The following is a 55529-nucleotide window of genomic DNA, read 5'->3' as shown; positions in this document are numbered from 1 at the left end:
GGGCGCGAGCAGCACGGCCGGCCGATCGAACGACGAGCTCGCGGCATCCGCGCTGCCGCTCGTCCGCCCCGAGCGCTCGGTCGACCGCATGATCACGATCGGCCTGCTCGTGATCGGCGCGTTCGGCGCCTGGAGCACCGCTTCGGGCCTGCAGCAGCTCCCCCAACAGATTCAGCTCGTGTACACGCAGCAGGGCATCGGCGACTTCACGCCTGGCGCGTCGATGCCGACGATCATCCTGGTGGGAACGCTCGTGCAGCTCGCCATCTACGCGGCGACGCTCGGTCTCTCGATCCGGCGGCTCCGCCGTCGTCGCATGGCGTTCTGGATCCCCATCGTCGGCGGCGCGGTGTCGTTCATCGCGATGATGGTGCTCATGAGCATCGTCTTCTTCGCCGACCCCACGTTCATGGAGTACGTCGGAACAACCGTCGGCGGCTGATCCGCGCGCGACGTCGGCACTCGCAGCGCCGGCGGCCCGGGCGTGGTCAGCTCTGCGCGCTGACCCGGCCGCCGATCGCCCGTGCGTCGGTCTTGCCGGCGAGGTCTTTGCGCAGCTCTTTCGGCAGCGAGAACATCAGGTCTTCCTCGGCCGTCTTGACCTCGGCGACCTCGCCGTAGCCGGCGTCGGCGAGCGCGTCGAGCAGCTCTTTCACGAGTTCTTCGGGCACGGATGCCCCGCTCGTCACGCCGACCGTCTCGACCCCGTCGAGCCACTCCTGCTTGACCTCGCTCGCGTAGTCGACCCGGTAGGCCGCCTTCGCGCCGTACTCGAGGGCGACCTCGACGAGCCGAACGCTGTTCGAGCTGTTGGCCGAACCCACGACGATGACGAGATCGGCGTCGCGGGCGACCTTCTTGATGGCCACCTGGCGGTTCTGGGTGGCGTAGCAGATGTCGTCGGAGGGCGGGTCTTGAAGATTCGGGAACCGCTCGCGCAGGCGCCGCACCGTCTCCATGGTCTCGTCGACCGAGAGGGTCGTCTGCGAGAGCCACACGACCTTGTCGGGGTCTTGCACCACGATGTTGTCGACGTCGTCGGGGCTGTTGACGATCGTGACGTGATCAGGCGCCTCGCCCGCCGTGCCCTCGACCTCTTCGTGCCCTTCGTGGCCGATCAACAGGATCTCGAAGTCGTCACGAGCGAACCGCACGGCCTCTCGGTGAACCTTGGTGACGAGCGGACAGGTCGCGTCGATGGCGTGCAGGCCGCGATCGGCGGCGGCATTGACCACGGCCGGGGAGACTCCGTGCGCGCTGAAGACGATGTGGGCGCCCGCGGGCACCTCGTCGACTTCTTCGACGAAGATGGCGCCCATCGCCTCGAGTTCGGTGACGACGTGGATGTTGTGCACGATCTGCTTGCGCACGTAGACCGGTGCCCCGTAGTGCTCGAGCGCCTTCTCGACGGCGATCACCGCACGATCGACGCCGGCGCAGTAGCCGCGCGGCGCTGCGAGCAGCACGCGCTTGTGTCCGGGGACCGGGTTATCCTTGAGCCGGCCGCGCACGCCCGGAACTCTGGGCATGCCGAGGCCGATTCGCGGGGTGTCCGTAGTGCTCGTCACGGTTCCCATCCTACGCGGCGGAAGCTGGGCGAGCGGCTTGAGAGGCCTCATGACGGATGCACCGGCGACACGCGATGCACCGTGGCCGGTCGCGCTCCTCTCCGGCAAGCTCAAGCAGTACATCGATCGCCTCGGCACGGTGTGGGTCGAGGGCGAGATCACCCAGTGGGGCGTCTCGGGCGGAAACGTCTACGGCAAGCTGAAAGATTGCGACGCCGACGCGACGCTGTCGTTCCAGGTCTGGTCGTCGGTGCGCGCGCGATTCGACGAGCAGTTCAAGCAGGGCGACCGGGTGATCGCCCTCGTGAAGCCCAACTGGTGGGTCAAGGGCGGCTCGTTGTCGATGCAGGTCTTCGAGCTGAAGCACGTCGGCCTCGGCGACCTGCTCGAACGGCTCGAGCGACTGCGCAGCCAGCTCGCCGCCGAGGGCCTCTTCGAGGCCGCTCGCAAGCGCAGGCTGCCGTTCCTTCCGGGCGTCGTGGGGCTCATCACCGGCAAAGACAGCGACGCTGAGAAAGACGTGCTGCGCAACGCCCGGCTCCGCTGGCCGGCGGTCGAGTTCCGGGTCGTGCACGCCGCCGTCCAGGGCGACCGCACGGTGCCAGAGGTCGTCGCGGCGATCGAGCGCCTCGACGCCGATCCGCAGGTCGAGGTCATCATCGTCGCCCGTGGCGGCGGTGACTTCCAGAACCTGCTCGGCTTCAGCGACGAGCGGGTCGTGCGGGCGGCGGCTGTGGCATTCACCCCCATCGTCTCGGCGATCGGGCACGAAGCCGATCGCCCGCTGCTCGACGAGGTCGCCGACCTGCGGGCCTCGACGCCGACGGATGCCGCGAAGCGCGTCGTTCCCGACGTGAACGAAGAGCTCGTGCGCGTCGGGCAAGCCCGCGCCCGGCTCGGCATGCGGCTGCAGGCTGTCCTCTCCCGCGAGATCGACCGCATCGGCCACTTGCGCTCGCGACCGGCGCTCGCCGAGACCTCGTGGATCGTCGACCGCCGCGCCGAAGACCTGACCCGATGGGTCGCGCGCGGCGCCGAGCTCGTCGAACGCTCGATCGATCGGCAGACGCACCGGGTCGCCGAACTGCGCGGGCATCTGCGGGCGCTCTCGCCGCAAGCGACGCTCGACCGCGGCTACGCCATCGTGCAGGGCGCCGACGGCCACGTCGTTCGCGGCCCCGCCGGTGCGCCCGAAGGCGCAGAGCTCACCGTCACGCTCGCCGAGGGGGCGCTCGCCGCGGTCTCACGCGGGGCGGTGCCGTCGCCGCACGATTCGGCCTCGGGGGCTACGACGGCGCAACGCGAGCCCGTCGGCGGTGGCGAATAGAATGGGTGCCATGCCCACCCCCACCGACATCACCGAGCTGAGCTATGAGCAGGCGCGCGACGAGCTCGTGCAGGTCGTCGGCGAACTCGAGCAGGGGTCGGCGACACTCGAACAGTCGCTCGCGCTGTGGGAACGCGGCGAGGCACTCGCCGCGCGCTGCGAAGAGTGGCTGATCGGTGCGAAGGCGCGCCTCGACGCCGCCCGCGCCGGCTCCGCACGCTCGGCGTCCGACGACGACGCCGCCCGCTGATGGCGAGCAAGTCGCCGCGCGTGGTGGCCGAGCTCGGGCGGCCGGAGACGCCCGAAGAGACCGCAGCCCGCAAGGCCGAGAACTCGCTGAAGCACCGGCAGCGGCAGACCCTCAAGAACCTGCTGCTCGCCCTCGGCACGAGCCTCGTGCTGGTGCTCGTCATCGTGCTGCTCGTGCCGCGCAGCAATACGCCCATCGAGCCCGACGTCGACGTGGCATCCGTCGCCCAGCAGGCGCAGGTCGCGAGCGACGACCCGCTCGCGGTGCCCGAGCTGCCAGAGGGCTGGCGCCCCAACGCCGCAGAGTTGCGCACGAGCAAGGCCGACGACATCACCGCCTGGTACGTCGGCTACCTGACCCCTGGCGACGAGTTCATCGGCATGTACCAGGGGCTCGACGCGAACCCGACCTGGGCGGCCGGCCTGCTCGCCCGCACGCTCCCGGTCGGCACGGTCACGATCGACGGCGTCGAGTGGACCGTCTTCGACAATCGCGATTCGACCGACGACGTCGGCAACGCCAGATACGGACTCACCACCGAGGCGGGCGGCAGCACCTTCGTGCTGCTCGGCACCGCGACTCCCGAAGAATTCGCGACGCTCGCGTCGGCGCTCACGCCGACGATCGAGGCGCAGAACTGAGAGGTACGACCGTGACCACGCAGCCGATCGAACGTCCGCAGACTCCGGCCGAGACGTGGCGCGAGCTGCGGCGCGGCAATGAGCGCTTCATCGCGGGCAAGCCGCAGCACCCGCGGCAAGACGTCGACCGCCGTACCTCGCTCGCCCACTCGCAACGGCCGCTCGTCGCGATCTTCGGCTGCAGCGACTCGCGCCTGTCGGCCGAGATCATCTTCGACGTCGGCCTCGGCGACGCCTTCGTGGTGCGCAACGCCGGGCAGGTCATCTCGGGTTCGGTGCTCGGCTCCCTCGAGTACGCGGTCGGCGTGCTCGGCGTGCCGCTCATCCTCGTGCTCGGGCACGACGAGTGCGGCGCGGTGCGGGCCGCGATCGACTCGCAGGCATCCGATGCGCCGCAACTGCCCGCGCACATCGCCTCGCTCGTCGAGCGCATCGTGCCGGCCGTGCGCCGAGTCGCGGGCGGCGACCCAGAAGCCGCAATCGAGTCGGGCGACGTCGACGCGAGCTTCGTCGGTCGCGAGCATCTGCGAGACACCGTGGCCGAGCTCCTCGAGAGTTCCGAGATGATCAGCGACGCGATCGCAGCGGGTACGCTGGCTATCGTCGGCGCGAACTACCGGCTGTTCGAAGGTCGTGCCGAGACCGACATCGTCGTCGGTCGCATCTGACCGCCGCGCTGGCGGCATCTGCCGGGCGCGACCCGGCGACAACCGAAGGAGAACACACCGTGGTGAACGACGCCGCCGACTATCGCATCGAGCACGACACGATGGGCGAGGTGCGGGTGCCTGCGACGGCCCTCTACCGTGCGCAGACGCAGCGCGCCGTCGAGAATTTCCCGATCTCCGGTGCCGGGCTCGAGCCGCAGCAGATCCAGGCACTCGCGCGCATCAAGAAGGCCGCCGCGCAGGCCAACGCCCAGCTCGGCGTGCTCGACCCCGCCATCGCCAAGGCCATCGAAGACGCCGCCGACGAGGTCATCGCGGGCGTCCACAGCTACACCGAGCACTTCCCGGTCGACGTGTACCAGACCGGCTCCGGCACCTCGTCGAACATGAACATGAACGAGGTGCTCGCCACCATCGCCACGAGCAAGCTCGGCAGCCCGGTGCACCCCAACGACCACGTGAACGCGTCTCAGTCCTCCAACGACGTCTTCCCGACCTCGGTGCACATCGCCGTGACGGCGGCGCTCATCGACGAGCTCGTCCCCTCGCTCGATCACCTCGCCGTCGCCCTCGAGGCGAAGGCCGAGCTGTGGGCCGAGGTCGTCAAGGCCGGCCGCACCCACCTCATGGACGCGACGCCGGTCACCCTCGGCCAGGAGTTCGGCGGCTACGCCCGTCAGGTCCGTCTCGGCATCGAGCGCGTGCGCACCGCCCTCCCCCGCGTCGCCGAGGTGCCGCTCGGCGGCACCGCCGTGGGCACGGGCATCAACACCCCCGCCGGGTTCCCGCAGCTCGTGATCTCGCTGCTGCAGGCCGAGACCGAGCTGCCGATCACCGAGGCGGCCGACCACTTCGAGGCGCAGGCCAACCGCGACGGGCTCGTCGACGCGTCGGGCGCGCTGCGCACCATCGCCGTCAGCCTCACGAAGATCTCGAACGACCTGCGCTGGATGGGCTCCGGCCCGAACACCGGCCTCGGCGAGCTGCGCATCCCCGACCTGCAGCCGGGCTCCTCGATCATGCCGGGCAAGGTCAACCCGGTCGTGCCCGAGGCCGTGCTCATGGTCTGCGCCAGGGTCATCGGCAACGATGCGACGATCGCCTGGGCCGGCGCATCCGGTGCCTTCGAGCTCAACGTGCAGATCCCGGTCATGGGCACCGCGCTGCTCGAGTCGATTCGCCTGCTCTCCAACTCGGTGCGCGTGCTCGCCGACAAGACGATCGACGGCCTCGAGGCCGATGTCGAACGCGCGACCGCCCTCGCCGGTATGTCGCCGTCGATCGTGACCCCGCTCAACAAGCTCATCGGCTACGAGGCGGCAGCGAAGATCGCGAAGCACTCGGTGGCCGAGGGCATCACCGTGCGCGAAGCCGTCATCGACCTCGGCTACGTCGAGCGCGGCGACCTCACGCTCGAGCAGCTCGACACCGCGCTCGACCTGCTCTCGATGACGCGACCGCCGCAGGCGAAGTAAGTCACCGGCGCTCGGTCGGCGAGCCGCCCTGAAGCGCCCCTTCGCGTTGCGGAGGGGCGCTTCGCTGCAGTGAGCCGCGATGCGTCACCGCCCGTGCGCCCCGCTCGGCGCTCGAACCGCGTCGGTCGCGACGAAGTTGCAGATGTCGTCGACCGCGTCGACGAGCGCGGAGTAGTGCCGGTGCGCACCGGGAACCACGTCCTCGCCGTTGACGCTCCACACCGTCATGCCGGCCGCGATCCCGGCGGCAACCCCAGACGGCGAGTCCTCCACGACGAGACAGTCACGGGGCTCGACCCCGAGGCGACTGGCGGCGAGCAGGAACGGATCGGGTGCGGGCTTGCCCAACCGCGTTGCGGCATTGTCGATGACGACGACCGGCATCGGCAGCCCCAGCCTCCGGAATCTGGCGGCCACGCGATGCTCGGCATTCGAGGTGACGAGCGCCCATGCTCCCGGCTCGAGCGCGTCGAGCAGGGTCGCTGCCCCGGCGATCCGCGCGACGTCGCCGTGCACGGAATCGACGTCCTCCAGCCGATCGAAGGCGGCGACGAGGGGCCCAGGCGCGCGACCCGGCAGCAGTTCGACGACGGTGTCGACCGGTCGGGTGCGCAGCGCCGTCTCGTACACGACCGACGGATCCAGACCGAACTGCACGGCCCAGTCGTGCCAGATACGCCGCTGCCCGGCCAGGGCATCGATGAGGGTGCCATCCACGTCGAAGAGCACCGCACGCCTGATCGCCATGCGTTCAGCCTCGCAGCCTTCGAGGCACTCCGCGAATCGAAGCGCCGTTCAGGCGATGCGGCGGAACCGGTGCGCCTTCACCCGCTCGCCGACGACCTGCCACGGGTGCGGCTGGGCCTCGAGCAGTTCGGCGTGGAGTTCGGGAGCGACGTCGAAGTACTCGTAGATCGACCCGGACTCGAACTGCACGGTGAGCACCCGGCGCTCCCGGTCGTACGACACCGCACGAAGCGCCTCCGACGAGATCGGATGCAGTCGTCCCATGCACCCACGAAACCACTCCGCGAAGCTCTGCGGAACCCCTTACGCAGTGCCGCTCCGTTCGCCGCGCACCCCTCCTCGGGCGTAGCGTTGCCCCATGGACCACGGCGGCACCCCGATCACCACGCCCGACGAACTCGAGCAACTCGTCGGCACGCCGCTCCCAGCGGTACGCGACAAGTCCCGCACCCGGCTGCACGACCTCGATCGGCAGTGGCTCGCGGCATCCCCCCTCTGCTTCGTCTCGACGGCGGATGCCGCCGGCAACGCCGACGTCTCCCCGAAGGGCGACCCCGCGGGCTTCGCGATGGTGCTCGACGACACCACGATCGCGATCCCCGAGCGCCCGGGCAACCGCCGCGCCGACGGCTTCCACAACCTGCTCGTGAATCCTCACGTCGGGCTGCTCTTCGTGATCCCGGGCCGCGGCGACACACTGCGCATCAACGGCCGTGGCCGGCTGCTGCGCGACGCGCCCTACGCCGAGCAGATGACGGTACGCGGGCACCGACCGACGCTCGTGCTCGAGGTCGCGATCGACGAGATCTTCTCGCACTGCGCCAAGGCCTTCCTGCGCTCGAACACGTGGAAACCCGAGACCTGGGCCCCCGACGCGGCACCGCGGCGCGCCATCATCGCGAAGGCGCTCGAGCGACCGAACGACGCGCTCGAGGAACTCGACGACTACTACGGCCCCGCCTACGCGGCCAGAATCTACGGCTGAGCGGCGCCAGACCACGGGGCGCGACGCGGGCCCCGGTCGCCCAGGGCCCGCGTTCGCCACCGGCTGGCCGGCGGCAGCTCAGCTACGCCAGCTCATGCCCGTCGAGCATCTCGGAGACGAGAGCCGCGATCGCCGATCGCTCCGAGCGGGTGAGCGTGATGTGGGCGAAGAGCGGATGCCCCTTCAGCGTCTCGATCACGCTCGCGACGCCGTCGTGCCGACCGACCCGCAGGTTGTCGCGCTGCGCCACGTCGTGAGTGAGCACGACCCGCGAGTTCTGGCCGATGCGCGAGAGCACCGTGAGCAGCACGTTGCGCTCGAGCGACTGCGCCTCGTCGACGATCACGAAAGCGTCGTGCAGCGACCGGCCACGGATGTGGGTGAGCGGCAGCACCTCGAGGATGCCGCGATCGATGACCTCTTCGAGCACGTTGTCGGAGACGACCGAGCCGAGCGTGTCGAACACCGCCTGGCCCCACGGGTTCATCTTCTCGCCCTGGTCGCCGGGCAGGTAGCCGAGCTCCTGTCCCCCGACGGCATAGAGCGGTCGGAACACCATGATCTTCTTGTGCTGCTGGCGTTCGAGCACCGCCTCGAGGCCGGCGCACAGCGCGAGCGCGGACTTACCGGTGCCAGCCCGGCCGCCGAGCGAGAGGATGCCGATCTCGGGGTCGAGCAGCAGGTCGATCGCGAGGCGCTGCTCGGCCGACCGCCCGTGCAGGCCGAAGACCTCGCGGTCGCCGCGCACGAGCCGCACGTCGCGGTCGCCCACGACCCGGCCGAGCGCCGAGCCGCGATCGGAGTGGATGACGAGCCCGGTGTTGATCGGCTGTCCGAGATCCTTCGGCATCGTGAGGTGCTCGTGCTCGTAGAGCTTCGCCATGTCGTTCGAGCCGAGGTCGAGCTCGTCCATGCCGGTCCAGCCCGAGTCGATCGCGAGTTCGTGCCGGTACTCCTGCGCGTCGAGTCCGATCGACGCGGCCTTCACGCGCAGCGGCAGGTCTTTGGAGACCACCGTCACGGCGAGGCCGTCGTTCGAGAGGTTCAACGCGCACGCGAGGATGCGGGAGTCGTTGTCGGACAGGCGCAGGCCCGACGGCAGCACGCTCTGGTCGGTGTGGTTCAGTTCGACGCGAAGCGAGCCGCCGTCGCCGACGGTGATCGGAAAGTCGAGCCGTTCATGCTCGACGCGCAGCTCATCGAGGATGCGCAGCGCCTGACGGGCGAAGTAGCCGATCTCGGGATCATTCCGCTTGGCCTCGAGCTCCGTGATCACGATGACGGGCAGCACGACCGCATGCTCGTCGAACCGGAACAGGGCCTTCGGATCCGACAGCAGCACCGAGGTGTCGAGCACGTAGGTGCGCTCCTGCTGTGCGGTTGCGGCATTCGCCGCGAGATCGGTCGACTTGGAGGTAGAGAGTGACACGCCAGCTCCCGCCCCGAGCTTCAGCTCGGTAGTTCCGCGCCGGCGGTGATCCTCCCACGAGCGGTTCACGAGCCGACTCGATCGGACTCCTTGCCCGATGCCTCAGACGCTACGACGCCGCCGACCAAACCGCTCGCGCGACACGCCATGCGACACGCGCCGTTCACCCGAGAGGGCTCCTCGTCGCCCCACCGAACGCGTCAGTACGACGCCGCGGTGCCGTACGACACGAACGCGGCCCGCAGCATGTCGAGCGTCTCGTCGGAGGTCGCCGCATGCACCGAGAGCCGAATGCGGCCCTGCCTGGTCGTCGCCGTGACGCCGTGGTTGTGCAGCGAAGCGGTCAGCAGGGTCACCTGCTCGGCGGGCGGCTCGAGCACGGCGATGCCGGCGCGCTCGCGCTCGTCTCGCGAGGAGACGACGGCGATCGCGAACTCGTCGGCGAGCTCGATGGCCCGACTGACCCGTTCGGCGATTGCTGCGTTGATCGCGGCGACACCCGTCTGCGCGATCTCTTCGAGGCTCGCGGCGAACCGGGCCTCGGCGATCGGGTCGGGGTTCGACACCCGGAACGCACGGGCGTCGGGTGCGGGCGGCGGCACTTCGCCCCAGGGCTCTGCCTCTTCGGTGCCGCTGAAGCCCGAGAACACCGGGGTCAGTTGCTCGAGCGCGCGCGCCGACAGGGCCATGAACCCGGTGCCCCAGCCCGCCCGGCACCACTTCTGCCCGCCCGTCAGCACGACATCGGCGGCCTCCCATGGCGCATCGACCACTCCGAAGCCCTGAATCGCGTCGACGATGAGCAACCGATCTCCGATGACCTGTCTGATGCCCTCGATGTCGCACAGGTAGCCCGTTCGGGAGTCGACGAGGCTCACCGCCACTGCGGCGACGTTGGATTCGAGCTGGTCGCGAATCTGCCCCGGGGTCACCTTGCCGTGGTCGGTCTCGAGCCAGACCGGCTGCACGGTGTGCAGCGCCTCTTGAGCGCGCACCGCTGCGATCGGCAGGCTCGGGAACTCTTCGGCCGCGAGCAGCACGCCGCCCGTGAGGCCGAACATGGCGTGCATGATGCCCGTGGTCGTGTTCGGCTGGAAGACGATCTGATCGGCGGCGAAGCCGGTGACCGCCGAGGCCGCGGCACGCAGGCGCCCGTCTTGCGCACCGAACTCGTCGAGGCTGCCGTGCCGGGCGCGCTGCAGCACTTGCGTGAACACCAGCGCCTCTTCGGCCGCCGCGGTCGACAGTGGGCCCACCCGGCCGTAGTCGAGGTAGCCGGGCTCTTCGGTGAACCCGGCGGTGAAATCGTCGATGGTCACGTGTTCGTGCCCCCTTCTCCGAGGCATAGTCTGTCAGACCGCGGGTCACCCGCCGAAGCGCCGGTGACGCTTCGCATAGTCGCGCAGAGCCCGCAGGAAGTCGACCTTGCGCAGATCGGGGCCGAGCGCCTCGACGAAGTAGAACTCGCTGTGCGCGGCCTGCCAGAGCATGAAGTCGCTGAGCCGTTGCTCGCCAGAGGTGCGGATCACGAGGTCGGGGTCGGGCTGCCCGCCCGTGTAGAGGTGCTGCCCGATGAGGTCGGGGGTCAGCCGTTCGGCGAGGTCTTCGAGGCTGCGGCCCTCGGCGTGATGCGCGGCCACGATCGAGCGCATCGCGTCGGTGATCTCCTTGCGCCCGCCGTAGCCGACGGCCAGGTTCACGTGCAGCCCGTGCTTGTCGGCGGTTCGATGCTCTGCGGCGTCGAGGGCGGCGACGAGCGGCTCGGGCAGACCGGCATCCGACCCGACGTGCTGCACCCGCCAGTTGCGGTAGTGCGAGAGCTCTTCGGCGAGCTCGGCGATGATCTCGATGAGGTCGGCGAGCTCGGCGCTCGGGCGATTGCCGAGGTTGTCGCTCGAGAGCAGGTAGAGCGTGACCGTCGAGATGCCGGCATCGTCGCACCACTCGAGGAACTCGCGCATCTTCGCGGCACCGGCGCGGTGGCCGTGCGCCGCCGTGTCGTAGCCGAGCTGCTTCGCCCAGCGCCGGTTGCCGTCGATGATCATCGCGACATGGCGCGGCAGGGCCGCCGGGTCGAGGCTTCGTCTGAGCCGGTTCTGGTAGAGGCGGTAGAGGATGCCGCGACCGAGGGGCTCGTCGCTCGTCTGCACGGCACTACGCTACCCCTCCGCGGCATCCGCCACTCACCGCCGGCCCGGCCGGCGGCGCGGATACGCTGGAGGCATGACCTCGAAGCGCCGGCGCGACTCGCGCGATGCCGCCGAAGAACTCTCCCGTCCGATCGCAGCGAACGATCCGGGCGACACCGCGGTCTCACGTGCGGAGCACGGCTCCGACCTGCCGAACATCCCGTTCCTCGACGACTCACTCGCCCAGGCGGACGTCAAGCCGACGTGGCGCGGCTGGATCCACGCGGTCACCTTCCCACTGACGATCGTCGCGGGCGTCCTGCTCATCATGCTCGCCCAGGGAGCCCCGGCGAAATGGGCGTCGGCGGTGTTCGTGCTCTCGTCGATGCTGCTGTTCGGCAACTCGGCGCTCTATCACCGCTTCGACTGGAAGCCGAAGACGAAGCTCGTGCTCAAGCGCATCGACCACGCGAACATCTTCCTCCTGATCGCCGGCACGTACACACCGCTCGCGATCCTCGCGCTGCCGCCCGACAAGGGCTGGCTGCTGCTCGGCGTGGTCTGGGCTGGAGCCCTCCTCGGCATCGGCTTCCGCGTGTTCTGGATCGGCGCTCCGCGCTGGTTGTACGTGCCGCTCTACCTGCTTCTCGGCTGGGCTGCGGTGATGTACCTCGGCGACCTGCTCGAGGCGAACGCGGCGATGATGGTGCTCGTGATCGTCGGCGGCCTGCTCTACACCGTCGGCGCCGTCGCCTACGCGCTCAAGAAGCCCAACCCATGGCCGGGCGTGTTCGGCTTCCACGAGATCTTCCACGCCTGCACCGTGCTCGCGTTCATGTGCCACTGGACGGCCACGCTGCTGATCGCCGTCGCCCCGGCCTACCACCTCGGCTGAGCGGCCGGTCAGCCGCGCCGCGGCCTGCGGTCAGCGGGCGGGCGGCTCGTCGCCCTCGGTCGGCACGTCGCCCGCGGCATCCGTCGCCTGGCCGTCGGCCTCGCCGATCTCGGCATCTCGCACGTCGGCCTCGAGCTGCTCGGCCTCGAGCTGCTCGGCCTCGAGCTGCTCGGCCTCGAGCTGCTCGGCCTCGAGCTGCTCGCGCACCTCGGCGCGGTAGTTGACCCTGCGGATGCGCCGGACCATGTCGATCACGAGCAGCACGACGATGAGCATCACCACGAAGGTGAGCACGAAGCCCCAGATGCCAGGAGTCACGGTGTTCGGGTCGAACTCCTCGTCTTCTGCCAAGAGGGTCAGAGCGGGCACGACGAGCATCGGATTCCATTCACGGGGCGGGTTAGGCTGGATTCAAGCCTAGACGATCGAGATCGAAGGAGCCGTGCCCGTGGCAGAGCCCGAGACCGACGCGCTCGCCGCGCGCTACGGGCGAACCCGCACGAATCGCGGCCGCGATCGACTGCTGCTCATCGTCGGTGCGGTGGCATTCGCGATCGTGCTCGTCGCGTGGGTCGTCTGGGCGGGCCTCGACGGCCAGAAGCCGCAGGTCGAGGTCACCGACACCGGCCATCAGCTGATCAACGAGGAGCGCGCGGTCGAGGTCAGGTGGAACCTCTCGGTCCCGCCCGGCAACGACACCGCCTGCATCGTGCAGGCGCTCAATGAAGACTTCACCGTCGTGGGCTGGAAGGTCGTCGACGTGCCGGCCTCCACACGGCACATCCGCAGCCTCACCGAGACGGTGCGGGTCGCTCAAGAGGCCAACACGGGTTTGATTTACCGCTGCTGGCTCACCTAACATGGAACATTCGCTCCGACATTCGTCGGGGCGACACGTCTATACGGCGTGCAGCTGACACTGTGCGTACCCGGTCGACGGGTACCCAGACACGGGAGTGTGCATCATGGCGCAGGACGCCACCGTCACCTGGCTCACCCAGGAGGCCTACGACCGCCTCGCGGCGGAGCTCGAGCACCTCTCCACCCACGGCCGCGAAGAGATCGCCAAGCGGATCGAGTCGGCCCGTGAGGAGGGCGACCTCAAGGAGAACGGCGGGTACCACGCCGCCAAAGACGAGCAGGGCAAGCAGGAGGCCCGCATCCGCCAGCTCAAGGAGTTGCTGCGCAACTCCGAGGTCGGCGAAGCGCCCCAGTCGTCGGGCGTCGTCGAGACCGGCACCGTCATCACCGCCGTCATCGCGGGCGACGAAGAGACCTTCCTCATCGGCAGCCGTGAGATCGCCGGCGACTCCGAGCTCGACGTCTGGAGCGAGCAGAGCCCGCTCGGCGCAGCCATCCTCGGCTTGAAGATCGGCGAGAAGACGAGCTACATCGCGCCCAACGGCCGCGAGATCCCGGTCGAGATCACGGGCGTCGCCACCTGGGGCGGCGAGTAGCGAGCGCTACTCGTTGTAGACGACCGGCTCGTAGCCGGCGCGGCGCAGCACCTCGACGACCTCTTCGCGGTGCTCTGGGCCCCGAGTCTCGACCGAGAGCTTCAGCTCGACCTCCGAGATCTGCAGGCCCGAGCCGTGCCGGGTGTGCAGCACCTCGATGACGTTGGCGTTGGCCTCGGCCAGCAGCTCCGAGATGCGGGCCAGCTGGCCTGGGCGGTCGGGCAGTCCGATGCCGAGCGTGAGATAGCGATCGGATGCCGCGAGCCCGTGCGCGATCACCCGCTGCATGAGCAGCGGGTCGATGTTGCCGCCCGAGAGCAGCGCGACCACGGGGCCCTCCGACTTGACCTGACCCGTCATGATCGCCGCCACCGAGACCGCGCCGGCTGGTTCGACCACGAGCTTGGCGCGCTCGAGCAGCACGAGCAGCGCCCGGGCGATGTCGTCTTCGGTCACGGTCACGATCTCGTCGATCGTGTCGCGGATGATCTCGAAGTTCAGCTCGCCGGGGCGGTAGACGGCGATGCCGTCGGCGATCGTCGGCACCACGGGCACGTGCTGGGGCGAGCCCGCAGCGAGCGACGCCACGTAGGGCGCCGCGTTCTCGGCCTGCACGCCGACGATGCGGATCGTGCGGCCGAGCTCGGCGGCACGCTGCTTGGCCGCGCTGGCGATGCCGGCGGCCAGGCCGCCCCCGCCGATCGGCACGACGATGGTCGCCACCTCGGGCGTCTGCTCGAGGATCTCGAGTCCGAGCGTGCCCTGACCGGCGATCACGTCGGGGTGGTCGAACGGGGGGATGATCACGGCGCCGGTCTCAGCGGCGAAGGCGGCGGCGGCCTCGAGCGTCTCGCCGACGGAGTCGCCGCGCAGCACGACGTCGGCTCCGTAGGCCTTCGTCGCCTCGAGCTTCGGCAGCGCAACGCCGACGGGCATGAAGATCGTCGCCCGGATGCCGAGTTCGCGTGCCGCGAAGGCCACCCCCTGGGCGTGGTTGCCGGCCGAGGCAGCGACGACGCCCCGCGCCCGCTCGGCCTCGGTCAGCGCCGCGATGCGGTGGTACGCCCCGCGAAGCTTGTAGGAGCCGGTGCGCTGCAGGTTCTCGCACTTCAGATGCACCGGCACCCCGAGCCGTTCAGCGAGGAACCGCGACGACTCCATCGGGGTCTGGCGGGCCACCGCGGCGACAACGACTCGCGCGCGTTCGAAATCGGCCAGCCCCGGGCCGGGAATCACGGTCGTCAACTCGTTCATTCTCCTCGTTTGTAGCCAGGGCGCTGCGGCACGGTGCGCCAGAGCGGCGACCGTGCTGCGGTGGCGGGCGGGCCGGAATCGTTCTTCCAGGCCCCGCTTGCGACCGAGAGGATCATGACGTTGAGCACCGCTGCGACGGGCACGGCGAAGAGCGCGCCCGGGATCCCGGCGAGGAGCGAGCCGGTCGCCACCGCGACCACCACGCCGAGCGGGTGCACCTTGACCGCAGTACCCATGATGAGCGGCTGCAGCACATGCCCCTCGACCTGCTGCACGAGCAGCACGATGCCGAGCATGATCAGGGCGATCACGGGGCCGTTGTAGATGAGCGCGACGAAGACGGCGAGCGCCCCGGTCGCCACGGCACCGACGATGGGGATGAAGGAGCCGAGGAAGACGAGGATCGCGATGGGCACGGCGAGCGGCACGCCGAGGAAGAACGCGCCGAGGCCGATGCCGATGGCGTCGATCGTCGCGACGAGGATCTGCACCTTCACGAAGTTCTGCAGCGTGGCCCAGCCGGCCTTGCCTGCGCCGTCGATGGCGGCGCGACCGCGGCGGGGGAAGATGCCGACGATCCAGTTCCAGATGCCGCGACCGTCGATGAGGATGAAGAGCGTCGCGAACAAGGCCAGCAGCAGGCCGGCGAGGAAGTGCCCGAACGAGCTGGTCAGTGAGAGGGCGCCGCTCAGGAGCACGCTCGAATCCTGCTGAATCGACGTGATGATCTGATCGACCCAGTCGTTCAGCTGCGCTTCGGTGATGTGGAACGGCCCCTCGAGCAGCCACTCGCGGAATCTGTCCCACGACACGAGCGATTGCGCCACGAGCTCGTCTCGGCCGCGCACGATCTGCGAGATGCCGAGGGCGAGCAACCCACCGACGACGACGAGCGCCGACAGCATGGCCACGGTCACCGCGGCCCACTTCGGCCAGCGGTGGTGCTGCAGGAACCCGGAGAACGGCACCAGCAGGGCGCCGATCAGCACGGCCACGAAGATCGGGATGACGATCAGCCGCAACTGGATGATGAGGAAGACCACGACCGCGAGCACACCGCCGATGAGCAGCAATCGCCACGACCAGCCGGCCGCGAGCCGCACCCCGAACGGGATGCTCTGCCCGACCTCGCCCGCATCGTCTTGACGCGGCTGCTCAGGCGCCGGAGCATCCGCCGCACGCCTCGACAGTCGGCCCCGTATGCGCCCCCTGGAGTCCGTCATCGCTCCAGTCTAGGCGGGGCGTATGAACCGATCGGCATGGCTTGCGGATGCCGCGCCCCCATGGCACTCTGCGGTGTCGGCGGTCGCCGCTATGGTCGATCTCATCATGGTCGACGTCGTCAGCCCAGCCCTCGCCCGCCGCATCGCGCTCGCGGCCCAGGGCTTCGCCCGCCCGCTTCCCGACGCCCCCGGCACTCGTGCGGTCAACGGGGTGATCGATCGGCTCGGGCTGTTGCAGATCGACTCGGTCAACGTGTTCGAGCGCAGCCACTACCTGCCCGCATTCAGCCGGGTCGGGGCCTACGACCGTGGCGCACTCGATCGCATCACGACCGGTCGGCGGGGCCGCATGGTCGAGTACTGGGCGCATCAGGCGGCGTACATTCCACGCGAGCTGTGGCCGCTCTTCGAGTTCCGGCGCGCGGAGTACCGCGCAAAGGGCAGCGATTGGGGCGGCTGGGTCACCGAGAACCGCACGCTCGCCGACTGGCTCCGTGCCGAGCTCGCCGCGAACGGCCCGATGCGCGCGAGCGAGATCGAGCACGACTCCAACGAACGCCGCGGCCCATGGTGGGGCTGGTCCGACGTGAAGCGCACGCTCGAGATGATGTTCCGCACCGGCGAGGTCGTGTGCGTCGAACGCCGCCGCTTCGAGCGGGTCTACGCCCTGCCCGAGCAGGCGCTGACCGCTGAGTTGCTGGGCACCCCGCCCGCCGAAACCGACGCTGTGCGCGAGCTCGTCGCGCTCGCGGCATCCGCTCAGGGCATCGCCACCGAGGCCGACCTCGCCGACTACTGGCGCATGAAGCGGCAGCCGGTGCGCCGGGCGATCACCGAGCTCGAAGACGCGGGCGTGCTGCTGCCGGTCGAGGTGCCGGGCTGGGTCACCGGCTCGCGCCAGACCCCTGCCTGGCTGCATCGCGATGCCAAGCGGCCGCGCCGCATCGAAGCCGCCGCGGTGCTGTCGCCGTTCGACCCGGTCGTGTGGTTCCGCCCGCGCACCGAGCGGCTCTTCGACTTCCACTACCGCATCGAGATCTACACGCCCGAGCCCGACCGCAAGTTCGGCTACTACTCGCTCCCGGTGCTGATCGACGACCGCGTCGTGGGCCGCGTCGACCTGAAGAGCGATCGCCAGGCCGGGGTGCTTCGCGTGCAGTCGGCCTGGAGCGAGCCGGGCGCGCCGGCAGAGACGGCGGCACGACTCGTGCCGGTGCTGCAGCGGGCCGCGGCATGGCAGGGGCTCGGCGAGGTCACGGTCACGGGTCGCGGCGACCTCTCCCCCGCGCTCGCAGCCGAGTTGCGCGCGGCTGCCGCCTGAGCGCTACCGGTCTCGATTGACGCGACGCGTTAGAACGCGCCGCCCATCTGCTCGAGGCGCTTGACTCGCTCGGCGATCGGCGGGTGGGTGGCGAACAGCTTGTCCATGACGCCGGGCCTCAGGGGGTCAGCGATCCAGAGGTGGGCCATCGACGAGTTCTGCCGCTTCATCGGCCGCCCGTAGGCCTCGAGCTTCTCGAGGGCGCTGGCGAGAGCGTCGGGGTGGCGAGTGGTCATCGCACCCGTCGCGTCGGCGAGGTACTCGCGCTGGCGCGAGACCGCGAGTTGCACGAGGCTCGCGACGAGCGGCGCGATGAGCATGGCCACGAGCCCGAAGATCATGACGACCGGGTTGCCGTTGTTGTTGCCGCGCCCGAAGAAGGCCATGCGCACGAGCATGTCCGAGATGAAGCCGACGGCGACGACGAGGCCGAAGACCACCATCGAGAGCCGGATGTCGTAGTTGCGCACGTGCCCCAGCTCGTGGGCCATGACGCCCTCGAGCTCGGCGTCGTCCATGATCTCGAGCAGCCCCGTCGTCGCGGCCACGACGGCGTGCTCGGGGTCGCGCCCCGTGGCGAAGGCGTTCGGCGCGGGGTCGGAGATCACGAAGACCCGCGGCATCGGCGTGCCGGTCGTGATCGACAGGTTCTCGACGGTACGCCAGAGCCGAGGGTGGTCGGCCTTGGACTGCAGCTCGACGGCACCCGACATCGAGAGCGCCTGGCGGTCGGCGGTGAAGTACTGGAACAGCGCGTAGGCGCTCGCGATCACGAGCGTCACGATCACGATCGTGATGTCGCCGTAGACGTATGCCGCCAGCCACCCCAGCCCGCCGATGATGGCGAGGAAGAACAGCACGATGAAGACGGTGTTGCGTTTGTTCTTGGCGATCGCGCGGTACAACGCCGGGCCTTAGAACTGCACGCGCGGCGGCTCTGCGATGGCCGCAGGCTCGGTGACCTCGAAGAAGTCGCGCTCGTTGAAGCCGAGGCTGCGCACGAAGAGGGTGTTCGGGAAGACCTTGATCTTCGTGTTGAGCTCGCGCACGCCGCCGTTGTAGAACCGGCGCGACGCCTGGATCTTGTCTTCGGTGTCGACGAGCTCTGACTGCAGCTGCAGGAAGTTCTGGCTGGCCTGCAGCTGCGGGTACGCCTCGGCCACCGCGAAGATCGACTTCAGCGCCTGCTGCATGTGGTTCTCGGCTGCGCCGGCCTCGGCGGGGCCCTGCGCCGACAGCGTCTCGGCACGCGCTTGCGTGACCGATTCGAACACGGACTTCTCGTGCGCTGCGTAGCCCTTGACCGCCTCGATGAGGTTCGGAATCAGGTCGGCGCGACGCTTCAGCTGCACCGTGATGTCGCTCCATGCCTCGTCGACTCGCACGTTCAGCGTGACGAGGGAGTTGTACGTGGCCCAGAGGTAGATGCCGATGATCACCACGAGCGCAACGACGATGATGACGGGGATGAGCCATTCCATGGCACGGACTCCTAAGCGCTCTGGGCTTGATTGCTGTGTGCATTCCATCCTACTGAGGGCCCCACTGGCGGCCCGTGCTTCCCATGAGACTCGGAGGAACCCGAGAGCCGCATCCGGGCATAGGCTCAGCCTGTGACGGAGCACTCGGAACCCCGACGTCGAGGCCGGCCCCGCGGTGCGAAGGCCGGTGACACCCGCACCCGCATTCTCGAGGCGGCGACGGCCGAGTTCGGCGAGCACGGCTACGAGGCGGCATCGCTGCGCGCGATCGCCCGCCGGGCCGGTGTCGACCCCGCCCTCATCCACCACTACTTCGACGGCAAGCAGGCGCTCGTCGCCGAGGTGGTGAAGGTGCCGCTGCGCCCCGATCGGGTCGTGCGCGACGCACTCGACGCTCCCGTCGACGAGCTCGGCGCGCGGCTCGTGCGAGCGGTGCTGACCGCGTGGGACTCGGGGGCGGTTCGCCCCGCTGCGGTCGCGGCGCTGCGCTCGGCGATCGGCCAGGGGCCCGTCGCCCGCATGCTCCGGGAGTTCCTTCGGCGCGAGATCATGCATCGCATCGCGGCGACGCTGGGCGATGCCGACGACGCCGAGCTGCGCGCCGAGCTCGCCGCCTCGCAGCTCGTCGGGGTCATCATGGTGCGCTACGTGCTCGAGTTCGAGCCGATCGCCTCGGTCGGCGTCGACGAGCTCGTGCGCCGCGTCGGCCCCGCGGTGCAGTGGCACCTGACCGGGCGGTTCGGATCGCTTGACAGCGATGCGCCATCGGCGCACAATTCGTCACATGGTGAATAACTCGGATGCCGCACCCGGCGCCGCCGTCATCGTCGAGAACCTCACGGTCGTGCGGGGCGGCACGCCCGTGCTCGACCAGCTCTCGCTCGCGGTCCCCCGCGGTCGCATCGTCGGCCTCCTCGGCCCGAGCGGCAGCGGCAAGACCACGCTCATGCGGGCGATCGTCGGAGTGCAGGTGGTGAAGTCGGGCACGATCGAGGTGCTCGGCCTGCCGGCCGGCAGCCGCGCCCTTCGCACGCGCATGGGCTACGTCACGCAGCAGGCGAGCGTCTACGACGACCTCACCGTGCGCCAGAACCTCGCCTACTTCCGGCGCATCGTCGGCGCACCGGCATCCGACGTCGACCGGGTCATCGAACGCACCGACCTCGACACCGTCGCGGGCCGGCTCGCCGGCTCCCTGTCGGGTGGCCAGCGCAGCCGGGTGTCGCTCGCGGCCGCACTGCTCGGCGCACCCGAGGTGCTCGTGCTCGACGAGCCCACCGTCGGACTCGATCCGGTGCTCAGGGTCGAGCTCTGGGGGCTCTTCCGCAGCCTCGCCGACGACGGCGCCACCCTGCTCATCTCGAGCCATGTGATGGACGAGGCCAAGCGCTGCGATCGGCTGCTGCTGATGCGCGACGGCCGGCTCCTCGCCGACGACTCGGTGCGCGGCGTGCTCGAGGTCACCGGCACCGATGACGTCGAGCAGGCGTTCCTGCGCCTCATCGAACGCGGCGAACCCGATCTTCGCTCGACGAACGAGACGGAGGCGCAGCGATGACGCCCATGCGCACGCTCGCGACCGCCGGTCGCGTGCTCACCCAGATCCGGCACGACCCGCGAACCGTCGGCCTGCTGCTCGTGGTGCCGAGTCTGCTCATCGGCCTCGTGGCGTGGATCTTCACCGACACCGACGTCTTCTCCGACATCGGGCCGGCGATGATCGCGCTCTTCCCGTTCATCGTGATGTTCCTCGTGACGAGCATCTCGACCCTGCGCGAGCGCCGCAGCGGCACCCTCGAGCGATTGCTCTCGATGCCGATGGGCAAGGGCGACTTCATCCTGGGCTACGCCCTCGCGTTCGGCCTGCTCGCGATCTTCCAGACGGCGATCGCCGTCTCCTTCGCGGTGTGGGTCTGCGGGCTCGAGATCGAGGGATCTCTCTGGCTGCTCTTCGCCGTCGCGGTGGCCGACGCGCTCCTCGGCACCGCCCTCGGCCTGCTCGCGAGCGCCTTCGCCCGCTCGGAGTTCCAGGTCGTGCAGTTCATGCCGGTGCTGGTCTTCCCGCAGATTCTGCTGGGCGGCATCTTCATTCCGCGCGATCAGCTGCCCGAGGCGCTCGAGATCGTCAGCGAATGGCTGCCGCTGAGCTTCGCCATCGACGCGTTGCAGGCGGTGGCCGGCGACACCGAGAGCACCGAGTGGATCGTGGCCAAGCTGCTCGTGATCGCTGCGTGGATCGTCGGTTCCATCGTGCTCGGCTCGATCACCCTGCGTCGTCGCACCCCGTAGCAAATGGTCGGGCGGATGCCACGCGGCATCCGCCCCTCGTTCACGCCCCGAGCACGCGCTCGAGGTACGGGTTGCCGAAGCGGCGTTCGGGGTCGAGCTCGTTGCGCACCCGCACGAAGTCGTCGAAGCGCGGGTAGACCTCGCGCAACGACGCCGCATCGCGGGTGTGCATCTTGCCCCAGTGCGGCCGGCCGCCGTGCTCGCGCATGATCGCCTCGACCGCCGTGAAGTACTCGGCGGGGTCTTCACGGAAGTAGCGATGCACGGCGAGGTAGCCGCTGTCGCGGCCGTAGGCCGTCGAGAGCCAGTTGTCATCGGATGCCGCGGCGCGCACCTCGATCGGAAAGCTGATGCGCCAGCCCTTCCGCTCGATGAGCGAGCGCACCTCGCGCACGGCGTCGGGCACCGCCGCGAGGGGCACGGCGTACTCCATCTCACGGAAACGAACGGTGCGGTTCGTCACGAACACCTTCGGCGAGAAGTCGGCGAAATCGCGGTCGCCGGTGAGCTTCTCGACCTGGCGAGCGAACGCGGGAACCACGCCGGGCGCGATGCGGCCGACCGCGCAGACCCCGCGGTAGAGGCCGTTGGCGAGCAGTTCGTCGTCGACCCATCGCGAGACGCGGCCGAGCGGGCGACGCGGTGCGTCACCGGGCAGCCGGGTGTTCGTCTTCGTGAGCGCGGCCTCGGTGTGCGGGAACCAGTAGAACTCGAAGTGGTCGCTGGCCCGCACGAGCTCGGGCCAGCCGTCGAGCACCTCGCCGAGAGGGGCCGGCTTCTCGACGGCGTGCAGCACGAAGCGGGGCACGAGCTGCAGCGTGACCTCGACGAGCACGCCGAGCGCGCCGAGTCCGAGTCGCACGGCGGGCAGCAGCTCGGGGCGCTCCGACTCGCTCACCGCGATGAGTTCGCCCGTGCCGCTCACCAGCTTCGCGGCGACGATCTGCGTCGCGAGCCCGCCGAAGCCGAGCCCGGTGCCGTGGGTTCCGGTCGAGGTCGCGCCGGCGATCGTCTGCCGGTCGATGTCGCCCATGTTCGGCAGTGCGAGCCCGTAGGGCGCGAGCAGTGCCGGCAGCTCGTGCAGCCGGGTGCCGGCGCCGAGCGTGACCCGCCCGGTCGCGATGTCGGCGTCGACGATGCCCGAGAGATCGGCGAGATCGAGCTGCACGCCAGGTGCCACCGCGATGCCGGTGAAGCTGTGACCGGCGCCGACGGCCTTGATGCGCAGGCCCGATGCCGCAGCGGCGGCGACCGCGCGTTGCACCGCCCCGCTCGTCGCCGGGCGCTCGACGCGCAGCGGTCGAACCGACTCCGTGCGCGCCCAGTTGCGCCACGTCGCTCCCGTCGCCGTCACAGGAACGCCTTGCCCTCTCCTCGGTAGCTCGGAAGCATCTCGACCACTTCACCGGCCTCGACGACGGCGAACTCGTTCAGGTGCTCGGCGAGCTCTCCCGACTTCGTGTGCCGGAACCAGACCCGATCACCTGCGGTGAGACCGCGAGCGGATGCCCCGTGCACGGGCGTCTGCACCTCGCCGGCCATCTCGCGCGGCTCCATGACGAGCCCCTCGGGCCAGACGATCCTCGGCAGGCGGTCGGCGGCCGGCGGTCCTGAGGCGATCCAGCCGCCGCCGAGGATGGTCGCGTGGTCGTGGCTCGGGCGGCGCACGACGTCGAGCGCGAAGGCCGCGGCCGGCGCAGGCGTGAAGTGCTGGTAGCCGTCGAAGAGGTGCCCGCCGAAGATGCCGGAGCCCGCGGCGATCTCGGTCACCGAGGCATCCGCTGCCGTGACCTCGAGCGAGCCCGTGCCGCCGCCGTTCACGAACTCGAGGTCGGCGACGGCGCGCACGGCGGCGACGGCTCGAGCACGGCGCTCGAGCAGTTCGGGCATCGAGCGCGACTGCATCCACCGGTTCACGGCGCCGTCGACCGGGCGGCCGGCCGGCCGGTTGACGACGCCGGCGATCTGCGCCTCGTACGACATGATGCCGACGAGCTCGAAGCCGGGCCGGTTCACGATGTACGCGGCGAGCGCTGCCGCGTCGTCGGGTGAGTGCACGGGCGAGCGGCGTACGCCGAGGTGGCCGAGCAGCGGTGCGTTCCACGACGCGTCGAGTTCGACGCAGACCCTGATCGTCTCGCGACGGCTCGGCGGCAGCACCGCATCGATGAGGTCGAGCTGCGCCGAGGAGTCGACCATCACGGTGATGCGCGCGGCGAAATCGGGGTCGCTCGCGAGCCGGCGGATCGCCCCGCGCTCGGCGGTGGGGTAGCCCACCACGATGTCGTCGATGGTGTCGGCGAGCCAGAGCGCCTCGGCGAGCGTGTACGCGAGCACGCCGCGATAGCCCGGCATCTCGAGCAGCGCCTCGACGACGCCGCGCACGCGGAGCGACTTCGAGGCCACGCGGATCGGGGTGCCGTTCGCCCTGCGCTGCATGTCGAGCGCGTTGTGGCGCAGCGCACCGAGGTGCAGTGCTCCGACGGGGGCGTCGAGGTGGGCGGTCGCGGCGGTCAGGCCGGGCCAGTACCGCTCGGGGCGGCGCCACTCCGCGGCATCCGTCGCCGGAACACCGGTCATGCGAAGGTCGAGCGTCATCAGCGGACACCTCTCACGCGGGCGACGGCGAACGCGCCGGCGAACGAGAACGCCGCGCCGAGCAGGAAGACAAGCATGAAGGATCCCGAGACCACGACCGCGGCCGCACCGATCATGGGCGCGACGGCCTGTGGCACGGCCGAGGCGATGTTCATGATGCCGAGGTCTTTGCCGCGCGAGGCCGCGTCGGGCAGCACCTGGGTCGCGAGCGCCTGGTCGACGGAGAGGAAGCAGCCGTACCCCAGCCCGAGGAGGCCGGCGGCGACCATCGCGACCGTGAGGTCGGGGAAGAGGGCGAGCAGCAGGGCCGCGACGCCCTGCAGAGCCGAGGCGAAGAACACGAACATCTTGCGGCGGCCGAGCTTGTCGGAGAGCTTGCCGAGCACGAGCGAGGCGGCGATCACGAACACCATGTAGATGAGGGTGAGCACGATGAGGTTGTCTTCGGCGTGCGCGTCGTTCAGCTGGAACATCAGGAAGTAGAGCAGCAGGCTCGTGCCGAGCGCGTTGCCGACCGAGACGAGCACCCGGCTGAGCAGCGTCCAGCCGAAGTCGGGGTGCTTGCGCGGGCTGATCCAGAAGCCCGCGACGATGCCCTTGGCGGTGACCCTGCTGCGGTCGGCGATCGCGAGCGGCTGGTCGGCGCGGGTGAGGAACGGGATCGCGAGCACGAGGAGGATCACCGCGAGCAGCAGGTACCCGAGGGAGGTGTCGGTCACGAGCTCGGTGACGAGCACGAGCCCGACGATGATGCCGATCGCCTGCGGCGCCGACATCCAGCCCGAGACGAAGCCGCGCTGGTTGACGGGCACCTGGTCGGAGATCGTCGCGGTGAGGGCGGCGGTCATGATGCAGAAGCCCACGGATGCCGCGACCCACGTCGCCCCGATCGCCCAGATCTCGGTCTGCAGGCCGAGCGAGACGAGCGAGAGGGCGAAAACGACGGCGCCGATCGCGATCCAGGGTCGGCGGCGTCCGAAGCGCGACGTGGTTCGGTCGGAGAGCGCACCCGTCAGCGGGTAGGCGATGATCGTCGCGATCGCCGCGATGCCCGAGATCGCACCGAAGGCGACCACGCTGTCGACCCAGTTGTCGGGCCGCAGCTGCGCGTCGATCTGGGCGGGCAGCAGCAGTTGCACGGGCGTGAGCTGGGCCATCCAGATGCCGAGCCAGACGGTCGCGAACGAGGCGATCCAGCCGGCGGAGACCCGCCGCACGGGCTCGCCGAGCGCCGTCACCGTGGCCGGCGGCGCGGGTTGGGGAGGCTGCGCTGCGTCGAGGTCCGTCATCGGGGGCTCGTCATCGGGGGTCGGCCATTCTCGAGAGGGCGTCGGCGGCCGCGTGCGCGACCGCCCGGGCGTCGTCGTCGTCGCGGGCGACGAGCCAGGTGAGGGTGAGGCCGTCGGTGAAGGCGATGAGCACGCGCGCGACCTGCTCGACGGGCGTGCGCCAGACGACGCCGGTCAGCTCTGCGGCAGCCGCGAGCGAGCGGGCAGCCAACTCGGCGTACCTCGCGTACTGCGCCACGGCGAGCGGATGCCGGTCGGGCGAACGCAGCGCGTACTGCGTGAGCTCGAGCATCGCCTGCTCGTGCTCGGGGTCGGCGCGCAGATGATCGAAGTAGCGCAGGAGGCCCGCCTCGAGCATCTCGCGCAGGTCGTGGCCGTCGAGCTCATCGGGCAGCACGGCCTGCTGTTCGCGGGCCACCACGGTCGTGATGAGCTCGTCGATGAGCTCGTCACGAGAGTCGAAGGCGTAGTGGAAGCTCGCGAGCGACATGCCCGCCTCGGCGACGATTGCACGCGTGGTCGCTTGCGCGATGCCGCGCCTCGACACCACGCGCAGTGCGGCCTCGACGAGCGCGGCTCGGCGCTCCGCGGCGGGGATGCGGGCCATGCGAACCCCTCTCGACAGCACCGACGACGAAGTGGGACGACTGTCCCAGTCGCATCAGTATGCACGAAAACCGTTACGCTCGCAGCATGCGCCTCGGAGTCCTCGACGTCGGTTCCAACACGGTGCATCTGCTGGTGGTCGAGGCGCATCCTGGCGCCCGCCCCATCCCCACCGCATCGCACAAGTCGGTGCTGCGGCTCATGCGCTACCTCGAGCCCGACGGCTCGATCAACACCGAGGGCGTCACCGCGATCCTCACGGCGGTCGGCGGCGCGGCATCCGCTGCTCGCGAGGCCGGCATCGAAGAACTGCTGGCCTTCGCCACCTCTGCCATTCGCGAGGCCGCGAACGGCGAAGCGGTGCTCGACCTCGTCGAGCGCGACACGGGCGTGCGGCTGCAGGTGCTCTCGGGCGACGACGAGTCGCGGCTCACCTATCTCGCCGTGCGGCGCTGGTACGGCTGGTCGGCCGGCCGCCTGTTGCTCTTCGACATCGGCGGCGGCTCGCTCGAGATCGCGCAGGGCATCGACGAGGTGCCGGATGTCGCGCGCTCGCTCCCCCTCGGCGCCGGGCGCTCGACGATCTCGTTCCTGCCCGACGACCCGCCCTCGGCCGAACAGGTCGCGCGGCTCCGCGCCCACGCACGCGCGGTGCTCGCCGAGGCGGTCGGGCCGTTCCGGGCGCTGCCGTCGCCCGACCACGTGGTGGGCTCGTCGAAGACCATCCGATCGCTCGCGCGGCTCGCGGGCACGGTCGAAGACGGGTTCGGCGACTCCGAGCGCAGCATCCTCACTCGCGAGGGGCTCGACGACTGGACTCCCCGCCTCGCGCGCATTCCGGCCGACGCGCGGCCTGCGCTGCCCGGCATCACGGCCGACCGCACCTTCCAGATCGTCGCGGGCGCCGTCGTGCTCTCCGAGGCGATGCGCGCCTTCGGCGTCGACGAGCTCGAGGTCTCACCATGGGCGCTCCGTGAAGGGCTCATCCTGCGCCGCCTCGACAGGCTCGGCTGAGGTCGGTCCGAACCGAAGGCCTTGGTTCGACGCTCTCGCGCTTCCCCTCCGAAAGCCGGTTGACGGCGTGTCAGCCGCGAGGATCGTGAACGCTGCCGAGGAAGAGCACGGCGCCGGTCTCGCGGTCGCTGACGGTGAATGCGAACGGCCGGTCGACCCGGAATGGCGGCGGTCCTGCGGACTGCGCCATCAACCCGCCCGTGACCGCCGCGGCCTCGGTGCCCTTCTCGTCGACTTGGATATAAGTCTTCTGCACGACGGTGTCGAGGAACGGGTTGGCTGGCGACATCGGAGTGAAGTCGCCGCCGCTGAAAGCAGACACCATCCCGAGCGATTGCAGAACCTCTTTGAGGCTCGCGTCCCACTCGAGTTCAAAGCGTGGGAGTGCGATCTCAGAGAGGGTGGTCGTCTCGAGGCCGTCGACCGCATTCCCCCAGACCTCGGCGTCGAGGTCGTCGAGAAGGTCGTCGAGCGCCACGTCCTCGTCGGGCAGCAACACCTCCATACCGAAGCGCTCGTCGTCACCGTAGGGAAGGCGGAGCATCTGGAAGCCATCACCGAATGAGGTCTCCCCCTCGGCGTCGATGCGATGCATGGTGGGCACCCCCACCTCGTCGCCGCCGGCCAGGGCGAATGGCGCGTCCCGAGTGTCGCTCTCGTCGAATGCGGTGGTCCAGGCACCCGCGAAATACACAGTATTGAGCAGCACGAGCATCGCCTGCGAATCGGGCAGGCCGAGATCCGCGGCGATCTCATCGATCAGCCCCTGAGTGCGTTCGTCGACCCAGTCGTCGATAGCGTCGGCGGCATCCTGCGAGCCGAGGTCGACCTCATCGAGCGTCGCCCCGTATGTGGCTTGCACGAACGAGACATAGTCGTCCTCGAACGGATAGCCTTCGGCCGCCCACAGCGAGTTCGCGATCGTCAACGTGACGTCATCGGTACCGACCAGATCGGCGAGCAGAGCCGCATACCGTCCGTCTCGCGGGCCATCGAGACCCAGAAGGTCGACCATCTCCTCGGCGTTGTCCCCGCCGGCACCGGCGGCGACCATCGCCAGCAGCACCGATGCCGACAATGGCGAGGTGACGGTGTTGTCGCCATCCTCTGCGACGGCGGTGTGCAGATCGAAGCCGAAGGCGTTGACCCCGTTAGCCGCCGCAGCGGCGTCCTCGGCCGACAGGCTGCCCGCGAGATCGGCGCTCAGAGTGGTATCTCCCGCGCCGCCGCCCGGCTGGCCAACAACCCCGCCACAGGCGGTGAGGACGAGCGCGACTGCCACAACGAGTCCGGCCCGCAGCGCCCGCCTGTGTCGAGATACGCGGAACGCTCCGGTAGCCGGGACATCTTGGGTCATACACCGATTGTGTCTGGTAATCGGTGATTCTTGCAGTGGCAGCACGGCCGCCAGTTCGATGCCCTGACCTCCACGTGAGCACGCGGATCTGGTGAAAAGAAGAACAGTGCTCCCGCTGGGACTCGAACCCAGACTGAGGCGATTTTAAGTCGCCTGCCTCTGCCGATTGGGCTACGGGAGCGCGGCGCCGCCCCGAAGGGCGACGCCGCGTCACAGCATAGTCAGGGCGGTCGCTACTTGGCGGCGACCGTCTCCTTCTTGGGAGCCTTGCTCGCCTTCGCGGCGGGCTCGGCGGCCTGGGCCGGCGCCTCGACGGCCGGCGGCTTCAGGCGAGCCGCGAAGAGCTCGAACTGGGCACGCGGCTGCTGCACGGCACTCAGCGACACGATGTCGCGGCCGAGCCAGAAGTTGTTCCACCAGCCCCAGAACACCCGGAACTTGCGCTCGAAGCTCGGGATCGCCAGACCGTGGTAGCCGCGGTGCGCGAACCAGGCGATGAGGCCCGTCAGCGCGATCTTGCCCGACTGGAAGACACCCGAGCCGACGCCGAGACCCGCGACCGCGCCCATGTTCTTGTGGAAGTACTGCTTGGGCTCTTCGCCACGCAGCACTGCGACGATGTTCTTCGCGAGCAGCTTGCCCTGGCGCACGGCGTGCTGGGCGTTCGGCACGCAGTAGCCGCCGACGCCGCCGCCCGTGAGGTCGGGCACCGCGGCGATGTCGCCGGCAGCCCAGGCATCGACGACGAAGTCCTCGTCGTCGCCGACGCGCAGGTCGGCGCGGGTCTTGATGCGGCCGCGCTCTTCGACGGGCAGGTCGCTCGAACGCACAATGGCGGGATTCGCCATGACGCCGGCGGTCCAGACGATGAGGTCGGTCTCGAAGCTCTCGCCCGTCGACAGCTCGATGACGCCGTCGACGGCGCTCGTGAGCTGCGTGTCGAGGTGGATCTCGGCGCCGCGCTGGGCGAGGTGCTTGATGACCCAGTGGCTCGTGGGCAGCGACACCTCGGGCATGATGCGGCCCATGGCCTCGATGAGGTGGAAGTGTGTCTCGTCGAACGTGAGCTGCGGGTAGTACTCGAGCAGCGAGCTCGCGAACGAGCGCAGCTCGGCGAACACCTCGATGCCGGCGAAGCCGCCACCGACGACGACGAAGGTGAGCAGGCGCTCGCGCTCGGGGCCGGGAGGCAGGTTCGAGGCCTTGTCGAAGTTCGTGAGCACGCGATCGCGGATCGCGACGGCCTCTTCGATCGACTTGAGCCCGATCGCGTTGTCGGCGATGCCGGGGATCGGGAAGGTGCGCGAGACCGCGCCGCCCGTGACGACGACGACGTCGTAGTCGAACTGCCACGGCTCACCGAGCTCGGGCGTGATCGTCGCGGTCTTGTTCGCGTGATCGATGCCGGTGACCTTCGCGGTCACCACGTTGGTCTTCTTCAGGTGCCGACGCTGCGCGACGACGGAGTGGCGCGGTTCGATCGAGCCGGCCGCGACCTCGGGCAGGAACGGCTGGTACGTCATGTAGGGCAGCGGGTCGACGATCGTGACCTCAGCCTCGCCCGGGCGCAGCCACTTCTCGAGCTTCCACGCCGTGTAGAACCCCGCATAGCCACCGCCGACGATGAGAATCTTGGGCACGGTGAATGGACTCCTCAGTTATTGGTAGTGCGGTCTGACGCGTGCGATCACTGCTCGCGAGAGCGGACAGTCCGCCTGGTATGCCGAGTGGCGCCGATGCCCAACAGCGCTGCTAGCGTACCAAACCCTGCGACCAGTGAGAGCGGCACCGTGATGTAGGCGAGCGTCCATGCCGTGGGCAACAGCGTCTGCGCGCCATCCGACCTCGGCAGCAGCGGATCGGCGATCGGCACGATCGGTTGCACCTCGGTGCTCTCTTCGGGTGCCTCGACTTCGGCGCGACGGTGCAGGACGATCCAGTCGGCGAGGCTGTCGAGCGGATTCTCGTCGACCTTCGGAACGTCTGCGGTGAGCGCCGCGACGGGGTCGATGAGCCCGTAGCCGTAGAGGGCGCTCGGCACCGTCTGCCCGTTCGGGTCGGCCGTCGATATGAGTCGTTCGATGACGTTGGCCGCATCGAGCTCGGGGTATTCGGCCCGGATGAGCGCGACGAGGCCCGACACGATGGGGGCCGCCCCGCTCGTGCCGTTCCAGAGCACGTAGCCCCCGTCGGGCTGCAGGCCCACGAGCTGTTCGCTCGGCGCGGCCACAGCGATCGTGATGCCCTGCGAGCTCGCATCGAGGCTCGCGTTCTTCGCCTTGTCGACGCCGGCCACCGTCAACACGCCGGGAATCGTCGCCGGCGCGCCCACCTGGCTCGTGCCGCTGCCGCGATTGCCTGCGGCCGCCACGACGACGACGTCGTGCTCGAAGGCGTACATGAACGCGTCGTCCCAGCTCTCGGGCCAGTCGGGCGTGTTGCGGGTCAGCGACATGTTGATGACGTCGGCGCCGTTGTCGACGGCCCAGCGCACCGCCTCGGCGATCTGGTCGTCGTTCGACTTCACGGCGCCCGTGTCCTGGCCGAAGGCGACCGAGATGCTGAGCAGGGATGCCTCGGGCGCGGTGCCGATCATGCCGTTGCCCTCTCCCGTGCCACGGCCGGCGAGCAACCCGGCGACCATGGTGCCGTGCGTCTCGTCTTCGCCGACGGGCGTCTGGCCGTCGGGGGTGCCGAGGCCCGAGACATCCGTGCCGCCGACAACGGCGCCGCGCAGCTCGGCGACGTTGCCGTTGACGCCGGTGTCGATGATCGCCACCGTGACGCCCTTGCCGCGGGTCGTGCTCCAGGCTGTGGTGAAACCGTAGTCGCCGAGCCAGTACTCGTAGTCGCGCACGGGGTCTGCGTGCGCCGGGGCGGCCCCGGCGAGCGCGAGCAGCGACGCCGCAGCGACCGTCGCCGTGGCTCGCGCGATCCACGCGAGCGGACGGCGTCGCGCACGGAGGGTGCTGCGTGCACTGCTGCGGCGGAAACTCACGCGGTCGCTCCCCCATCGGGCCCGACGTCGACACCGGGCTCGACGCCGACACCGGGCTCGACGCCGCCATCGGGCTCGACGTCGTCGACGCCGTAGTCGGGGCAGCGGCACACCGTGGGCGACCAGCTCGAGCGCTCGAGCGCGATGTCGCCCATCGGGTTGGCCCCCGGCCCCGCAGCGAGCGCGTGCGCGGCGACCGCATGCAGGCACTTGACGCGTGTGGGCATGCCGCCGGCCGAGATGCCGGCCAGTTCGGGCACGACGGCGATCGACTCGCGATCGGCGAGGTAGTCGCGGTGTGCGCGTTCGTACGCCGCTGCGACGTCGGGGTCGCTCGCGAGCAGCTCGGTGCACTCGACCATGAGCTGCGCCGCCTCGAGGAACGACATCGCCGCCGTCGCGGCCGGGTGCGAGAGGTAGTAGAAGGTCGGGAACGGCGTGCCGTCGGCGAGCCGCGGAGAGGTGGAGACGACCGTCGGCGCACCGCACACGCAGCGTGCAGCGATGCCGACGACGTCGCGCGCGGGTCGTCCGAGCTGCGCCGAGACGATGCGCACGTCGCGCGCGGTCACGGGCTCGAAGGGCGGGCGGGTCATCGGGTCTCCTCGGCGGCGGGTGCTGCGGGGTCGGCGGGGTCGGCGGGTGGTGTTGCAGGGTCGGTGGCAGGTGGCACGGCGTCTGGCGCCAGCCCCGCGGTCAGCGCGGAGTCGAGCAGGGTGCGCATCCAGTCGCCCTTCGACTCGGTCACGTCGGCAGAGACCTCGGCCGTGGCATCCGCCTTCGCCGCAGCCGTTCGATCGTCGATCACGAGGTAGCTGACCTCTCCGGGCATCACGTAGTAGAGGCGCTCGCGCGCCTGGGTCACGATGAACGTGTCGTCGTTCCAGCGCTCGCGTTCATCACGCAGCCGCTGCACCTCGGTCTCTTGAGCGGAGACGGCGGCACGCAGTTCGGCGATCTGCTGCCGTTGCTGGGCGAACGCCGCGATCGTCGGCGCGAGCACCACGACGGCGAGCACGAGCACTCCCATCATGATGAGCGAGAAACCTGAGAATCGGATGCCGCTGAGCCATCCAGCTCGCACGGCACTCGCCTCTTGCGCCGTGGCGGGCCGGGTCGACCTCGCGTTGCTGCCGGAGCCCGCCTTGGTGCCGGAGCCCGCTTTGGTGCCCGAGCCCGCTTTGGTGCCCGAGCCCGACTTGGCCTTCGCAGCACCGCCAGTCGCCGGCTTCGACCTGGGCTTCGGCGTCGGGGCGGTCGGGCGCCGGGGAACGCGGCCGGAGCGACCCGTTTCGTCGTTCATCGCCCCTCCTCACCGTTCTGCCCGGAAACACGGATGACGGGGGCGGCCACTCGGCCGCCCCCGTCACACTCGAACTGCTGTCTAGGCCGTGTAGCGGGGGAACGCCGTGCGGCCGGCGTACACCGCGGCCTCACCGAGTTCCTCTTCGATCCTCAGAAGCTGATTGTACTTGGCGACTCGCTCGCTCCGGGCGGGCGCGCCCGTCTTGATCTGACCGCAGTCGGTCGCGACGGCGAGGTCGGCGATCGTGGTGTCTTCGGTCTCACCCGAGCGGTGCGACATGACGGCGGTGTAGCCCGAGCGCTGCGCGAGCGTCACGGCGTCGAGGGTCTCGGTCAGGGTGCCGATCTGGTTCACCTTGACGAGGATCGAGTTGCCGGTCTTCTTTGCGATGCCTTCTGCGAGGCGCTTCGGGTTGGTGACGAAGAGGTCGTCGCCGACGAGCTGCAGCTTCGTGCCGAGCTCGGCGGTGAGGGCGGCCCATCCGTCCCAGTCGGACTCGTCGAGCGGGTCCTCGATCGACACGAGCGGGTACGCGGCGGCGAGCTCCGCATAGTACGCGTTCATCTCGGCCGACGTGCGGTCCTTACCCTCGAACTTGTAGACGCCGTTCTCGTGGAACTCGCTCGCCGCGACGTCGAGGCCGAGGGCGATGTCGGTGCCGAGCGTGAAGCCGGCCTTCTGGACGGCCTCGGAGATGAAGTCGAGCGCGTCGCGGTTCGATGCGAAGTCGGGGGCGAACCCGCCCTCGTCACCGAGACCCGTCGAGAGGCCCTTGGCCTTCAGCAGGCCCTTGAGCGCGTGGTAGGTCTCGACGCCCCAGCGGAGGCCCTCGGAGTAGCTCGGCGCGCCGATCGGCAGCACCATGAACTCCTGGATGTCGACGCCGGTGTCGGCGTGCGCGCCGCCGTTGATGATGTTCATCATCGGCACGGGCAGCACGTGGGCGTTCGGGCCGCCGAGGTAGCGGAAGAGCGGCAGGTCGGCCGAGTCGGCAGCGGCCTTGGCGACCGCGAGGCTCACGCCGAGGATGGCGTTGGCGCCGAGGCGGCTCTTGTTCTCGGTGCCGTCGGCCTCGATGAGGGCGGCGTCGACGAGGCGCTGGTCGGCGGCGTCGAGGTCTTCGATGGCGGGGCCGAGGTCGTCGAGCACGGCGTCGACGGCCTTCTGCACGCCCTTGCCGAGATAGCGGTCCTTGTCGCCGTCGCGCAGCTCGTACGCCTCGAAGGCGCCGGTCGATGCGCCCGAGGGCACCGCGGCGCGGGCGAGCGAGCCGTCGTCGAGCAGCACCTCGACCTCGACGGTCGGGTTGCCGCGCGAGTCGAGAATCTCGCGTGCGCCTACAGCTTCGATGATTGCCACAGTGAACTCCTCTGTGATGGGTGGGTATGCAGCGGATGACCCCGTCGTGATCCGCCAGCCAGTCTAGTAATGCTCACGACTGGCGGCTGCGCCGCACGAACTCGCAACACCGCCGCCGTTCGCGCCGAGGCGCGCGCGAGTGGGCGAAGTCGGCGACGCAAACGCGAATGCACCACCAACATCGCCCATTGGCGCAGCGGATGCCGCTGTGAATGCCGAACTGTGGAGAACGGCGCCCGCCACGATGCCGGAACCGCCACGATAACGGCATGAGGAGTCGCCATGAGTAGTGGGCGTGCGATCGGCCCGATCCCGTCCGGCGCAGCGATTCGTACGAGCGAGCATGCGACGTTCGGAACGACACGGGCGAAGCTTCGCGGTGGTCGGGTGCAGCATCCGTTCACCGGAGTGAGCACGTCGAATCTCGATCTCGACTCGATCGTCGATCTCTGTCGCGCCTACGAACAGCTGCTTCGCACCGGCGAAGCATTCAGCCACACGACGGCGGCGCTCCTCTACGGCGCTCCGCTGCCCGCCGCGCACGCCGCGTTGCGCCCACTCCATGTCCTGAGCCCGACACCGACTCGTTCCCGCACCGGCGGAACAGTGGAGCATCGCTCGCGTGCCGGGTTTCCCGTCGTGCTCCGTTTCGGGCTGCCGGTCGTCGAGCCGGTCGCGATGTGGCTACAGCTCGCGTCCGCCATCAGCCGCGAAGACCTGACGGCGGTCGGCGACTTCCTCGTCACCGGGGTGCTGCATGGTCGCGCACGCGAGCCGGCGCTCGCCGACCACGCCGCGTTGGCTGCCGCGATCGACGTCGGCACCGGGGGCCGAGGAATGAGTGGTGCGCGATGGGCGCTGGAGCGCATCCGGGTCGGAGCGGCGTCCCGCCCCGAGACGCTTCTCCGCCTCGTGATGGCAGCGGCGGGTCTTCCCGAACCGGTCATCGGACCGGCCGTCGTCGTCGCGGGCGGCACCCTCACGCTGCACCCCGATCTCGCCTATCCCGAACTCCGTCTGGCGATCGAGTACGAGGGCGACGGCCATCGAGACCCGGCGCGATGGGAACGGGACATCGAGCGACGCGAACTCTTCGAAGACGCGGGGTGGCGGGTCATCAGGGTGACCCGAAACGCGCTCTTCCGCGATCCCGATGCCCTGATCGCGCGCATCCGTCGAGCGAGGATCGCGCGCGCGGCCGACTGACGCGTCGAGTGGGCGATCTTGGCGACGTCCATCGCTCCGAGCCGCCAACTTCGCCCACTCGGCCGCGCTGCTGGGTGAGCGGCACCCGCCAAGGTCCGGGGTACTACGCGCCGAGGTCGCGGAACGCGAGCGACGCGGCATCCGTCGTCTCGGCCCCGACCTGGGCGAAGGCGTCGAAGCCGTCGGCGGTCACCCGGTCGAGCAGGGCGCGCAGGTTCTTCACGCGTCGCTCGAGGCGCACTCGGGTTCCGGATGCCACGAGCTCGCGCTTCAGCGCGAGCAACTGCGCCGACGCGACATCCGCGTCGTAGACGAGCACGACGGCGCGCGGGCGCGCCTCGTCGCGCACGGCGAGCAGATCGACGATGCGCTCGAAGCCGATCGAGAAGCCGCACGCCGGCACCTCCTGGCCGAGGAAGCGCCCGATCATGCCGTCGTAGCGGCCGCCGCCGCCGAGCGAGTACCCGTGATCGGGGTGCGCGATCTCGAAGATCGTGCCCGTGTAGTAGCCCATGCCGCGCACGAGGGTCGGGTCGAACTCGATCGCGGCATCGGGCAGCGCGTCACGCAGCGCGAGCAACTCGGCGTACGCGTCTCGGTCGAGCCAGCCCGGCGGCGGCACGACGCCGTCGTGCAGGCGCCAGTCGGCGGTCGTCAGCGCCTCGAGCTCGGCCGCGACATCCGCATCGCTCGAGACGATGCCGAGCTCGGCGAGTTCGGATGCCACTCCCCCGGTACCGATCTTGTCGAGCTTGTCGATCGTGATGAGGGCGCGCTCGCGCAGCTCGTCGGGCACGCCCCACGAGCTGAGGATGCCGGCGAGGATTCGCCGGTCGTTCAACCGGATGGTCGTGCCGCCGAGTCCGAGCGCGTCGAGCGTCGCCACGGTGGCGGTGAGCAGCTCGAGCTCGGCGAGCGGCCCGGCCTCGCCGATGATGTCGATGTCGCACTGCACGAACTGGCGGTAGCGCCCCTTCTGCGGGCGCTCGGCGCGCCAGACCGGTGCGATCTGGATCGACCGGAACACGGGCGGCAGCGCGGCGCGGTGCGTGGCGTAGAACCGGGCGAGCGGCACCGTGAGGTCGTAGCGCAGTCCCAGGTCGGCGAGCGAGAGCGCGTCGCCGGATGCCGCAGCGGCCGCCAGGTCGTCGGCGCTGAGCGCCCGCTTCATCACCGCGAAGGCGAGCTTCTCGTTGTCGCCGCCGAGCCCGGCGTGCAGGCGCGAGGCATCCTCCATCACGGGCGTCTCGATCTCGTCGAACCCGTGCGCCGTGTACACCTCGCGGATCAGCCCGAGGGCGTGCTCGCGGCGGGCCTTCGCAGCGGGGAGGAAGTCGCGCATTCCGCGCGGTGGGGTGACGGATGCGGCCATGCCGACCATTCTTCCAGCACGCGGGCGTCGACCACGGCGCACGGCCGTCGTCGGCCCGCATCGGACCGCTTCAGCCTGCTTCAGCCCGCGTCGAGGTCGACGCCCCTGGCCGCCGCCGCCCGGCGCAGCGCGTCGGCCTCGTCGATGCCGACGGCGAGGTAGACGTGCAGGCCCTCGGCGTCGTCGCGCACGAGGTACTCGACGTCGCTCGTCACGATGAGCTCGTCGTTCCCGTCGAGGTAGCTCCAGCGCACGCGCACCATCGAGATGACGTCGGTGAGCGCGCTCACGGCCCGCAGCTCGGGCACGATCCCCTCGAAGCCGAGTCGGCGGTAGAGCGGGAACGACGACGAGAGCCCGGTCGCCATGTCGGCGCGGCTCTCGAGCGCGCCGGCGAAGTCGTCGGTGATGACCATGCCGGGCAGACCCCAGAGCCGGGCGGTGGCGTCGGCGTCGAAGTCGCGCTGCGCCTCGGCGTAGACGTCGAAGAACTCCTCGAGCCGCCAATCCTCGATGCCCATGCCTCTCCCTCCGGCGCCGTGTTTCGTCCGACGGTACGCCCGCGCCACCGCATCCGCTATCTTCGGTTCTCTCGGCCGCGGTCCGCGGGCACCGAGATGGCGAGAATTCGAGGACGGAGCACCCGCATGAGGATCCTGGTGATCGGCGCGACCGGCGTGCTCGGCGCCCGCACCGCACGGCTGTTGGCCGCAGCGGGCCACGAGGTGTCGGGCACCAGCCGCGGCACCGCGAGGCTCGCAGCGCTCGAGGCCGACGGCATCCACGGCATCGCGATGAACCTGCTCGACCGCGCCTCGGTGGACGCCGCGATCGCGGAGAGCCGACCAGACGCGATCGTGCATCTCGCGACCGATCTCGCCGATCTCGACTACGCGGGCAACGCGCGGCTGCGCACCGAGGGCACCCGCACGCTCGTCGATGCCGCGCTCGACGGCCGCGTAGACCGGGTGCTCGCCGAGAGCGTCTCATGGACGACGAACGACCCGGCCGTCGAGTCGCTGGAGCGCGACTTGGCCCGGGTGCCAGCGGGTGTGGTGCTGAGCTTCGGACTGCTCTACGGCGCGGACACCTGGTACGCACCCGACGGCGCGTTCACCGCTCAGGCCGCGACGGGCGTCGTCGAGGGCATCACGCCGGTCACGAACTGGGTGCACGTCGACGACGCCGCCTCGGCGGTGCTCCCTGCCCTCGACTGGCCGGCCGGACCGGTCGACATCGTCGACGACGAGCCGGCCGAGCTGCTCGACTGGGCCTCCGTGCTCGCCGGGAGGGCAGGGTTCGACGGTGCGGTGCAGGCGACGAGTCGCGGCGGAGGCCGCCTCACCGACAACGCCCTGGCGCGTTCGCGCGGGTGGGTACCGACCCGGCCGAGCTGGCGCGACGGGCTCGGACTGGCCTGAGCGAAGTCGGGCGTCAGCTGGCGCGCGGCTCCTCGGCGCTGCGCACCTCGTCTTCGAGGGCGCGCACGGCGGTGCGCAGCGCGCGCTCGGCGTCGAGTCCCTGCGATCGAGCGGATGCCACGAGCCCGAGCAGCTGCCGGCCCAGCTCGTCCTCCGTTGCCGGCGAGGCTTCCGCCGAGGCATCCGTCACGCCGACCTTCTCAGCCTTGCCGAGCACCTTCTGCGCGAGCGCAAGTGCGGGCATGCCGCGTGGGATGCCGTCGAGCACGCTCGTGCGGTGCGGTTTCTCGTCGGCCTTCAGGTCGTCCCAGAAGGCGACGACGTCGGCCGCGGTCTCAGCCTCGCGATCGCCGAAGACATGCGGATGCCGCGACACCATCTTCGCCGTCATATGGCGCGCGACGTCGTCGATGTCGAATTCTTCCCCCGGAGTCGTGGCTGCGAGGTCGGCGTGGAAGAGCACCTGGTAGAGCACGTCGCCGAGCTCTTCGATCATTTCCTCGCGACTGCCCGACTCGATTGCGTCGATGAGCTCCCAGCTCTCTTCGACGAGGTACTGCACGAGGCTCTCGTGCGTCTGCTCTGCGTCCCACGGGCAGCCGCCCGGCGCTCGGAGCAGGGCCACGGTCTCGATGAGTTCGTTCAGTCCGGAGTGCGCTGCGCCCATACCGGCAGCCTAGGTCGCTCAATGCACGACGGCGAGCAGCACGCCCACGGCGATGAACAGCGAACCGAAGACGCCGTTCAGCGTGCGCTGGCCCCGCACCGAGCGGGTGAACCGCCGCAGGCTGTGCGCGGCCACCGCGAAGAATCCCCACATCACGATCACGTCGACGACGACGACGGTCAGGCCGACGATCAGGTACTGCGGAAGGAGCGGGAGCTCGGGGCGGAGGAACTGCGGCAGGAACGCGAGGAAGAACACGATCGCCTTGGGATTCAGGAGGTTCACCCAGACCCCCCTGCGGAACATCGACCAGCGCGACTCGAGGCTCGGGCTCGGCGCCCGCAACGCGACATTCGTCTCGCCTCCCTCGGCGCGATCGCCGTCATCGGCGCCGCCCGGCGGCTGCGGCTTCGCGAGCAGCTGCCGAATGCCGAGGTAGACGAGGTAGGCGGCGCCCGCATAGCGGATGACCTCGAACGCGACCGGCGAACGGGCGACAAGGACTCCGACGCCGGCGGCGACGATCAGGATGTGCACGATGAGGGCGACCTGCTGGCCGATGATGCCCCAGATCGAGCGGCGGAACCCCGCGTTCAGGGAGTTGCCCATCGTGTTGATCGCGCCTGCGCCCGGGGTGAAGCTGATCACGAAGCAGGCGGCGAGCAGCGTCGCCCAGAGCGAGAGGGTCACTGCACCAGCGTAGGCGCGGCGCACGGGCTCGAACGCCCTCGCCCGTAGACTGCACTGAGGAGCGCCGGGAAGTCTGGTCGGCCGATGGGAGACCGTCGTCACCCCTCGATCGACCTCGCAGACGCACTCGGCTCAGCTCGAACCCAGCGCAGCTCGTGCCGGCTCGTCCGAACTGGAGTCCAATGAACTTCCTCCGCTCCGAGCGCTGGTCAGCAGCCCTCCTCCTCATCGCCGCCGTGCTCGGCCTCGTGCTCGCCAACCTGTCGCTCGGGCCGGCGCTCATCGAACTGAAGACCGAGCATCTCGATCTGCCGTGGCTCGGCCTCGACCTTTCGGCCGGCCACTGGATCAGTGACGGGCTGCTCGCCGTCTTCTTCTTCATCGTCGCAGTCGAGCTGAAACGCGAACTCGTCATCGGCGAGCTCAACACGATGTCGAAGGCGCTGCTGCCCGCCATCGCGGCGGTCGGCGGCGTCGTCGTGCCCGCGCTGATCTTCCTCGCCTTCACCGTGGGCACTCCGACGGCCGACGGCTGGCCGATCCCGACGGCGACCGATATCGCCTTCGCGCTCGGCGTGCTCGCGATGTTCGGCCGGTGGATCCCGACCCGGGTGCGTGTGTTCCTGCTCGCGCTCGCGGTGCTCGACGACCTCATCGCGATCCTCATCATCGCCTTCTTCTTCACCGCCGACGCCGACCTCGCTGCGCTCGGCTTCGCGGGCATCGCCATCGCCCTCTTCGGCGCCGTGAGCCGCATGATGAAGCCGCGCTCGGCGTGGATCCTGGCACGGCGTCCGCAGTGGCCCATCGCGCTCGTGCTCATCGTGCTCGGCGTGCTCGCGTGGTACTTCGTCTACCAGTCGGGCGTGCACGCGACGATCGCGGGCGTCGCCCTCGGCCTCGTGATGGCCCGCCGACCCGGCGGGCGGGCCGTGCACGCGCTCGAGCCGTGGTCGAACGGCATCATCCTGCCGCTGTTCGCCTTCTCGGCGGCGATGGTCGCGGTGCCGCAGGTGCGGCCGAGCGAGCTCGACCCGGCCTTCTGGGGCATCCTCATCGGCCTGCCCGTCGGCAAGATCATCGGCATCATGCTCGCCGGCATTCTCGGCGCCCTGGTCGTGCGGCGCCGAACGGGCACTCCGCTGACACTCGGCGACCTGCTCGTCGTGGGCGCCCTCGGTGGCATCGGCTTCACGGTGTCGCTGCTCATGAACGAGCTCGCGTTCGCCGGCCTGCCCGAGGTCGCCGACGAGGGCACGCTGGCGGTGCTGCTCGGTTCGGGCATCGCGATCGTGGTCTCCGCGGTGCTCGTGAGCCTGCGCTCGGCGCAATACCGCCGGCACGGTGCTCGCGAGGGTGTCGGCGGGGCGTTCTCGCGATGAGCACGCATCGCGAGCTGCCGTTCCGGTCGGAGGGCCCCGAACCGGCCAGCCGGTACCTCCGGGCGGAGTTGCACGAACGCCGCCTGCGTGGAATCCGCAAGGCGATTCACGTGACCCTGCTGCTCGCCGGCGAGACCACGGGAATCGGCGGACCGTCGATCGCCGACCTCGTCGTCGTGCGCACCGGCACGGATACCCCCGTGATGCGCACCAAAGCCGGCTCGCTCGACGAGGCCGACGCGCTGCTGCGCACGATCAACGCCGACCTCGAGCGCATGTCGGTCGAGGAGTTCCTCGCCGAGTGGGGCCACCTGAAGCCGTAGCGAGCGGATGCCGCGTGGCTCGCCGGCTCAGCCGGCGGCGTGCTCAGCCGGGGTGCCGTTTGCTCAGCCGGTGGTGCCGGAGTTCGCGGGCGACGTCGGCGCAGCGGCATCCGTCGCCGGAGCTTCTGGCACCGGGAAGATCGTCTCGACCAGCCGCGACACCCACTCGATGAGGTCGCCGTCGTTCGGCAGCTCGCCGTTCACGACCGGGAACGGTACGAGGATCACGTCGTTCTGGGCGAACTGCTTCGCGCCCGGGTACATGCGCTCGAGTCGCACTCGACGTGAGTCGGGTATCGTCGCCGGCGCGATGCGGAGCTTCGAGCCCGTGGCGATGACATCGGAGAGGCCCGCGCGTTGCGCCGCCCGGCGCAGGCGGGAGATCGAGACGAGGTGCTTGACCTGCTCGGGCGGTTCGCCGTAGCGGTCGACGAGCTCGTCGACGACCTGGTCGATCTGCCCCTCTTTGGCGGCGGGCCCGCTCGCTGCTGAGAGCTTCTGATAGGCCTCGAGACGCAGTCGCTCGCTGTCGACGTAGTCGTCGGGGATGTGCGCGTCGACCGGCAGTTCGAGCCGGAGTTCGGTCTGGCCGGTCGCGACGTCACCGCGGAATGCCGAGACCGCCTCGCCGATCATGCGGAGATACAGGTCGAACCCGACGCCCGCGATGTGCCCGGCCTGCTCGGCGCCGAGCAGGTTGCCGGCGCCGCGGATCTCGAGGTCTTTCAGCGCGACCTGCATGCCGCTGCCGAGTTCGTTGTTCGCGGCGATCGTCGAGAGCCGGTCGTGCGCGGTCTCGGAGAGCGGCTTCGCCGGGTCGTAGAGGAAGTAGCCGTACGCGCGCTCACGACCACGCCCCACGCGGCCGCGCAACTGGTGCAGTTGGCTGAGCCCGTACTTGTCGGCCCGGTCGATGATGATCGTGTTCGCATTCGTGATGTCGAGACCGGTCTCGATGATCGTCGTCGAGACGAGCACATCGAACTTGCGCTCCCAGAAGTCGTTCACGATCTGCTCGAGCACGTGCTCGTTGAGCTGGCCGTGCGCCACCGCGATGCGCGCCTCGGGCACGAGCTCGGCGAGCTGCGCGGCTGCGCGATTGATCGACGAGACCCGGTTGTGCACGAAGAAGACCTGCCCCTCGCGCAGCATCTCGCGCCGGATCGCCGCACCGACCTGCTGCTCGGAGTAGGGCCCGACGAAGGTCAGGATCGGGTGCCGGTCTTCTGGCGGCGTCGCGAGCGTCGACATCTCACGGATGCCGGTGACCGCCATCTCGAGCGACCGCGGGATCGGCGTTGCGCTCATCGCGAGGATGTCGACATTGGTCTTCAGTTTCTTGAGCGCGTCTTTGTGCTCGACGCCGAAGCGCTGCTCCTCATCGATGATCACGAGGCCGACGTCTTTGAAGATCACCTTCTCGGTGAGGATGCGGTGGGTGCCGATGACCATGTCGACGGTGCCGTCGGCGAGGCCCGCGATGGTCTCGCGGGCCTCCTTGTCGCTCTGGAAGCGGCTGAGCGCGCGCACGTGCACGGGGAATCCGGCGAATCGCTCGTTGAACGTCTCGAGGTGCTGCTTGACGAGCAAGGTCGTCGGTACGAGCATCGCGACCTGCTTGCCGTCTTGGATCGCCTTGAACGCGGCGCGCACCGCGACCTCGGTCTTGCCGAAGCCGACGTCGCCGGCGAGCAGGCGATCCATGGGGATCGACCGCTCCATGTCGGCCTTGACCTCGTCGATCGTCTGCAGCTGATCGGGCGTCTCGGTGAAGGGGAAGGCCTCTTCGAGCTCGTGCTGCCACGGGGTGTCGGGGCCGAACGCGTGCCCCTTCGACGCCATGCGCGCCGAGTAGAGCTTCACGAGTTCGACGGCGATGTCGCGCACGGCCTTGCGAGCGCGGCCCTTGGTCTGCGACCAGTCGCTGCCGCCCATCTTCGAGAGCGTCGGGGCCTCGCCGCCGACGTAGCGCGAGAGCAGGTCGAGCTGGTCGGTCGGCACGAAGAGCCGGTCGCCGGGCTGGCCGCGCTTCGAGGGGGCGTACTCGATGACGAGGTACTCGCGCACCGCCGTGGGCGCCTGCGCGATGCCGGCGGTGCGACTCGGCCCCTTGGGCCGCGAACCGGTGGCGACCTCGCGCTGCACCATTTCGATGAACCGGCCGATGCCGTGCGTCTGGTGCACGACGTGGTCGCCGGCCTTCAGCTGCAGCGGGTCGACGACGTTGCGCCGACGGCTCGCGAGCTTCTTGCCCTGTCGGGCGTCGTACCCGGCGGCGCGGCCGTAGAACTCGGCCTCGGCGAGCAGCCCCAGCTTGATCTCGGGCACCTCGTACCCGCGAGCGGCATCGGCCTGCACGAGGTAGGCGACGCCGGGTTCGAGTGCAGCGGGCACCTCGTCGACGAGTCGGGCAGCGAGACCGGCTTCGGCGAGCACGTCGCGCGCGCGCTCGACGAGGCCGTGACCGGCGGATGCCACGACGAGGCTCCATCCCGCACGCAGGCGTTCGGCGGCGTGCTCGACCGCGCCGGCCACGTTTCCCTGGAAGCTCGGCATCGCGTTGGCAGCGAGTCGCACCGTCGTCGATGCGCCGGCCGCGTGCACCGCAGCCTCGCCACCGGCAGCTGCGACGACCTCGGCGGCGTCGCCGATGTCGAAGCCCGAGAAGTTCCACCACACCCGGCCGGGATCCGGCATGCCCGGCGCACTGAACAGCGCGGCGTCGCGAAGCTGTCGCACGGTGAGGAAGTCGCCGGCCGCGAGGTCGATCGGGGCGTCGGCGCCCGCGGTCGCCGCGCTCCAGGCGGCGCCCAGGAACTCGCGGTTGGTCTCGCCGAGGCTGACCGCTCGGCCGGCAACCCGCTCGGGCGCGAGCACCGCGACGGCCGCACCCTGCGGCAGGTAGTGGGTGAGCGGCACGAGCCGTTCGAGCAGCGCAGGCGCAAGCGACTCCATGCCCTCGACGGGGATGCCCTCTGCGACCTTCTCGAGCAACTGCGACAGGCTCGGGAACTCGTGCACCATCTCTCGCGCACGCTGGCGCACGGGCCCGGTGAGCAGCAGTTCGCGGCTCGGCGGCAGGGTCACGCGCTCGATGACGTCGGGCAGCGACCGCTGGTCGGCCACCGAGAATGCGCGCAGCTCTTCGACCTCGTCGCCGAAGAACTCGACGCGAACGGGGTGGTCGGCCGTGGGCGGGAACACGTCGAGGATGCCGCCGCGCACCGCGAACTCGCCGCGCCGCGCGACCATGTCGACTCGCGCATATGCGAGGTCGACGAGCTTCACCGCGAGCTCGGAGAGGTTGTAGCCGCGCCCGCCGGCGACGAGCTCGACCGGGTCGAGCGACGCGAGGTTGTCGGCGAGCGGTTGCAGGGCGGCACGAACCGAGGCGACGACGACGAGCGGATGCCGCGAGCCGGCCTCTGCCCAGTCGTGCATGCGCCGCAGCGCATGCAGCCGGCGGCCCACCGTCTCGGCCGAGGGGCTCAGTCGCTCGTGCGGCAGCGTCTCCCACGCGGGGAACTCGAGCAGTTCGGCGTCGTCGCCGAGATAGGGCGCGAGCGACGCCTGCAGCGACTCGCCCTCGCGGCTCGTCGCGGTGATGACGAGCAGTGCCGGCGGGAGCCCGGCCGCTGCACGGCGCTGCACGAGGCCGGCGAGCAGCGGAGCGTCGAGACCCGCCGGAGCGGAGAAATCTGCGTTGCGCTGGGCTTCTGCGAGTGCGGCGTCGACGGTTTCGGCACGCGAAAGCGCCGTGAGAAAGCCCTGGAGGTTCACCCGTCGAGTCTACGCGGCGCCCCCGACACGATGGCCGGCCGCCGAAGCACGATGCCCGTCGCCCGTCGCCGATACGATTGCCGGGCACGTCGAACGCCAGGAGGCTCCCGCACATGATCATCGCCGCCGCCGATGGATCGGCCCTCGGAAACCCAGGTCCGGCCGGCTGGGCCTGGTACGTCGACGACACCTGCTGGGCCGCCGGCGGCTGGAAGCACGCCACGAACAACCAGGGCGAGCTGAAGGCCGTGCTCGAGCTCTTCCGCGCCACGGCGCACGTCGACGACGAGCTGCTGGTGCAGTGCGACAGCCAGTACGTGATCAACTCGGTGACGAAGTGGATGCCCGGCTGGAAGCGCAAGGGCTGGCGCAAGGCCGACGGCAAGGCCGTCATGAACGTCGAGCTGCTGCAGGAGATCGACGAGGCCATCTCGGGCCGGCGCTACCGCTTCGAGTGGGTGAAGGGCCACATCGGCCACGAACTCAACGAGGCGGCCGATGTGCGTGCCCGCGCGGTCGCCGAGGCGTACCAGCGCGGCATCGCGGTGCCGAGCGGGCCGGGCTGGAACGCCCGAGTCGAGACCGACACCGCGGCATCCGCTGCGCTCGAGCCGGTCGTGCCCGAACCGGCGCTCGTCGAGCCGGCGCTCGTCGAGCCGACGGTCGTCGAGCCGGCGCTGATCGAGCCCGTCGATCTCGGCGCACCCGAGATCAGCATCACCGCACCCGAACTCGACGACGCCCTGTTCAGTCTCGACGAGGTCGCCGAAGCGTGGCACAGCATCACGCTCGAGCTCTCGACCGAAGAGCTCGACCGGCTGCGGCTCCGCGCACAGGCCGATGGCGTGTCGCCCGAAGACTTCCTCCGCGGCCTGATCTGAGCCGCGCCAGCCGATCAGCTCGGCGCGTGGAACCGCTGCTGCGCGGCGACGAGCCCGTCGCTCGCGACCGCCTCGACGGCGTCGGCTGCGTCGGACAGCAGGTTGGGCAGGGCAGCGCGCTCGGTGCCCGAGAAGTCCTTGAGCACGAAGTCGGCGGGGTCCTGGCGGCCTGGCGGTCGGCCGATGCCGACGCGCACGCGCAGGAACGGCGCGGCATCCGTCGCCTTCTGGATGTCGCGGAGCCCGTTGTGCCCGCCATGGCCGCCGCCCTGCTTGAGCCGCACGGTGTCGAAGGGCAGGTCGAGTTCGTCGTGGACGACGATGAGTCGGTCGGCATCGAGCGAGTAGAACTTGAGCAGCGCCGAGACCGGCCCGCCCGAGGTGTTCATGAAGCTGTTGGGCTTGGCGATCACGAGCTTCGGGCCGCCCGGACGCAGAAACCCCTCGGCGACGCGAGCGGGTGTCTTGTGGCTCTTGAACGGCGCGCCGATGCGAGCGGCGAGCTCGTCGGCGACCATCTGGCCCACGTTGTGCCGGTTGCCGGCGTACTGCGCGCCGGGATTGCCGAGGCCGACGACGAGCCAGGTGTTCTCGGCCAACGTGGTGTCCTTCCGGCGGGCGTGCAGCAGGTCGAGGAATCCCATGCGACCTCCAGGTGGGTGAGAAGCAGCAGGGCCCCGCGCCCCGCATTCCGAGCGTACCCGGATGCAGGGGGCGAGGCCCCGACGCGTGATGCCCGCTGTTACTCGGCCGACTCCGCTGCGGCCTCGTCGGCTGCGGCCTCGGTGGCCTCGCCCTCGGCAGCGGCCTCGGCGGCCTCCTCGCCGAGGTCGACCTTCTGCGGCGTGTGCACGTTGATGACGAGCGCCTCGGGGTCGGAGAGGAGCGTGGAGCCCTTGGGCAGTTCGACGGCGCCCGCGAGGATCTGCGTGCCCTCTTCGAGGCCCTCGACGTTGACGACGATGCGCTCGGGGATGTGCGTCGCCTCTGCCTCGAGCGAGAGGGTGTGCTGGTCGACGTCGGCGATGGTGCCGGGGGCGGTCTCGCCCTCGAGGTGCACGGGAACCTCGACCTGAACCTTCTCGCCCTTCTTGATGACGATGAGGTCGAGGTGCTCGATGACCTGGTGCACCGGGTCCTTCTGCACGTCCTTCACGAGGGCGAGCTGGCTCTTGCCGTCGATCTGCAGGTCGAGTACGGCGTTGGCCTTGCGCAGGATCAGGCCGATCTGGTGCGCGGGCAGCGCAATGTGCTTGGGGTCGGTGCCGTGGCCGTAGACCACCGCGGGGATCTTGCCGGTGGCGCGCAGCTTGCGGGCGGCGCCCTTGCCGAACGATTCGCGGGTGTCAGCGACGACCTTGTTGTCTTCGTCCATGATGTCTCTCCTTGCGGGCTCGCGGCCCAGATCGTGTGTCTGTTGTTTTCGACTCGAACGCGCGCAGCCGATGTGCGCAGAAGCGTGAGGAAAAGCCGTGGAGCCTGCTCCTACCGCGTCGATCACGGATGCCCTCGCGCCCGCTCTCGCGGACGAACCAGGGCCTCCCTCGCCGAAGTTCACGATCATCGCCCCCGAGGGAACAGATGACCGACCATGAAGTCTACCAGCCCGCTTCGCGCGCGAAGTGCAGGAGGAGCCGGTCGTGAGGTCTCACAGCAACACCGCGCAACGGTGAGGGCGGCTCACACTACGCTGGAAGACGAACCCCACCCCTTGTCGAGGAGATATTCGTGCCTGTCACCCCTTCAGCAAACATCGGCGTCGTCGGCCTCGCGGTCATGGGGTCCAACCTCGCCCGCAACCTCGCGAGCCGTGAAGGCAACACGGTCGCCGTGTTCAACCGCTCGCCCGTGCGCACGCACACGCTGACCACCGAGCACCCCGAGGCCGGGTTCGTCGCGTCAGAGACCTACGACGACTTCGTCGCCTCGCTCGCCAAGCCCCGCACGGCGATCATCATGGTGCAGGCCGGCAAGGGCACCGACGCGGTCATCTCCGAGCTCGTCGCCCGCTTCGAGCCGGGCGACATCATCGTCGACGGCGGCAACGCGAACTTCCACGACACCATCCGGCGCGAGTCCGAGATCAGCCCCACGGGCGTCCACTTCGTCGGCACCGGCATCTCGGGCGGTGAAGAGGGCGCGCTGAACGGCCCCTCGATCATGCCCGGCGGCAGCGTCGAGTCCTACCAGACGCTCGGTCCGATCCTCGCGTCGATCGCCGCGGTCGCCGAGGGCGAGCCGTGCGTCACCCACGTCGGCACCGACGGCGCCGGCCACTTCGTGAAGATGGTGCACAACGGCATCGAGTACGCCGACATGCAGCTCATCGCCGAGGCCTACGACCTCATCCGCCAGGGCACCGGCAAGAGCCCGGCCGAGATCGCCGACATCTTCGCCGAGTGGAACACCGGCGAGCTCGAGAGCTACCTCATCGAGATCACCGCAGAGGTGCTGCGCCAGACCGATGCCGCGACCGGCCAGCCGCTCGTCGACGTCATCCTCGACGAGGCCGGTGCCAAGGGCACCGGCGCATGGACCGTGCAGAACGCCCTCGAGCTCGGCGTGCCGACCTCGGGCATCGCCGAGGCCGTCTTCGCCCGCAGCCTCTCCTCGAAGCGCGCGCAGCGCGAGGCGGCAGTCGACCTGCCCGGCCCCTCGACCGAGTGGAAGGTGGCCGACGCCGACGCCGCAGCCTTCATCGAAGACGTGCGCCGCGCACTCTACGCGTCGAAGATCATCGCCTACTCGCAGGGCTTCGACGAGATCGTCGCCGGCGCAGAGCAGTTCGGCTGGGATGTGAAGAAGGGCGACATCGCGAAGATCTGGCGAGCCGGCTGCATCATCCGCGCCCGGTTCCTGAACCGCATCGCCGACGCGTACGCCGACGATTCCGCGCTCGTCGCACTCGTCACGGCACCCTACTTCCGCGACGCCGTCGCGGGCGCTCAGGAGAGCTGGCGCCGCGTCGTCGCGATCGCCGCCCAGGCCGGCATCCCGACGCCCGCGTTCTCGTCGTCGCTCGCCTACTACGACGGTCTTCGCGCACCGCGGCTCCCCGCCGCGCTCATCCAGGGCCAGCGCGACTTCTTCGGCGCGCACACCTACAAGCGCGTCGACAAGCCGGGCGTCTTCCACACCCTCTGGTCGGGCGACCACTCAGAGATCGAGACGACGCCCTCCTCGCACTAGCAGGCAGGCGAGAGCCGAGCGGGCGCCGGCCAGGCGCCGCGGCGAGCGAACAGGAACGAGTGGAGCAGACACGTGGGTGAGCCGAAGTGGCGCGAAGAGGGCGAAGAGCCCGATTACCGCTTCACGCTCGCGAACGAACGCACCTTCCTCGCCTGGATCCGCACGGCGCTCGCCCTGCTCGCCGGCGGCGTGCTGCTGCACCAGTTCGCGACCGAACTCGACCCGCGCGTCGTCGTGACCGTGCTCTCGACTGGGCTCGGCGTCGTCGCGGCCGTGCTCAGCGTCGTGTCGTACACGAGGTGGCGTGCGAACGAGATCGCGATCCGGCGCGGCCGGCCGCTGCCGTTCAGCTGGGTGCTGCCGGGTCTCGCCGCGGTGTGCCTCCTGACGAGCGCCGTGCTCGTCGTGCTGCTGCTCGTGACATGACGGCTCACAGCATTGCGGCAACGGGCGATCCGGGTCTCCAGCCCGAGCGCACGGCCCTCGCGTGGAGCCGCACCGCGATGGCGCTCGCGGTCAACGCCCTGTTGTCGATGCGTGCCGGTCTCGTGGCCGGTGAGCCGTGGCTCGTCGTCGTCGGGGTGCTGCTCTTCGCGGCATCCGGCGGCGCCATCGCGATCGGCACCGTGCGCCGCCGTCAGTTGGCAGGCGACCGGCTCGTCATCACTCCCCCGCGTGGCGCGCTCGCCGGTGTCGCCCTCGCGACGCTGCTCGCGAGCGTCGGCGGCATCGCCTCGATCTTCCTCGGAGGCGGCTGATGAGCGAGACGCCTTCCGAGCTGCAGGGCTTCGACGACGACGACGCCCGCGGCCCCGTCTACGGCGAACGGCGACGACGGGCGCTGCGCATCACCGTGCTCATCGCGCTCGGCGCCCTCGTGCTGCCGCTCGTGCTCTCGATCTACGGCGTGGCGCATTCGGCGGCGCAGCGGGCATGCGCGGTGTACGTCGCGCAGTTCGACACGGATGCCGCGGGCGCACGCGTCTCGTTCGACCTCTTCGGCCGTGGTGGCGCGGGCTGGCAGTGCTACGCGGTCGGCGAAGGCGGAAGCGAGATCCTCATCGCTGGACTCGGACTGCTGCCGGGCGCCCCGCGCCCGGTCGACCCCGACGAGCGCGACGCCTGAGCGACTATTCGGCGGCGTCGCGCTCGTCGGGGAACACCCGTTTGTACGTGCGCCCATCGGGCAGCTCAACGCTCTCCGCGCGCAACAGGCCGCGCGTGACCCGCTGGTAGATCGCCTGCGGCGTGACGCCGAGCTGCTTCGCCGCGTCGGCGACCGAGAGGCCCGGCAGATCGGTCGGCACGCTCGAAGGCCGCTCGCGCTTGCGCTTGCGGCTCGCCTCGTGACGATCGGCGATCTCGGCGTCGTCGCCGGCCCAACGGTACTTGGCGGCCGACGGGCTGAGGCCCGCTGCATCCGCGATCTCATCCCACGTGCGGCCGTCGCCGAGTGCCTCGCGCACCGCCGAGAGCATGGCCGGATCGGCCTCGAGCGCCGCGATGAGCGAGCGGATGCCGCGGAGCCGCTCGAGCGGCGAGGCATCCGTCTCATCTGCCGAGTCGTGCCCGGCGAGTCCGTCGAGCGTCAGGAGCTCGGCGAGTGCTCGGGCCGATTCAGCGGAGAGGAACGACACGTCGGCCCCGTTCAGCCGTTCAGGAGCCCGTTGCGCACCTCGCGGCGCAGCACCTTGCCGATGAGCGACTTCGGCAACTCGTCGGCCTGCATGACCCGGCGCGGCACTTTGTAGGGGGTGAGCCCCCCGCGCGCGAAGTCGCGCAGGGCCGCTTCGTCGAACGTGGCCCCGTCGCGAAGCACGACCACCGCGACGACCTCTTCGCCCGAGTGATCGTCGGGGACGCCGACGACGGCGACCTCGGCGACGTCGGGGTGGCCCCGCAACGCCTCTTCGACCTCACTCGGGGCGACGTTGAAGCCGCCCGTGATGATGAGCTCCTTGATGCGGTCGACGATGCGCACGAAGCCCTCGTCGTCGATCGAGACGATGTCGCCCGTGCGGAACCAGTCGGCGCCGCCGTCGGTGGCCGGCACGAAGACGGCCTCGGTCTCTTCGGGCTTCTGCCAGTAGCCCGAGAACACCTGCGGACCGCGCACGATGAGCTCGCCCTCGGCGCCGGCCGCGACATCCGTGCCTGGCGACTCTGGCTCGACGACGCGCACCTCGGTCGACGGCAGCGGCAGCCCGACGGTGCCGGCCTTGCGGTTCGGGGCGACGGGGTTGGCCATCAGCACGGGCGAGCACTCCGAGAGGCCGTAGCCCTCGACGAGATAGCCGCCCGTCTCGGCCTCCCACGGCTCGACCACCGAGGCCGAGAGCGGCATGGCGCCCGAGATGGCGATGCGGATGCCGTCGAGCGAGACGCCTTCGGCGACCGCGGCCTTCGTGAGCCGGTCGTAGATCGGCGGCACTGCAGGGAGGAAGGTCGGCGGATGCGGCTTCACGACCTTGAGCACGAGATCGGGATCGAACTTCGGGAAGAGCACGAGACGCGCGCCCATGCTCATCGCGAAGGTGAGGCAGAGCGTGAGCCCGTACGCGTGGAACATCGGCAGCACGGCGTAGACCACGGCGGTGCCGCGCTCGATCTCGGGCACCCAGGCGCGGGCCTGCGCGGCGTTCGCGCTGAGGTTCTCGTGGGTCAGGGTGGCGCCCTTCGGGCTGCCGGTCGTGCCGCTCGTGTACTGGATGACGGCCACGTCGTCGACCTCGGGCCCGATGATGTGCGCATCGATCGGGTCGGCGCCGACGATCTTCTCCCACGTCGTCGTGCCGCGCACGCTCGTGGTGAGCGCCGCGCGCGACTCGCGGGCCTTCGCGATCGGCAGCCGCAGCATGGCGCGCATCGTGAACGGCATCGCCCGGGTCACGTCGACCGAGATGATCGTCTGCACCGCGACATCCGCCGGGAACGCCTGGATGGTCTCGACCACGTTGTTCCACGCGATGACGACGCGCGCGCCGTGGTCTTCGAACTGGTGGCGAAGCTCGCGAGGCGTGTAGAGCGGGTTGTGCTCGACGACGATCGCGCCGAGCCGCAGCACGGCGTAGAACGCGACGATGTGCTGGGGGCAGTTCGGCAGCACGAGCGCGACGGGATCGCCCTTCTGCACCCCGAGCAGCCGCAGCCCTTCGGCGGCACGCTCGATCTGCTCACCGAGTTCGGCGTAGCTCGTGGTGCGCCCGAAGAATTCGAGCGCGACGTTGCCGGGGTAGGTCTCGACCGAGGATCGGATGAGGTCGGCGAGCGAACCGGTCTCGGCCGGGAGGTCGCTCGGCACGCCCTCGGCGTAGCTCGAGAGCCAGGGGCGAGGCGTGGTGATCGTCATTTCGGCGGGCCTACGCCGCGCCGTCGAACATGCTCGTGACCGAGCCGTCTTCGAACACCTCGTGGATGGCGCGTGCGAGCAGCGGCGCGATCGGCAGCACCGTCAGGCGATCCCAGCGCTTCTCTTCGGGAATCGGCAGGGTGTCGGTGACGACCACCCGATCGATGAACTCGCTCTGCAGGATCTCGGTGGCGGGGCTCGAGAACACCGCGTGCGTCGCGGCGACGACGACGCCGATGGCGCCGTTGGCCTTCAATGCCTCTGCGGCCTTCACGATCGTGCGGCCGGTGTCGATGAGGTCGTCGACGAGCAGGCAGACGCGGCCGTTGACGTCACCGACGATCTCGTGCACCGAGACCTGGTTGGGCACGAGCGGGTCGCGCCGCTTGTGGATGATCGCGAGCGGGGCACCGAGCTTGTCGCTCCAGATGTCGGCGACGCGCACCCGGCCCATGTCGGGCGAGACCACGGCGAGCGTCGTGGGGTCGAGCTTCTCCTTGAAGTACTCGAGCAGCACCGGCATGGCGAAGAGGTGGTCGACGGGGCCGTCGAAGAAGCCCTGGATCTGGGCGGCGTGCAGGTCGATCGACATGATGCGGTCGGCGCCGGCGGCCTTGAAGAGGTCGGCGACGAGTCGGGCAGAGATCGGCTCGCGGCCGCGGCCCTTCTTGTCTTGCCTGGCGTACGGGTAGAAGGGGGCGACCACGGTGATGCGCTTGGCCGATGCTCGCTTCAGCGCATCGATCATGATGAGCTGCTCCATGAGCCACTCGTTGATCGGCGAGGTGTGCGACTGGATGACGAAGGCATCGGATCCGCGCACGCTCTCGTCGTAGCGGGCGTAGATCTCGCCGTTGGCGAAGGTTCGCGCGTCGGTCGGAACGAGATCGGCTCCGAGTTCTTCAGCGATCTCGATGGCGAGCGAGGGGTGCGCACGGCCCGACACCAAGACGAGGCGCTTGGATCCGGTGGTTTCGATTCCGGGCATTTCTGTCCTCTCCACCCGCCTCGGCCGGTGCGTCAGTCGGCGGCGGGGCCCGATGCCTCTGCGGCGGCCTCGGCTGCGTCAGCTGCCGCGGAGCCGGCCCGGTGCGTCTGGACCCATCCCTCGATGTTGCGTTGCGGCGCCACATTCACGGCGAGCGCCCCGGCGGGAACGTCTTTGCGGACGACCGTGCCGGCGCCCGTGTAGACGCCGTTGCCAATCCTAACGGGCGCGACGAAGACGCCATGCGAACCGGTGCGCACATGCGAGCCGATCTCGGTGCGGTGCTTGTTCACGCCGTCGTAGTTCGCGGTGATCGAGCCGGCGCCGACGTTCGACTGCTCGCCGATCGTGGTGTCGCCGATGTACGAGAGATGCGGCACCTTGCTGCCCTCGCCGATATTCGCGTTCTTCGTCTCGACGAACGCGCCGATCTTGCCGTCGGCGCCGAGAACGGTGCCCGGTCGTAGGTAGGAGAAGGGTCCGACGGATGCCCCGGCGGCGATGACCGCGAGGGTGGCATCCGTGCGCTTGACCTCGGCGTTCTCGCCGATCTCGCAATCGCGCAGTGTCGAGTCGGGGCCGACGATCGCGCCGGTGGCGATCGCGGTGGCCCCCTTGAGCTGCGTGCCCGGGCGGATGGTCACGTCGGGCTCGATGCGCACCGCGAGGTCGATCCAGGTCGTCGCCGGGTCTTCGATCGTGACGCCGTTGAGCTGCCAGCCGCGCACGATGAGCGCGTTCAGGCGGGCGGCGGTCTCGGAGAGCTGGGCGCGGTCGTTGATGCCCGCCACGAGCCACGGCTCGGAGACGGGCACGGCCTCGACCTCTGAGCCGGCGGCGCGAAGCAGGCCGATCACGTCGGTGAGGTACTTCTCGCCCTGGGCGTTATCGGTCGTGAGGTTCGCGAGCTGGTCGCGCAGCGCCGCCGCGCCGAACGCGTAGATGCCGGCGTTGATCTCGGCGATCGCGCGCTCGTCGTCGCTCGCGTCCTTCTGCTCGACGATGCGGTCGAAGAGCCCGGCGGGGTTGCGCACCACGCGGCCGTAGCCGTTCGGGTCGTCGTAGACCGCGGAGAGCACGGATGCCGCCACGGCATCGGCACGGTGCTGGCCGAGGAATGCGGCGAGGGTGTCGGCATTGAGGAGCGGCACGTCGCCGTTCAGCACGAGCACCTCGCCGTCGAAGTCGTCGGGCAGTGCTGCGAGCGCCTGCTCGACGGCGCGGCCCGTGCCCGGGATCTCGTCTTGGTCGACGATGATCGTGCCGGGCAGCTCGGCCTCGACCACGGCGGCCACGAGGTCGCGCTCGTGCCGCACGACCGCGATGATGTGCGAGGCATCGAGCGCACGAGCTGTTGCGAGCACGTGGGCGACGATCGGAGCACCCGCCAGCGGGTGCAGCAGCTTCGGCACCGCCGACTTCATGCGAGTGCCCTGGCCGGCGGCGAGAACGATGATGGCGAGGTTCTGGTCGGTCATGCGCGCGTATTCCTATCGCTGTCTGCGGGGTGCGTTGGGCGGCCGTTTCTGCTCCGCCACCAGGATTCGAACCTGGACCGAACAGCTCCAAAGGCTGCCGTGCTGCCGTTACACTATGGCGGATCGCTGAGGGCCATCGCCCATCTGCGACATCCAGTCTGCCATGAGCGGGCGGGCACTCCGTGGCATCCGGCCAGTCACGTGGCGATCATCACGAGATAATGACGGGATGACCGATGCTGACGAGGTCGACCGGATCGTCGACGACTGGGAGCGCGAACGCCCCGACCTCGACTTCTCACCCCTGCAGGTGCTCTCGCGCGTCGCGCGGCTCGCGAAGCACCTCGATCGGGCGCGCCGGCAGGCCTTCACCCGCTCTGAGCTCGAGGCATCGGAGTTCGACGTGCTCTCCGCGCTCCGGCGGGCGGGCACGCCCTACCGGCTCTCGCCGAAGCAACTGCTGCAGCAGACGCTCGTCTCGAGCGGCACCATGACGAACCGTATCGACCGTCTCGTGGAGCGCGGCCTCGTGCACCGCCAGACCGACCCGAACGACGGGCGCGGCATCCTCGTCGAGATGACGCCGGCCGGACTCACCAGGGTCGACGCGGCGATCACGCGACTCGTCGACGCCGAGGCGGAGCTGCTCGGCAGTCTGCCCGCGGCCGAGCAGAAGCGACTCGCGGGGTTGTTGCGCAAGCTCAGCCTCGGCTTCGACTGAAAGAAGTTCTCCACAACCCTCGAACATACGTTCGATTTCCGGTAGGCTGGCAGCATGCCGATCGCACCTCGAAACGCCACCTCATCCGGCATTTCGCTGAACGTCGGTCATGGTCTCGAGCTTGGGGCGTCGCCGTATGCGAGGGCGCAAGACGGGTTGGCGCAGCTGGTCGAGGCTGCGGTGCACGCGCAACGCATCGAGGCGATGCATGCCGCGATGCGGGTCGACGTGATCTTCCTGACCGTGTCGTACGCGCTGCACGCCGAGCAGGCGTTCGTGGCACCCAGCCTGTCACCGGTGCGGCGGCGTGAGATGGCGCGGCGCAGCGTGACCGCCGAACTGGCGACCGCACTGCACGTGCCCGAACGCACCATGCAACGCCAGATCGACGACGCCTGGGTGTTGTCCACCCAGCT

The 55529-nt window shown here is 69.9% G+C and carries 58 protein-coding genes and 2 tRNA genes (1 of these 60 running past the window's edge); 26 read left to right on the top strand and 34 right to left on the bottom strand.

The annotated features are described in order from the left end of the window. Positions 1-442 carry the 3' portion of a DUF6264 family protein gene (locus H521_RS0117060; RefSeq protein ID WP_022894230.1) on the top strand. 263 nt of this gene lie to the left of the window's left edge, so the window shows 442 of its 705 coding nt (coding positions 264-705); its start codon lies off the left edge, out of view; it ends in the stop codon at positions 440-442. Positions 443-488: 46 nt separating this feature from the next. Here the strand turns inward: H521_RS0117060 and H521_RS0117055 are convergent, their stop codons facing one another. Continuing rightward, a complete protein-coding gene (locus H521_RS0117055) occupies positions 489-1529 on the bottom strand; it encodes a 4-hydroxy-3-methylbut-2-enyl diphosphate reductase (protein ID WP_026482423.1) in 1041 nt (346 codons plus the stop codon). An 88-nt stretch (positions 1530-1617) separates the two neighbouring features. On the opposite strand from H521_RS0117055, the gene xseA reads away from it, so the two are divergent. The 5 genes from xseA to H521_RS0117030 all read left to right on the top strand — a co-directional run bounded on the left by xseA (position 1618) and on the right by H521_RS0117030 (position 5929). Beyond that, on the top strand, positions 1618-2895 hold the full coding sequence (gene xseA, locus H521_RS24020; protein ID WP_022894228.1) for an exodeoxyribonuclease VII large subunit: 1278 nt from the start codon (positions 1618-1620) through the stop codon (positions 2893-2895). Between the two features lie 10 nt (positions 2896-2905). Further along, positions 2906-3145, top strand: a complete 240-nt coding sequence (locus tag H521_RS0117045) for an exodeoxyribonuclease VII small subunit (RefSeq protein WP_425393598.1) — start codon at positions 2906-2908, stop codon at positions 3143-3145. Next, positions 3145-3786 (top strand): DUF4245 domain-containing protein, encoded by a 642-nt coding sequence (locus H521_RS0117040; protein ID WP_022894226.1) that lies wholly within the window; start codon positions 3145-3147, stop codon positions 3784-3786. The genes H521_RS0117045 and H521_RS0117040 overlap by 1 nt, the downstream gene beginning before the upstream one ends. 11 nt (positions 3787-3797) lie before the next feature. Then, entirely contained in the window at positions 3798-4454 is a 657-nt protein-coding gene (locus tag H521_RS0117035; protein ID WP_022894225.1) for a carbonic anhydrase, read from the top strand. A 62-nt stretch (positions 4455-4516) separates the two neighbouring features. Further along, positions 4517-5929 carry a class II fumarate hydratase gene (locus H521_RS0117030; RefSeq protein WP_026482420.1) on the top strand — a complete coding sequence of 471 codons (1413 nt, stop codon included), beginning with the start codon at positions 4517-4519 and terminating at the stop codon, positions 5927-5929. An 84-nt stretch (positions 5930-6013) separates the two neighbouring features. Here the strand turns inward: H521_RS0117030 and H521_RS24015 are convergent, their stop codons facing one another. Then, entirely contained in the window at positions 6014-6676 is a 663-nt protein-coding gene (locus tag H521_RS24015) for an HAD-IA family hydrolase (protein WP_022894224.1), read from the bottom strand. 48 nt (positions 6677-6724) lie between these two features. Beyond that, positions 6725-6940: a KTSC domain-containing protein gene (locus tag H521_RS24010; RefSeq protein WP_022894223.1), complete on the bottom strand. Its 216-nt coding sequence runs from the start codon at positions 6938-6940 to the stop codon at positions 6725-6727. Positions 6941-7034: 94 nt separating this feature from the next. Here H521_RS24010 and H521_RS0117015 point away from each other — a divergent pair, with 94 nt between their 5' ends. Further along, a complete protein-coding gene (locus H521_RS0117015; RefSeq protein WP_022894222.1) occupies positions 7035-7661 on the top strand; it encodes a pyridoxamine 5'-phosphate oxidase family protein in 627 nt (208 codons plus the stop codon). Positions 7662-7743: 82 nt separating this feature from the next. Here the strand turns inward: H521_RS0117015 and phoH2 are convergent, their stop codons facing one another. The 3 genes from phoH2 to H521_RS0117000 all read right to left on the bottom strand — a co-directional run bounded on the left by phoH2 (position 7744) and on the right by H521_RS0117000 (position 11240). Continuing rightward, positions 7744-9090, bottom strand: a complete 1347-nt coding sequence (gene phoH2 / locus H521_RS0117010) for an RNA 5'-3' helicase PhoH2 (RefSeq protein WP_022894221.1) — start codon at positions 9088-9090, stop codon at positions 7744-7746. 200 nt (positions 9091-9290) lie between these two features. Then, entirely contained in the window at positions 9291-10409 is a 1119-nt protein-coding gene (locus tag H521_RS0117005; RefSeq protein ID WP_022894220.1) for an aminotransferase class V-fold PLP-dependent enzyme, read from the bottom strand. A 45-nt stretch (positions 10410-10454) separates the two neighbouring features. Then, a complete protein-coding gene (locus tag H521_RS0117000) occupies positions 10455-11240 on the bottom strand; it encodes an isoprenyl transferase (protein WP_022894219.1) in 786 nt (261 codons plus the stop codon). Positions 11241-11313: 73 nt separating this feature from the next. Between H521_RS0117000 and trhA the strand changes: the two genes are divergently transcribed. Further along, on the top strand, positions 11314-12114 hold the full coding sequence (gene trhA, locus H521_RS0116995; RefSeq protein ID WP_022894218.1) for a PAQR family membrane homeostasis protein TrhA: 801 nt from the start codon (positions 11314-11316) through the stop codon (positions 12112-12114). Positions 12115-12144: 30 nt separating this feature from the next. Here the strand turns inward: trhA and H521_RS24005 are convergent, their stop codons facing one another. Next, positions 12145-12483: a hypothetical protein gene (locus H521_RS24005; protein ID WP_156891510.1), complete on the bottom strand. Its 339-nt coding sequence runs from the start codon at positions 12481-12483 to the stop codon at positions 12145-12147. A gap of 79 nt (positions 12484-12562) precedes the next feature. Between H521_RS24005 and H521_RS0116985 the strand changes: the two genes are divergently transcribed. After that, entirely contained in the window at positions 12563-12973 is a 411-nt protein-coding gene (locus H521_RS0116985; protein ID WP_022894216.1) for a DUF4307 domain-containing protein, read from the top strand. Between the two features lie 106 nt (positions 12974-13079). Then, positions 13080-13571 carry a transcription elongation factor GreA gene (gene greA, locus H521_RS0116980; protein WP_022894215.1) on the top strand — a complete coding sequence of 164 codons (492 nt, stop codon included), beginning with the start codon at positions 13080-13082 and terminating at the stop codon, positions 13569-13571. 6 nt (positions 13572-13577) lie between these two features. On the opposite strand, the gene ilvA is transcribed toward greA, so the two are convergent. Beyond that, positions 13578-14825, bottom strand: a complete 1248-nt coding sequence (gene ilvA, locus H521_RS0116975; protein ID WP_022894214.1) for a threonine ammonia-lyase — start codon at positions 14823-14825, stop codon at positions 13578-13580. Further along, the gene (locus H521_RS24000; RefSeq protein WP_022894213.1) at positions 14822-16048 is read right to left on the bottom strand and encodes an AI-2E family transporter; all 1227 of its coding nucleotides are present in this window, start codon (positions 16046-16048) and stop codon (positions 14822-14824) included. Before H521_RS24000 ends, ilvA begins: the two co-directional genes overlap by 4 nt. A gap of 106 nt (positions 16049-16154) precedes the next feature. Here H521_RS24000 and H521_RS0116965 point away from each other — a divergent pair, with 106 nt between their 5' ends. Continuing rightward, on the top strand, positions 16155-17369 hold the full coding sequence (locus tag H521_RS0116965) for a winged helix-turn-helix domain-containing protein (RefSeq protein WP_026482416.1): 1215 nt from the start codon (positions 16155-16157) through the stop codon (positions 17367-17369). A gap of 29 nt (positions 17370-17398) precedes the next feature. Here H521_RS0116965 and H521_RS0116960 read toward each other — a convergent pair whose 3' ends face one another. Both H521_RS0116960 and H521_RS0116955 read right to left on the bottom strand, forming a co-directional pair. Beyond that, entirely contained in the window at positions 17399-18274 is an 876-nt protein-coding gene (locus tag H521_RS0116960; RefSeq protein WP_022894211.1) for a M48 family metalloprotease, read from the bottom strand. 9 nt (positions 18275-18283) lie between these two features. Continuing rightward, complete coding sequence (locus H521_RS0116955) at positions 18284-18850, bottom strand: LemA family protein (RefSeq protein ID WP_022894210.1); 567 nt, start codon at positions 18848-18850, stop codon at positions 18284-18286. Between the two features lie 132 nt (positions 18851-18982). Between H521_RS0116955 and H521_RS23995 the strand changes: the two genes are divergently transcribed. Genes H521_RS23995 through H521_RS0116940 form a run of 3 tightly spaced genes read left to right on the top strand, consistent with a single transcriptional unit; the run spans position 18983 to position 21139 of the window. Next, on the top strand, positions 18983-19645 hold the full coding sequence (locus H521_RS23995; protein WP_022894209.1) for a TetR/AcrR family transcriptional regulator: 663 nt from the start codon (positions 18983-18985) through the stop codon (positions 19643-19645). Next, positions 19635-20408: an ABC transporter ATP-binding protein gene (locus tag H521_RS23990; RefSeq protein WP_022894208.1), complete on the top strand. Its 774-nt coding sequence runs from the start codon at positions 19635-19637 to the stop codon at positions 20406-20408. Before H521_RS23995 ends, H521_RS23990 begins: the two co-directional genes overlap by 11 nt. Next, positions 20405-21139 carry an ABC transporter permease gene (locus H521_RS0116940; RefSeq protein ID WP_026482415.1) on the top strand — a complete coding sequence of 245 codons (735 nt, stop codon included), beginning with the start codon at positions 20405-20407 and terminating at the stop codon, positions 21137-21139. The genes H521_RS23990 and H521_RS0116940 overlap by 4 nt, the downstream gene beginning before the upstream one ends. Before the next feature lie 40 nt (positions 21140-21179). Here H521_RS0116940 and H521_RS0116935 read toward each other — a convergent pair whose 3' ends face one another. From H521_RS0116935 to H521_RS23985, 4 genes are read right to left on the bottom strand one after another with little or no spacing between them, the layout of a single operon-like run. Then, positions 21180-22493 (bottom strand): D-arabinono-1,4-lactone oxidase, encoded by a 1314-nt coding sequence (locus H521_RS0116935; RefSeq protein ID WP_022894207.1) that lies wholly within the window; start codon positions 22491-22493, stop codon positions 21180-21182. Further along, positions 22490-23737, bottom strand: coding sequence for an alanine racemase (locus H521_RS0116930; protein WP_022894206.1), 1248 nt, complete (start codon positions 23735-23737; stop codon positions 22490-22492). Before H521_RS0116930 ends, H521_RS0116935 begins: the two co-directional genes overlap by 4 nt. Next, entirely contained in the window at positions 23737-25026 is a 1290-nt protein-coding gene (locus tag H521_RS0116925; RefSeq protein ID WP_022894205.1) for an MFS transporter, read from the bottom strand. The genes H521_RS0116930 and H521_RS0116925 overlap by 1 nt, the downstream gene beginning before the upstream one ends. 10 nt (positions 25027-25036) lie before the next feature. Next, positions 25037-25633, bottom strand: coding sequence for a TetR/AcrR family transcriptional regulator (locus H521_RS23985; protein WP_022894204.1), 597 nt, complete (start codon positions 25631-25633; stop codon positions 25037-25039). An 86-nt stretch (positions 25634-25719) separates the two neighbouring features. Between H521_RS23985 and H521_RS0116915 the strand changes: the two genes are divergently transcribed. Then, positions 25720-26646 (top strand): Ppx/GppA phosphatase family protein, encoded by a 927-nt coding sequence (locus H521_RS0116915; protein WP_022894203.1) that lies wholly within the window; start codon positions 25720-25722, stop codon positions 26644-26646. A gap of 70 nt (positions 26647-26716) precedes the next feature. Here the strand turns inward: H521_RS0116915 and H521_RS0116910 are convergent, their stop codons facing one another. The 7 genes from H521_RS0116910 to eno form a co-directional block, all read right to left on the bottom strand. Next, positions 26717-28003, bottom strand: a complete 1287-nt coding sequence (locus tag H521_RS0116910) for a serpin family protein (RefSeq protein ID WP_084512555.1) — start codon at positions 28001-28003, stop codon at positions 26717-26719. A 107-nt stretch (positions 28004-28110) separates the two neighbouring features. Continuing rightward, positions 28111-28184 (bottom strand) — tRNA-Leu (locus H521_RS0116905). 52 nt (positions 28185-28236) lie between these two features. After that, positions 28237-29643, bottom strand: a complete 1407-nt coding sequence (locus H521_RS0116900; protein WP_022894201.1) for an NAD(P)/FAD-dependent oxidoreductase — start codon at positions 29641-29643, stop codon at positions 28237-28239. A gap of 47 nt (positions 29644-29690) precedes the next feature. Then, positions 29691-31001: a S8 family serine peptidase gene (locus tag H521_RS0116895; protein ID WP_022894200.1), complete on the bottom strand. Its 1311-nt coding sequence runs from the start codon at positions 30999-31001 to the stop codon at positions 29691-29693. Next, on the bottom strand, positions 30998-31597 hold the full coding sequence (locus H521_RS23980) for a DUF501 domain-containing protein (protein ID WP_022894199.1): 600 nt from the start codon (positions 31595-31597) through the stop codon (positions 30998-31000). The genes H521_RS0116895 and H521_RS23980 overlap by 4 nt, the downstream gene beginning before the upstream one ends. Beyond that, positions 31594-32304 (bottom strand): FtsB family cell division protein, encoded by a 711-nt coding sequence (locus H521_RS25930; RefSeq protein ID WP_022894198.1) that lies wholly within the window; start codon positions 32302-32304, stop codon positions 31594-31596. The genes H521_RS23980 and H521_RS25930 overlap by 4 nt, the downstream gene beginning before the upstream one ends. 81 nt (positions 32305-32385) lie before the next feature. Continuing rightward, positions 32386-33666 (bottom strand): phosphopyruvate hydratase, encoded by a 1281-nt coding sequence (gene eno / locus H521_RS0116880; protein ID WP_022894197.1) that lies wholly within the window; start codon positions 33664-33666, stop codon positions 32386-32388. A gap of 408 nt (positions 33667-34074) precedes the next feature. Between eno and H521_RS23970 the strand changes: the two genes are divergently transcribed. After that, positions 34075-34872 (top strand): endonuclease domain-containing protein, encoded by a 798-nt coding sequence (locus tag H521_RS23970; protein WP_169514009.1) that lies wholly within the window; start codon positions 34075-34077, stop codon positions 34870-34872. A 103-nt stretch (positions 34873-34975) separates the two neighbouring features. On the opposite strand, the gene hisS is transcribed toward H521_RS23970, so the two are convergent. Then, a complete protein-coding gene (gene hisS, locus H521_RS0116870; protein WP_026482413.1) occupies positions 34976-36244 on the bottom strand; it encodes a histidine--tRNA ligase in 1269 nt (422 codons plus the stop codon). A gap of 80 nt (positions 36245-36324) precedes the next feature. Next, positions 36325-36765: a DUF6841 family protein gene (locus tag H521_RS26145; RefSeq protein ID WP_022894194.1), complete on the bottom strand. Its 441-nt coding sequence runs from the start codon at positions 36763-36765 to the stop codon at positions 36325-36327. 126 nt (positions 36766-36891) lie between these two features. On the opposite strand from H521_RS26145, the gene H521_RS26140 reads away from it, so the two are divergent. Beyond that, the gene (locus tag H521_RS26140; protein WP_022894193.1) at positions 36892-37665 is read left to right on the top strand and encodes an NAD-dependent epimerase/dehydratase family protein; all 774 of its coding nucleotides are present in this window, start codon (positions 36892-36894) and stop codon (positions 37663-37665) included. A 13-nt stretch (positions 37666-37678) separates the two neighbouring features. Here H521_RS26140 and H521_RS0116855 read toward each other — a convergent pair whose 3' ends face one another. Both H521_RS0116855 and H521_RS0116850 read right to left on the bottom strand, forming a co-directional pair. Further along, positions 37679-38332, bottom strand: coding sequence for a nucleoside triphosphate pyrophosphohydrolase (locus tag H521_RS0116855; protein WP_022894192.1), 654 nt, complete (start codon positions 38330-38332; stop codon positions 37679-37681). A gap of 18 nt (positions 38333-38350) precedes the next feature. Further along, entirely contained in the window at positions 38351-39022 is a 672-nt protein-coding gene (locus tag H521_RS0116850) for a LysE family transporter (protein ID WP_022894191.1), read from the bottom strand. A 182-nt stretch (positions 39023-39204) separates the two neighbouring features. Between H521_RS0116850 and nhaA the strand changes: the two genes are divergently transcribed. Continuing rightward, positions 39205-40404 carry a Na+/H+ antiporter NhaA gene (gene nhaA, locus H521_RS23965; RefSeq protein ID WP_022894190.1) on the top strand — a complete coding sequence of 400 codons (1200 nt, stop codon included), beginning with the start codon at positions 39205-39207 and terminating at the stop codon, positions 40402-40404. After that, the gene (locus H521_RS25155; protein ID WP_022894189.1) at positions 40401-40727 is read left to right on the top strand and encodes a hypothetical protein; all 327 of its coding nucleotides are present in this window, start codon (positions 40401-40403) and stop codon (positions 40725-40727) included. Before nhaA ends, H521_RS25155 begins: the two co-directional genes overlap by 4 nt. A 63-nt stretch (positions 40728-40790) precedes the next feature. On the opposite strand, the gene mfd is transcribed toward H521_RS25155, so the two are convergent. Further along, complete coding sequence (gene mfd, locus H521_RS0116835) at positions 40791-44507, bottom strand: transcription-repair coupling factor (RefSeq protein WP_022894188.1); 3717 nt, start codon at positions 44505-44507, stop codon at positions 40791-40793. Between the two features lie 113 nt (positions 44508-44620). Here mfd and H521_RS0116830 point away from each other — a divergent pair, with 113 nt between their 5' ends. Continuing rightward, positions 44621-45388: an RNase H family protein gene (locus H521_RS0116830; protein ID WP_022894187.1), complete on the top strand. Its 768-nt coding sequence runs from the start codon at positions 44621-44623 to the stop codon at positions 45386-45388. Positions 45389-45402: 14 nt separating this feature from the next. Here the strand turns inward: H521_RS0116830 and pth are convergent, their stop codons facing one another. Next, positions 45403-46032, bottom strand: coding sequence for an aminoacyl-tRNA hydrolase (gene pth / locus H521_RS0116825; protein WP_022894186.1), 630 nt, complete (start codon positions 46030-46032; stop codon positions 45403-45405). 98 nt (positions 46033-46130) lie between these two features. Beyond that, a complete protein-coding gene (locus tag H521_RS0116820) occupies positions 46131-46763 on the bottom strand; it encodes a 50S ribosomal protein L25/general stress protein Ctc (protein WP_211215514.1) in 633 nt (210 codons plus the stop codon). Between the two features lie 353 nt (positions 46764-47116). On the opposite strand from H521_RS0116820, the gene gndA reads away from it, so the two are divergent. The 4 genes from gndA to H521_RS23955 all read left to right on the top strand — a co-directional run bounded on the left by gndA (position 47117) and on the right by H521_RS23955 (position 49703). Next, positions 47117-48577: an NADP-dependent phosphogluconate dehydrogenase gene (gndA, locus tag H521_RS0116815; protein WP_022894184.1), complete on the top strand. Its 1461-nt coding sequence runs from the start codon at positions 47117-47119 to the stop codon at positions 48575-48577. Positions 48578-48649: 72 nt separating this feature from the next. Beyond that, the gene (locus H521_RS0116810; protein WP_022894183.1) at positions 48650-49003 is read left to right on the top strand and encodes a YidH family protein; all 354 of its coding nucleotides are present in this window, start codon (positions 48650-48652) and stop codon (positions 49001-49003) included. Next, positions 49000-49335 carry a DUF202 domain-containing protein gene (locus H521_RS0116805; RefSeq protein ID WP_022894182.1) on the top strand — a complete coding sequence of 112 codons (336 nt, stop codon included), beginning with the start codon at positions 49000-49002 and terminating at the stop codon, positions 49333-49335. Before H521_RS0116810 ends, H521_RS0116805 begins: the two co-directional genes overlap by 4 nt. Then, positions 49335-49703 carry a hypothetical protein gene (locus tag H521_RS23955; RefSeq protein WP_022894181.1) on the top strand — a complete coding sequence of 123 codons (369 nt, stop codon included), beginning with the start codon at positions 49335-49337 and terminating at the stop codon, positions 49701-49703. Before H521_RS0116805 ends, H521_RS23955 begins: the two co-directional genes overlap by 1 nt. A 4-nt stretch (positions 49704-49707) precedes the next feature. Here the strand turns inward: H521_RS23955 and H521_RS0116795 are convergent, their stop codons facing one another. The 5 genes from H521_RS0116795 to H521_RS0116775 all read right to left on the bottom strand — a co-directional run bounded on the left by H521_RS0116795 (position 49708) and on the right by H521_RS0116775 (position 54515). Then, positions 49708-50214 carry a hypothetical protein gene (locus tag H521_RS0116795; RefSeq protein ID WP_022894180.1) on the bottom strand — a complete coding sequence of 169 codons (507 nt, stop codon included), beginning with the start codon at positions 50212-50214 and terminating at the stop codon, positions 49708-49710. Between the two features lie 11 nt (positions 50215-50225). Further along, on the bottom strand, positions 50226-51926 hold the full coding sequence (locus tag H521_RS0116790) for a long-chain-fatty-acid--CoA ligase (RefSeq protein ID WP_022894179.1): 1701 nt from the start codon (positions 51924-51926) through the stop codon (positions 50226-50228). A 10-nt stretch (positions 51927-51936) separates the two neighbouring features. Further along, entirely contained in the window at positions 51937-52914 is a 978-nt protein-coding gene (locus tag H521_RS0116785) for a ribose-phosphate diphosphokinase (protein WP_022894178.1), read from the bottom strand. Positions 52915-52946: 32 nt separating this feature from the next. Continuing rightward, entirely contained in the window at positions 52947-54392 is a 1446-nt protein-coding gene (glmU, locus tag H521_RS0116780; protein WP_022894177.1) for a bifunctional UDP-N-acetylglucosamine diphosphorylase/glucosamine-1-phosphate N-acetyltransferase GlmU, read from the bottom strand. Between the two features lie 51 nt (positions 54393-54443). Next, a tRNA-Gln gene (locus H521_RS0116775) sits at positions 54444-54515 on the bottom strand. Positions 54516-54621: 106 nt separating this feature from the next. Between H521_RS0116775 and H521_RS0116770 the strand changes: the two genes are divergently transcribed. Then, positions 54622-55113, top strand: coding sequence for a MarR family winged helix-turn-helix transcriptional regulator (locus tag H521_RS0116770; RefSeq protein ID WP_022894176.1), 492 nt, complete (start codon positions 54622-54624; stop codon positions 55111-55113). A 54-nt stretch (positions 55114-55167) separates the two neighbouring features. Beyond that, the coding region (locus tag H521_RS23950; RefSeq protein WP_040424869.1) for a hypothetical protein at positions 55168-55529 on the top strand (362 nt) is incomplete at its 3' end.

Origin of the sequence: Agromyces subbeticus DSM 16689, assembly GCF_000421565.1 — a bacterium.
GTDB lineage: Bacteria > Actinomycetota > Actinomycetes > Actinomycetales > Microbacteriaceae > Agromyces > Agromyces subbeticus.
Note: the sequence above shows the minus strand (reverse complement) of the source record. Positions and strands in the feature narration are given on the sequence as shown.

Excerpts from the sequence above, each read along its gene's own strand:
- H521_RS0117055 (WP_026482423.1), bottom strand. The coding sequence starts at position 1,529 with ATGCCCAGAGTTCCGGGCGTGCGCGGCCGGCTCAAGGATAACCCGGTC.
- xseA (WP_022894228.1), top strand. The coding sequence starts at position 1,618 with ATGACGGATGCACCGGCGACACGCGATGCACCGTGGCCGGTCGCGCTC.
- H521_RS0117045 (WP_425393598.1), top strand. The coding sequence starts at position 2,906 with ATGCCCACCCCCACCGACATCACCGAGCTGAGCTATGAGCAGGCGCGC.
- H521_RS0117040 (WP_022894226.1), top strand. The coding sequence starts at position 3,145 with ATGGCGAGCAAGTCGCCGCGCGTGGTGGCCGAGCTCGGGCGGCCGGAG.
- H521_RS24015 (WP_022894224.1), bottom strand. The coding sequence starts at position 6,676 with ATGGCGATCAGGCGTGCGGTGCTCTTCGACGTGGATGGCACCCTCATC.
- H521_RS24010 (WP_022894223.1), bottom strand. The coding sequence starts at position 6,940 with ATGGGACGACTGCATCCGATCTCGTCGGAGGCGCTTCGTGCGGTGTCG.
- H521_RS0117015 (WP_022894222.1), top strand. The coding sequence starts at position 7,035 with ATGGACCACGGCGGCACCCCGATCACCACGCCCGACGAACTCGAGCAA.
- trhA (WP_022894218.1), top strand. The coding sequence starts at position 11,314 with ATGACCTCGAAGCGCCGGCGCGACTCGCGCGATGCCGCCGAAGAACTC.
- greA (WP_022894215.1), top strand. The coding sequence starts at position 13,080 with ATGGCGCAGGACGCCACCGTCACCTGGCTCACCCAGGAGGCCTACGAC.
- ilvA (WP_022894214.1), bottom strand. The coding sequence starts at position 14,825 with ATGAACGAGTTGACGACCGTGATTCCCGGCCCGGGGCTGGCCGATTTC.
- H521_RS24000 (WP_022894213.1), bottom strand. The coding sequence starts at position 16,048 with ATGACGGACTCCAGGGGGCGCATACGGGGCCGACTGTCGAGGCGTGCG.
- H521_RS0116965 (WP_026482416.1), top strand. The coding sequence starts at position 16,155 with ATGGTCGACGTCGTCAGCCCAGCCCTCGCCCGCCGCATCGCGCTCGCG.
- H521_RS0116955 (WP_022894210.1), bottom strand. The coding sequence starts at position 18,850 with ATGGAATGGCTCATCCCCGTCATCATCGTCGTTGCGCTCGTGGTGATC.
- H521_RS23990 (WP_022894208.1), top strand. The coding sequence starts at position 19,635 with ATGGTGAATAACTCGGATGCCGCACCCGGCGCCGCCGTCATCGTCGAG.
- H521_RS0116940 (WP_026482415.1), top strand. The coding sequence starts at position 20,405 with ATGACGCCCATGCGCACGCTCGCGACCGCCGGTCGCGTGCTCACCCAG.
- H521_RS0116930 (WP_022894206.1), bottom strand. The coding sequence starts at position 23,737 with ATGACGCTCGACCTTCGCATGACCGGTGTTCCGGCGACGGATGCCGCG.
- H521_RS0116925 (WP_022894205.1), bottom strand. The coding sequence starts at position 25,026 with ATGACGGACCTCGACGCAGCGCAGCCTCCCCAACCCGCGCCGCCGGCC.
- H521_RS23985 (WP_022894204.1), bottom strand. The coding sequence starts at position 25,633 with ATGGCCCGCATCCCCGCCGCGGAGCGCCGAGCCGCGCTCGTCGAGGCC.
- H521_RS0116915 (WP_022894203.1), top strand. The coding sequence starts at position 25,720 with ATGCGCCTCGGAGTCCTCGACGTCGGTTCCAACACGGTGCATCTGCTG.
- H521_RS0116910 (WP_084512555.1), bottom strand. The coding sequence starts at position 28,003 with ATGACCCAAGATGTCCCGGCTACCGGAGCGTTCCGCGTATCTCGACAC.
- H521_RS23980 (WP_022894199.1), bottom strand. The coding sequence starts at position 31,597 with ATGACCCGCCCGCCCTTCGAGCCCGTGACCGCGCGCGACGTGCGCATC.
- H521_RS25930 (WP_022894198.1), bottom strand. The coding sequence starts at position 32,304 with ATGAACGACGAAACGGGTCGCTCCGGCCGCGTTCCCCGGCGCCCGACC.
- hisS (WP_026482413.1), bottom strand. The coding sequence starts at position 36,244 with ATGGCCGCATCCGTCACCCCACCGCGCGGAATGCGCGACTTCCTCCCC.
- H521_RS26145 (WP_022894194.1), bottom strand. The coding sequence starts at position 36,765 with ATGGGCATCGAGGATTGGCGGCTCGAGGAGTTCTTCGACGTCTACGCC.
- H521_RS26140 (WP_022894193.1), top strand. The coding sequence starts at position 36,892 with ATGAGGATCCTGGTGATCGGCGCGACCGGCGTGCTCGGCGCCCGCACC.
- H521_RS0116855 (WP_022894192.1), bottom strand. The coding sequence starts at position 38,332 with ATGGGCGCAGCGCACTCCGGACTGAACGAACTCATCGAGACCGTGGCC.
- nhaA (WP_022894190.1), top strand. The coding sequence starts at position 39,205 with ATGAACTTCCTCCGCTCCGAGCGCTGGTCAGCAGCCCTCCTCCTCATC.
- H521_RS25155 (WP_022894189.1), top strand. The coding sequence starts at position 40,401 with ATGAGCACGCATCGCGAGCTGCCGTTCCGGTCGGAGGGCCCCGAACCG.
- H521_RS0116830 (WP_022894187.1), top strand. The coding sequence starts at position 44,621 with ATGATCATCGCCGCCGCCGATGGATCGGCCCTCGGAAACCCAGGTCCG.
- pth (WP_022894186.1), bottom strand. The coding sequence starts at position 46,032 with ATGGGATTCCTCGACCTGCTGCACGCCCGCCGGAAGGACACCACGTTG.
- H521_RS0116820 (WP_211215514.1), bottom strand. The coding sequence starts at position 46,763 with ATGGACGAAGACAACAAGGTCGTCGCTGACACCCGCGAATCGTTCGGC.
- H521_RS0116805 (WP_022894182.1), top strand. The coding sequence starts at position 49,000 with ATGACGGCTCACAGCATTGCGGCAACGGGCGATCCGGGTCTCCAGCCC.
- H521_RS23955 (WP_022894181.1), top strand. The coding sequence starts at position 49,335 with ATGAGCGAGACGCCTTCCGAGCTGCAGGGCTTCGACGACGACGACGCC.
- H521_RS0116790 (WP_022894179.1), bottom strand. The coding sequence starts at position 51,926 with ATGACGATCACCACGCCTCGCCCCTGGCTCTCGAGCTACGCCGAGGGC.
- H521_RS0116785 (WP_022894178.1), bottom strand. The coding sequence starts at position 52,914 with ATGCCCGGAATCGAAACCACCGGATCCAAGCGCCTCGTCTTGGTGTCG.
- glmU (WP_022894177.1), bottom strand. The coding sequence starts at position 54,392 with ATGACCGACCAGAACCTCGCCATCATCGTTCTCGCCGCCGGCCAGGGC.
- H521_RS0116770 (WP_022894176.1), top strand. The coding sequence starts at position 54,622 with ATGACCGATGCTGACGAGGTCGACCGGATCGTCGACGACTGGGAGCGC.